The following is a 50,014-nucleotide window of genomic DNA, read 5'->3' on the forward strand; positions in this document are numbered from 1 at the left end:
GCTCACCTCTGCTCCGCCGCCCCCGCCGCCCCTGCCGCCCCCGCCGGGTCGTCGGAGCGGAGGGCGCGGGTCTCCGCCTTCAGGATGCGCAGGGACTTGCCCGCCGAGCGGGCCATGTCCGGCAGCCTCTTCGAGCCGAAGACCAGCAGGCAGACGACGATGACGATCACCAGGTGCCAGGGTTCGAGCGCGTTGCGGATCATGCGGGACATGGAACTACCCACCCGGCACCCCGCACAAATCTGAAGAAAACCTGAAGAACCGAAGGTAAGCCTGAAGAACCGGTGCGTTCCGCTACGCTGCGCCGTATGACCTGGTCACGGGCGCTGGTGCACACCGCCCGGTCCGGCATGACGATCGAGCGCGCCCGGCTGGAGCCGCTCGTCGCCCTGCGGGCCACCGCCGGGCTGGCCCTGGTCATCGGGGTCTCGCTGGCCCTCCTCGGCCCCGGCGCCGCCGCCAGTTCCGCCTTCGGCGCGTTCATGGCCGCGATCGCCACCTTCCAGCGGAGCTGGCGGCCGCGCCCGGTGCTGGCGCTCGCCTCCGGGCTGACGCTGGCCGTGTCGACGTTCGTCGGCTACCTCGTCGGGACCTCGCACACCGGGGCGTTCCTCGCGCTGCTCGCCGTGTGGACCTTCGCGGCCGGGCTGATGTGGGCGGCCGGGCCGACCGCCGGAGTCATCGCCTCCGGCAACGTGGCGGTCATGCTGGTGACGGTCACCCTGCCGACCTCGCTCGCCCAGGCCGCCGGCCACGCCGCGCTGATCGCCGCGGGCGGGGTGGTGCAGGCCGCGCTGATCGTGCTGTTCCCGGTCCGCCGCTGGGGCGCCCAGCGCGACGCCCTCGCCGACGCGCTGGCCGCCGAAGCCACGTACGCGCACCGGCTGTGCGAGGACCCGTGCGCGCCCTTCGACCCGGAACCGCTGATGACCGCCCGGGCCGCGGCCACCGTGACCCCGCGCCAGGCCCGCCGCCGGCCCGCCGAGCTGCACGGGGCCCGGGGCCTGGCCGAACGGATCCGCCCGGTCCTGGCCACGCTGGCCGAACCGGCCGTGGGAGCGCCCGCCGAGGGCCCGGCCCGGGAACGGGTGCGCGAACTGCTCGTCGCGGCCGGGGCCGTGCTCGACGCCGCGGCGGCGGCGATCCGGCACGGGGAGCCCGTACGGCTGCCCGGGGCGGCCCTGGGCGTGCTGAAGTCACCGGACACCGACGGCCTGCTGGACGGGGCGGCGCTGCGCGCCGCGCGCCGGCTGGCGGCGCTGCTCCAGGACGTCGTGGAGACCGCCGCGCCCGGCTCCGGCCGGCTCGCCGACCCCGGCGCGTCCATGCTGCGGCCGACGCTGCCCGCCCTGGTCCCGCTGGTGGCCAGGGCCGTCCGGGCCGAGCTGCACCACGACTCGCCGGTGTTCCGGCACGCCGTACGGGCCACGGCCGTGGTCCCGGCCGGCTACCTCCTCGGCGGTCTCCTGCCGTTCGGGCACGGCTACTGGGCGCCGATGGCCTCCGTGATGGTGATGCGGCCGGACTTCGGCCAGACCTACGCGCGGGCCGTGGCCCGGTTCGGCGGCACCCTGGTCGGGGTCGCGGTCGCCACCGGGATCGTGCAGCTCGTGCGGCCGGGGCCGTACCTGTCGGGCGGGCTGGCGGTGCTCAGCGCCGGGCTGATGTACGTGCTGATGCGCACCGGCTACGCGGTCAACCAGGTCTTCGTGTCCGCCTACGTGGTCTTCCTGCTCGGCATGGCCGGCGCGGGCTGGCAGCAGACCGTACCGGACCGGGTGGCGCTGACCCTGGTCGGCGGGCTGCTGGCGATGGTCGGGTACGCGCTCTACCCGGCCTGGGAGACCCCGCGCCTGCGCGACCGCCTCGCCGACCGGGTCCTCGCCGACGGGCGTTACGCCGCCGCGGTCCTGGACCAGTTCGCCGACCCGGCCGGGGCCCGGCGGGCCGACGTACGGCGGGCGCTGCTGGCCGCGCGGGACGCCCGGATCGCCTGGCGGGAGGCCGAGGACCGGGCGGCGGGCGAGCCCGTACGGCACCGGGGGCTGTCGCGGGCCGCGGCCGGGGCGGCGGGGGAGGCGCTGGCCGCGCTGGGACGCCACGCCATGCTCCTGGAGGCCCATCTGCCGGAGCCCGGCCACGACCCGGTCCCGGCGGCGGCGGAGCTGGCCGCGGCGCTGCGCGCCGCGACGGAGGCGGGGGCCGGGGCGATCCGCGAGGGCCGGCCCCCCGACTGGGCCGAGGTCCACGCGGTCACCGCGGCCCTGCCGCCCACGGCCCCGGCCACCCTGCGGGCGGCCGCGCCGCTGCTGTGCGGGTCCCTGGACGACCTGGGGGCGGCCCTGGCCTGAGCGTGCCCGTGCTGCCACGGGTGCGTGCGGCAGGGGTGGCCGTCGCCGCGGCGTGGCGGGAATCACGTACGGCGAGCACCGGGCAACCGGGCCGCTGGAAAAGTGCGTCTACCAGCTGGCAGGGGTTCAAAGGCCTGGAAGAGGGCCTTCCGGCTCCGCGTCACCGCCTGAGAGTGATCAAGGAACCACCCCGCGTGCACGTGCATCTGCCCATGCAGTTGCGCATGAACACAGCTATGATCCGGTGCAGTTGACATCTGCATTTCGGGGGCTTCCTGTGGACCATGCGTACAACGGGATGGCAGCTGCAGAACTCGCTTCCTTGTATGGGTTGACCTGGCAGAAGAGCAGGCACAGCAACTCGCAGGGTTCCTGCGTGGAGTTCGCCAAGCTGCCGGGCGGAGATGTGGCGGTACGCAACTCACGCCACCCGGACGGACCGGCACTCGTCTACACGCCGGCCGAGATCGAGGCACTGCTCCTCGGGGTGAAGGACGGGGAGTTCGACCATCTGATCGCCTGATCGGCGCACCGCGATCCACCGCACGGCGTCATGATCAAGCCGTGCACGTGCACCGGCCGGGATCGATCGCATCGATCGATCCCGGCCGGTTCGCGTCCGTGGCCCGTCCCGGTCCTTCTCGGCCGACTCAGTCCTGGAGCAGGAACAGCGCCCAGACCACTTTTCCGGTCAGGCGTCCCGCCAGGGGGTGCCAGCCCCAGCTGTCGCTGTAGGAGTCGACCAGGAACAGCCCCCGGCCCGACTCCGCGTCGCAGTTCTCCTCCGTCCGGTCCGGGGAGAAGGCCCCGCCGGGCCGGTCCTCGCTGGGGTCCCGCACGGCGCACACCAGCCGGGTGCTCCACCGCATCAGGTGCAGCCGTACCGGCGGTTCCTCGCCGGTGCGGGACTCGTCCGGAAGGGCGTGCCGCAGGGCGTTGGTGACCAGCTCGGAGACGACCAGGGCCACGTCGTCGAACCGGTCGTCCAGGCCCCACTGGGACAGGGTGGACCGGGTGAACGAGCGGGCCCCCCGGACGGCCTCGTAACGGGCGGGCAGGGCGCAGGAGGCGGAGCCGGAGACAGCCGTGGGATCGACCGGGGGCAAACCCTGCCGTAACGGCTCGAGCACGGTCGATCCATTCGTCCCCATGCGAGGCACTCCCGGGATTCGCGGACGGAGCGGCGGCACTGTCCAGAAAGAACTGCGGGGTGGGTCCGGCGCCGGCGCGAAAGTGCACGCAGGTGCGCGGCACCATCGTTCCGAATGGTGATGTCAGATGCAAGGGCAGATGCACGTGCACGCGCCGGACCTGTCCAATCCCGTGACGGTTCTTGCTCATTTCTTCCTACGCTTACTTACGGACTTCTTTTCCGGCAGGCTGGATTCCGTTACAGAACGAGTACGGGCCGATGCGTTTTGGTGGCAGACTGCGGCCCCTGGGGTACGGGGGCCCCGCGACGCACACCACCGATGGGGAGGGCAGGACTAGTGACCGCAGAAGCCAGCGGTTCTGTGGTGCGCCGCATCCTCCTGGGCTCTCAGCTCAGGCGCCTGAGGGAGTCCCGCGGCATCACCCGTGAGGCGGCCGGCTACTCGATCCGCGCATCCGAATCGAAGATCAGCCGCTTGGAGTTGGGAAGGGTGAGCTTCAAGGCCAGGGACGTCGAGGACCTGCTGACGCTGTACGGCGTCACGGACGGCGCCGAGCGGGAGTCCCTGCTCGGGCTGGTCCGGGAGGCCAACGCGGCGGGCTGGTGGCACAGTTACGGAGACGTGCTGCCCGGCTGGTTCCAGACGTACATCGGCCTGGAGGGCGCCGCCTCCCTGATCCGCATCTACGAGGTCCAGTTCGTCCACGGCCTCCTCCAGACCGAGGCCTACGCCCAGGCCGTGGTCCGCCGGGGCATGCCCACGGCCACCGCGGCCGAGGTCGACCGCCGCGTGGCGCTGCGCCTGGAGCGGCAGAAGGTCCTGGTGAGCGAGAACGCGCCGGTCTTCCACGCCGTCCTGGACGAGGCCGCCCTGCGTCGCCCGTACGGCGACCGGTCGGTCATGCGCGGGCAGTTGGAGCACCTCATCGACATCTCCCAGCGGCCGAACGTGCAGCTGCAGGTGATGCCCTTCTCCTTCGGCGGCCACGCGGGCGAGAGCGGCGCGTTCACGCTGCTGCGTTTCCCCGAGTCCGACCTCCAGGACATCGTCTATCTGGAACAGCTCACCAGCGCCCTCTACCTGGACAAGGCCGAGGAAGTGGCGCAGTACGAACGGGCCATGGAGCGGCTCCAGCGCGACTGCCCCGGTCCCGACCAGACCCGGGATCTTCTCCGGGGTTTGCTCCAACTGTCTTGAATCGCACGTACCATGACATCGGATCAGTCTCATCATCGACTGATCGGATGGTCACCGGTGCAGCGCAACGTGCGCGCTCGCAGTAAGGGATGGCATGTCCATATTCGACGATCTGGCTCACCAGTACATCGACGGCGAATGGGTGGCGGGCACCGGTTCGTGGGACATCATCGACGTCAATCCGTACAACGGTGAGAAGCTGGCGGCCATCACGGTGGCCACCACGGACCAGGTCGACCGTGCCTACCGGGCCGCCGAGCGGGCCCAGGCGGAGTGGGCGGCCACCGGCCCGTACGTCAGACGCGAGGTCCTCGAACGCGCCCTGCGGCTGACCGAGGAGCGCGAGAAGGAGATCGTCGAGGCGATGATCGACGAGCTCGGCGGGACGCGTCCCAAGGCCGAGTACGAGATCCACCTCGCCAAGGAGTTCCTCCGCGAGGCCATCCAGCTCGCCGTCCGCCCCGAGGGCCGCATCCTGCCGTCGCCGGTCGAGGGCAAGGAGAACCGGGTCCAGCGGCTGCCCGTCGGCGTCGTCGCCGTGATCAGCCCCTTCAACTTCCCCTTCCTGGTGACCATGAAATCGGTCGCCCCCGCGCTCGCCCTCGGCAACGCGGTCGTGATCAAGCCCAACCAGAACGCGCCCGTGGTCGGCGGCGGGGTCATCGCCAAGATCTTCGAGGACGCGGGTCTGCCCGCCGGCCTGCTGAACGTGCTGGTCACCGATATCGCCGAGATAGGCGACGCACTGCTGACCCACCCGGTCCCCAAGGTCATCTCCTTCGCCGGCTCCGACCGCGTCGGCCGCCACGTGGGCGCCGTCGCCGCCCGCCACTTCAAGCGGACCGTCCTGGAGCTGAGCGGCAACAGCGCCCTGGTCGTCCTCGACGACGCCGACGTCGACTACGCGGTCGACGCCGCCGTCTTCAGCCGGTTCGTCTACCAGGGCCAGGTCTGCATGGCGGCCAACCGGATCCTGGTGGACCGGGCCGTGGCGGACGAGTTCACCGAGAAGTTCACCGCCCGGGTCCGCGGCCTGCGCACGGGCGACCCGCGCGAGGCCGACACCCACATCGGCCCGCTGATCAACTCCTTCCAGGCCGACGCCCTCACCGCGCTGGTCGACCGCGCCGTGGAGTCCGGCGCCCGCGCCCTGGTCCGCGGCCGGACCCGCGGCAACCTCGTCGAGCCCACCGTGCTGGCCGACCTCCCCGAGGACTCCCCGCTGCTGGGCCAGGAGATCTTCGGCCCGGTCGCCCTGCTGGTCGTCTTCGACGGTGAGGAAGAGGCGGTACGGCTGGCCAACGCGACCCCGTACGGGCTCTCCGGCGCCGTGCACACCCAGGACGTCGAGCGCGGCGTGCGGTTCGCCGAGCGCGTCGAGACCGGGATGATCCACGTCAACGACTCCACCATCGCCGACGAGCCGCTGGCCGCGTTCGGCGGGGAGAAGGCCTCGGGCCTGGGCCGGCTGAACGGGCACTCCACCGTGGAGGCCTTCACCACCCAGAAGTGGATCTCGGTGCAGCACGGTCGGAGCCATTTCCCCTTCTGAGGCGATTGAGGACAGCAGCTGACCGCTATGCCTCGTAGCGTGGGTCCTGTTCGGAACGGCACCCATGCAGAAGGCGGTTGGACATGTCCATCTCCACCGAAGTCCCCGGCGACGAGCGCGGCACCCTCCTGGCGTTCGTGGAGTCGCAGCGGGCCGCGCTGCGCAAGGCGGCGCAAGGGCTGAGCGAGGAGCAGGCGGCGGGTCGGCACAGCGCCAGCGAGCTGTCCCTGTCCGGGCTGCTCAAGCACGCGGCCCAGGTCGAGCGGAACTGGCTGCGGATGGCCCAGCAGCAGCCGTACGAGAGCACCCCCGAGAGCCACCTGGACGGCTTCAAGCTGGCCGAGGGCGAGACGATGCCCTCCGTGCTGGCGTTCTGGGAGTCGGTGTCGGCCGAGCTCACCCGGTTCGTCGAGGAGCTCCCGAGCCTCGACGAGACCTTCCCGCTGCCCCCGGCGCCCTGGTTCCCCGAGAACCACAAGGTCTCGATGCGCTGGATGCTGCTCCACCTGGTCGAGGAGTTCGCCCGGCACGCCGGTCACGCGGACGTCATCCGGGAGTCCCTGGACGGCACCAAGGCGATGGGCTGACCCTCCCGCCCGCCGGCGCTCCCGCGGTCCGCACCCGCCCGTGCACCTCACGACTTGCACCTCACGCCACGTGAGGGACCACAGTGAAGGGCGTACCGACCGAAGGAGCGGAAAGAAGATGAGCTACTCCGTGGGACAGGTCGCCGGTTTCGCCAAGGTCACGGTGCGGACCCTGCACCACTACGACGAGATCGGCCTGCTCTCCCCGAGCGGCCGCAGCGGGGCGGGCCACCGGCGTTACGACGACGGCGACCTCGACCGGCTGCAGCAGATCCTGTTCTACCGGGAGCTCGGCTTTCCGCTCGACGAGGTGGCGGCCCTCCTGGACGACCCGGACACCGACCCGCAGGAGCACCTGCGCAAGCAGCACTCCCTGCTCACGGACCGGATCGACCGGCTGAAGGAGATGGCCGCCGCCGTGGAGCGCGCCATGGAGGCACGAAGAATGAGCATCGACCTGACCCCCGAGGAGAAGTTCGAGGTCTTCGGGGACCACGATCCCGACCAGTACGCCGACGAGGTCCACGAGCGCTGGGGCGGCACGGACGCCTACAAGGAGTCCGCCCGCCGCACCGCCTCGTACACCAAGGAGGACTGGAAGCGGCTCATGGAGCAGCACAACGACATCTGCCGGCGGCTCGCCGGGCTGATGGAGACGGGTGCCGCCGCCGACTCCGAGGCCGCGACGGACCTGGCCGAGGAGCACCGGCAGTGGATCGACGGCAGCTACTACGCGTGCTCGTACGAGATGCACACCTGCCTCGGCGAGATGTACGTGGCCGACGAGCGGTTCACGGCCACCTACGACGCCTTCCGCCCCGGCCTGGCGGTGTTCCTGCGGGACGCCGTACTGGCCAACGCGGTGCGCAGGGCCTAGCCTCCAGGCTCGGCCCTTCCCTGTGCCGGACCCCGGCCGGTCCCTGGAACCGGCCGGGGTCCGGGCACGTTCATAATTGAGAATCGCACCGCCTGCCGCCGCGACCCCGATCCAGGAGCCCGGAATCTTGTACACGCTTGCGCTCGGCCCCGAGTGGCTGTCCCCGGACTACCTGATCTCGCACTTCGGCCTGATCGGCATCCTCGTCATCGTCTTCGCCGAATCGGGCCTGTTCGCCTTCCTGCCGGGCGACTCGCTGCTGTTCACGGCGGGTCTGCTGGTGGCCAACGGCGAGTACATCAAGCAGCCGCTGTGGCTGGTCTGCACCCTGATCGTGGCCGCCGCGATCATCGGTGACCAGGTCGGTTACATGATCGGCAAGTTCTTCGGCCCGAAGCTGTTCAACCGCCCGAAGTCCAAGGTCTTCAAGCGGGAGAACCTGGACAAGGCGCACGAGTTCATGGACCGCCACGGGCCCAAGGCGATCGTGCTGGCCCGGTTCGTGCCGATCATCCGGACCTTCGCGCCGATGGTGGCCGGCGCCGGCTCGATGAAGTACCGCACCTTCCTGACCTTCAACGTCATCGGCGGCATCGGCTGGGGCGCGGGCGTGACCGTCGCGGGCTACTGGCTCGGCCAGATCACGTTCATCAACAAGAACATCGAGGCCATCCTCGTCCTGATCGTCCTGATCTCCGTGATCCCGGTGATCTTCGAGGTCCTCAAGGCGCGCCGGGAGGCCAAGGAGGCCGCCGAGGCCCCGGTGGCAGCGGACGGCGCCCCCGGTGCCCCCACCGCTCCGGCTCCGGCCCAGCGCGGGCGCCACGCCAAGCGCTGAGGCCCGTAGGGCGCCCGTACGGGGCCCGTCCGGTGGTTCGTCGTACTTTTCGTCGCGGGGCTTGTGCCGCCTCCCCAGGGGGGCGTCAGAAGCCCCGCGTCCGTTTCGCCGCCGCGCGCTGCTTGGCCGCCCGGGCGGCGCCGGGGACGCGGATGAAGAGCCGGGAGGTCTCCGAGCCCAGGTTCACCCCGATCGCGATCGCAAGCGCGATCGCCGCCGCGTTGGTCAGCGAGGCCAGCCCCGCGTCGAGCCGGTTCTCGGCGATGGACAGCAGGCCGTAGTACGTCGCCGAACCGGGCAGCAGCGGTCCGATCGCGGCCGTGGTGTACGGCAGCGCGGAGGCGAATCGGTACCGGGACAGCAGCTGCCCGAACAGGCCCACCAGCCCGGCCGCCACCGCGGTGGACGGCACCTGCGGCAGCCCGCCCGCGGTCAGGGCGCCGAACGTCACCCAGGCGACCCCGCCGTTCAGGGTCACGATCCACACGGTGGAACGTTCCTGCTGGAGCAGGATCGCGAACGTGAACACCAGCACCATCGAGGCCAGGATCTGCACCACCGGCCGCACCGGGATCTTCAGCACGTCGTCGGGGTTGGGCGCGGCGCCGAGCTGGAGCCCGATCCAGACCACCACGAGCACGCCGATGACGATGCCGATGAAGAGGTACATGACCTCCAGCAGCCGGGCCGAGGCGGTGATGTAGAAGCCGGTCAGACCGTCCTGGACGGCCGCGACCAGGGCCCGCCCCGGCAGCAGCGCGAACAGCCCGCCCGTGATCACCGCGGAGGCCCGCAGGTCCACCTCGGCGAGCTTCAGGGCCACCCCGAGCGCGGCCGGCGGCATCGCGGCCACCACGAACTGGTAGAACTCCGGCAGCCCGCGCCCGGCGCAGTACCAGGCCAGCCGGTCGCCGAGCATGGCGCCCAGGGCCGCCGCGAGGAAGACCAGCACTCCACCGCCGACCAGCGTGGACGCCGCGCCCGCCAGCACGCCGGCGGCGGCGGTGAGCACCCAGGTCGGGTACGGGTGCCGGTTGCGGCGGATCTCGGCCAGCCGGCGGTAGGACTCCTCCAGGGAGACTTCGACCTCGGGCGCGCTGATGTCCGCGACCAGCCGGAAGACGGCCGCGAGCCGGGTGTAGTCGGTGCCCCGGCGGCGTACGGTCCGGTTCGCCGACACCGGGTGGTCCACCAGCGAGGGCTGGTGGGTGATCGAGAGCATGGTGAACGTGACGGTGGGCTCGCACCGGTCCAGCCCGTAGCTGCGGGCCACCGCGAACATGGCGGCCTCCACGTCCTCGGCCCCCTCACCGCCTGCCAGCAGCAGCTCGCCGATGCGCAGGGTCAGGTCGAGCACGCGGCCGACCGCGGGGCCGGTCTCGCTCTGCTTCTGCACCGGCTCGGGCACCGGGCGGACGTCGACCGGCATCCGCAGCATGGTGCGCATGCGGTCCTGCCACGGCGACTCCGTGATCCGCGCCAGCGCGAACTCCCCGCCGGGGGTGTACGCGGGCGGGGAGGCGTCGGCGCGGTAGGTGCTCGGCGGGGCGAAGGCGGAGCCGGTGTCCGACACGGGCTCCACCGTTCCGGTGCCCGCCGGAAGAGCGAATTCCGAGGTGGGCTGCTCGTCGGCCGGGACCTCGGGCTCGGCGATCCCGGGCGGCGGCGCGAACGCGCTGCGCGCCTCGTCGGATCTCGGCTTCCGGTCCTCGGGTCCTTCGGCTTCCGCCGCCACGCATCCTCCCGTCCTGGCACCCGGGTATCAGTATGCGGAACCGTTTCGTCCAGGGCGAAAGCAGGGCGTACGGCGGCACACGAGGACGGGCGGCACCCCCCGAGGGGGTACCGCCCGTCGTCAGTGGCCCGGTGGCCGCGCGGCCCGCAGGCCGACGGCTCAGTGGCCGCCCTGCTCCTGCAGACGCTTGAAGGAGCGCTCGATCTCGGCCTCGGCCTCGGTGCGGCCGACCCAGTTGGCGCCCTCGACCGACTTGCCCGGCTCCAGGTCCTTGTAGACCTCGAAGAAGTGCTGGATCTCCAGGCGGTCGAACTCCGAGATGTGGTGGATGTCGCGCAGGTGCTCCACGCGCGGGTCGGAGGCCGGCACGCACAGCAGCTTGTCGTCGCCGCCCGCCTCGTCCGTCATGCGGAACATGCCGATGGCGCGGCACTTGATCAGGCAGCCCGGGAAGGTCGGCTCGTCCAGGATGACCAGCGCGTCCAGCGGGTCGCCGTCCTCACCCAGGGTGTTCTCGACGAAGCCGTAGTCCGTCGGGTAGCTGGTGGAGGTGAACAGGCGACGGTCCAGGCGGATCCGGCCGGTCTCGTGGTCCACCTCGTACTTGTTCCGCGAACCCTTGGGGATCTCGATGGTGACGTCGAACTCCACGTCCTGTTCCTCCATGTCCAGCTAGCTCATTGCTTACGAGTGACAGCGCGTCCGGCCCCAGCTGCCGCTGGGAGGTGCCCCCGGCCGGGCGGGGTGCCATGCTCGCGGCAAGACGCAGTGGTTAAGTGTCCCTCACGCATACATGTGATCGCGAAAGGGGCTGGTCCGAGGTGCCAGCGATGAGAACGTGGCAGCTCGTCGCGGGTTCGGCCGTCGCCGGCCTGGCCGTGGCGGTGTCCGCCGTGGTCGCGGCCGGTCCGTGGGACTCCGGCCAGCGTAAGGCCGAGCGGGCCCGGGCCGCCTCCCGGAGCGGAGCGGGTGGCGCAGATCACGACGGAGGCGGCCGTCCGCAGACCGCTCCCAGCGCCCCGGGCGTGCTGCCCCAGCTCGCCGTCGGCGGCGCCCGGCCGGCCGTCTCCCCGGCCGCCCTCGCCGCCGCGCTGAAACCGCTGCTGGCCGATCCCGCCCTCGGGGCGGCCCGCGGGGCCTCCGTCGTCGACACCGCGACCGGGACGGTGCTCTACGAGGACGGGGCGCGCGAGCCCCTCACCCCGGCCTCCACCGTCAAGATCGTCACGGCCGCGGCGGCGCTTGCCGCGCTCGGCCCCGAGCACCGCATCGAGACCACGGTCGTCCCGGGCGCCACGGCCGGTTCGGTCGTGCTCGTCGGCGGCGGGGACCCCTCGCTGAGCGCCAGGAAGAAGAACCCGGCCGGGCCGGGCGGCAGCCTCGTCGCCCTCGCCGGGGACACCGCACAGGCCCTCAAGGCCGCCGGCACCACCTCGGTCACCCTCGGCTTCGACGACGCGCTGTACACCGGCCCGGCCCGGCACCCGATCGGCCGGAACGTCAACCTCGCCCCGGTCAGCGCGCTGACCGCCGACGAGGGCAGGACCGACGACTCGTTCTCCGGGCCCGTCGACCGTACGGACACCCCGGCCGAGGACGCCGCCGCGACCTTCGCCACGCTGCTGCGCGAGCGGGGCGTCGAGGTCACGGGGGCGCCGGCCCGGACCAAGGCCCCGGCCGGCGCCAAGCCGCTGGCCGTCACCCGTTCGACGCCGCTGGCCGGGCTGGTCGAGCGGATGCTGACCAACAGCGACAACGACATCGCCGAGGCCCTGGCCCGGCAGACCGCCCTGGCCGCCGGCCAGCCCGCCAGCTTCGAGGGCGCCGAGAAGGCCGTCACCGCCAAGCTGGCCGGACTCGGCGTGGACCTGACCGGCACCCGCTTCGCCGACGGCAGCGGGCTCAACCGGGCGGACAAGGTCTCCGCGGGGCTGCTCACGGCCCTGCTGGCCAAGGCCGCGGACCCGGCCCGGCCGGAACTGCGGCCGGTGCTGACCGGGCTGCCCGTGGCCGGCTTCACCGGGACCCTGCGCACCCGCAACGCCGGCACCTCCCCGGCCGCCGGGCTGCTGCGCGCCAAGACCGGCACCCTGAGCGGCGTGAACTCCCTCGCCGGCACCGTGGTCGACCCCACCGGCCGCCTCCTGGCCTTCGCCTTCCTCGCCTCCGACACGCCGAGCGCCGAAGGCGCGGAGAAGGCCCTGGACAAGCTGGCGGCCGCCGTGGCCACCACCGGCCCCGGCGGGTCCTGAGCCCCGGCCCCGAAAGGCTCGGTGCACAGGGGCCCCGCCGGGAAGCCCTGGCACGTACCGTTGACGGCATGACGAGCATCGGTGGTGCGGAGATGGTCGACTGGAACCTGGCGGTCTCGACCGCGGTCCGGCTGGTCCGGCCCGGGCCGGAGGTCGGTCGGGACGAGGCGCGGGCGGTGGTGGCGGAGCTGCGGCGGCACGCCGTCACCTCGGAGCGGCACGTGCGCGAGTTCACCGGGATGATCGCCGAGGGGGCCGCCGTCACGGACACCCCCGTCCTGGTCGTGGACCGGGCCGGCTGGGTCCGGGCCAACGTGGCGGGCTTCCGCGCGCTGCTCGGCCCGCTGCTCGCCCGGATGCAGGAGCGCCGAGGCACCGCCCCGGGCGGCGCCGTGCTCGGCGCGGTCGGCGGCAAGGTGACCGGCGTCGAGCTCGGCATGCTGCTGAGCTTCCTGGCCTCCCGGGTGCTCGGCCAGTACGAGACCTTCGCCCCGGCCGCCCGCGACCTGCCCGGCTCCTCGGGGGGCCGGCTGCTGCTCGTCGCGCCGAACATCGTCCACGTCGAGCGGGAGCTGGAGGTCGACCCGCACGACTTCCGGCTGTGGGTGTGCCTGCACGAGGAGACCCACCGCACCCAGTTCACCGCCGTCCCGTGGCTGCGCGACCACCTGGAGGGCGAGATCCAGACCTTCCTCGGCGCCACCGAGATGGACCCGGCGACCATCCTGGAGCGGCTGCGCGAGGCCGCCCAGTCGCTGGCCGGCGCCCGGCCCGAGGGCGAGCGCGGCGACGAGGGCCGCTCGCTGGTCGAGCTCGTGCAGACCCCCGAGCAGCGGGAGATCCTCGGCCGGCTGACGGCCGTGATGTCGCTGCTGGAGGGCCACGCCGACTACGTCATGGACGGCGTCGGACCGCAGGTCGTGCCGTCGGTGGCGGAGATCCGCGAGAAGTTCCAGAAGCGCCGCGCCAGCGGCGCCGGCCGGCTCGACGCGGCCCTGCGCAAGCTGCTGGGCCTGGACGCCAAGCTGCGCCAGTACCGGGACGGCGAGCGGTTCGTCCGGGCCGTCGTCGACGAGGTCGGGATGGACGGCTTCAACCGGGTCTGGACCTCCCCGAACACCCTGCCGACCAAGGCGGAGATCGCCCGCCCCGCGGACTGGGTCGCCCGGGTGCACGGCGGATGACGGGCCTCGGCGGGTGAGGGGCCTTGGCGGATGACGGGCCTCGGCGGGTGACCGGCCTCGGCGGGTGACGGGCGGAGTGCGGCCGCGGAGGGAGTGACCCCCCGGGTGCGCGGTCGTACGCGCCGGTGGTGCGCCGGCGGCGGTCGGCCCGCCTCACCGTCACCGTCCGTGGCCGGGAGGCGTACCGTCGGCCCGCGGTCGTACGGGTCGCACGGGGCGGCGGATCGACCCCACGGGGGTGACACGGGGGGCGTAAACATGTCCCACTGGGGGAAGCAGCATCACCCGTCCGAGGGACCGTGGGCCGTCGAAGGGCGTGCGATGCTCGGGGAACGGCTCGGTTCTGTCACCATCGACGCACTCTGAGTGACATTCCCGGCTCCCGGGACTCCGAGCCGCACCTCCCCCGAGCGCCATCCATCCCAACTCCAGCGAAGGGCACCGGACATGGGTCCCCATCCTGCGGTCGCAGCGATACGCCTGGCGGTCCGCCGCGTACTTCACGACATCCTCACCAGCCACACCGACCACGTCAGCCCCGGCGGCCGCGCCAGCGGCGGGCAGCGGCACGCGCCGCTCGTCCTCGTCGCCTGCTCCGGTGGCGCCGACTCGATGGCGCTCGCCTCCGCCCTGGCCTTCGAGGCGCCCAAGCTCGGCGTCCGGGCCGGCGGCATCACCGTCGACCACGGGCTCCAGGTCGGCTCCGACCTGCGCGCCGCCGAGGTGGTCTCCCGCATGACCGCTCTCCGCCTGGACCCGGTGGAGTCCGTCGCCGTGCGCGTCGGCCGCGACGGCGGCCCCGAGGCCGCTGCCCGCGACGCCCGCTACGCCGCCCTGGACGAGGCCGCCGAGCGGCTCGGCGCGGCCGCGGTGCTGCTCGGCCACACCCGGGACGACCAGGCTGAAACCGTCCTGCTGGGCCTCGCCCGCGGCTCCGGCATCCGGTCCCTGTCCGGCATGGCCGAGATCTCCGGCGGCCCGGGCCGCACCGGCCGCTACCGCCGCCCCTTCCTCCACATCGACCGGCAGACCGCCCGCAAGGCCTGCATGGTCCAGTCCCTCCCCGTCTGGGACGACCCGCACAACGCCGACCCCGCGTACACCCGCTCCCGGCTGCGCCACGAGGGACTGCCCGCCCTGGAGAAGGCGCTCGGCAAGGGGGTCGTCGAGGCGCTCGCCCGCACCGCCCAGCTCTCCCGGGACGACGCCGACGCGCTCGACGCCTGGGCGGCCGAGGCCGACGTCTCCGTCCGCGACGAGCTGGGCCAGCTGGAGTGCGCCAAGCTCTACGCCCTGCCCCCCGCCGTGCGGCGCCGTGTGCTGCGCAGGGCCGTGGTCGCCGCCGGTTCCCCCGCCGGCTCGCTGTTCGCCCGGCACATCGAGGAAGTCGACCGGCTCATCACCGGATGGCGCGGTCAGGGCGCCATCAATCTGCCCGGCCGGGTCGAGGCCCAGCGCCAGGGTGGCAGACTTGTCATCCGGCAGGGCTGAAGGTGCTGAAACACGGCTGAGCCTGGCGGGGCACCGCCCCCGGCGGGCCCGGCCGACAACGAAAGTGATGCGGGTGGACGAGAAGGACATGGGCGCCGACCTCAAGTCGGTGCTCATCACCAAGGAAGAGATCGACGCGAAGCTGGCCGAGCTGGCCGCGAAGATCGACGCGGAGTACGCGGGCAAGGACCTGCTCATCGTCGGTGTCCTCAAGGGCGCCGTGATGGTGATGGCGGACCTGGCGCGCGCCTTGTCCACCCCGCTGACCATGGACTGGATGGCGGTGTCCTCCTACGGCGCCGGGACCCAGTCCTCGGGCGTCGTGCGGATCCTCAAGGACCTGGACACCGACATCAAGGACAAGCACGTCCTGATCGTCGAGGACATCATCGACTCCGGTCTGACGCTGTCCTGGCTGCTGTCGAACCTGGGCTCCCGCCAGCCGGCCTCCCTGCAGGTCGTCACGCTGCTGCGCAAGCCCGAGGCGGCCAAGGTCGCGATCGACGTCAAGTGGGTCGGCTTCGACATCCCCAACGAATTCGTCGTGGGCTACGGCCTCGACTACGCGGAGAAGTACCGCAACCTGCCGTTCGTCGGGACGCTCGCCCCGCACGTCTACGGCGGCTGAGCCGCGCGCACGAGGCCCCAGGGAGGTCCGGCCCGGTCCGGGGAACCCTGGGGCCTTTCCCGCCGTTGGAGGATCGAAGGCGGGTCTGTCAGCCGTCCCACCGGGCAGCGGGTGACAATACAGGGGTACATTCCGAAGAACAGTCTTTATTCACAGCAGCATTTACCTACGGGCAGGAGGGACGGGGCGTCACCGCCCCGTATGGATGGACGTGAAGCGATACTTCCGTGGGCCAGTCGTGTGGATCGTGCTGGCCGTCCTCGCCGTGGTCGTGTTGATGAATGTCGTCGGCTCCGGCGGCGGCTACAAGTCGGTGGACACCAGCGAGGTCATCAAGGCGATCAACACCGACAAGGTGGCGTCGGCCAGCCTGACCACCGGTGATTCCCAGCTGATCAAGATCGAGCTGAAGGACGGCCAGAAGCTCGACGGCCAGAGCGGCACCAAGTTCCAGGCCAACTACATCGGCGACCAGGGCGTCGCGCTCGCCGCGAAGCTCCAGGAGAAGTACGACGCGGGCCAGGTCACCAAGGGCTACAAGGTCTCGCCCGACAAGACCAGCCCGTTCCTGAGCGTGCTGCTCTCCCTGCTGCCCTTCGTCCTGATCGTCCTGGTCTTCCTGTTCCTGATGAACCAGATGCAGGGCGGCGGCTCCCGGGTGATGAACTTCGGGAAGTCCAAGGCCAAGCTGATCACCAAGGACACCCCGAAGACCACGTTCGCCGACGTGGCGGGCTCGGACGAGGCCGTCGAGGAGCTCCAGGAGATCAAGGAGTTCCTCCAGGAGCCGGCCAAGTTCCAGGCCGTCGGCGCGAAGATCCCCAAGGGCGTGCTGCTGTACGGCCCGCCCGGCACCGGCAAGACCCTGCTCGCGCGCGCCGTCGCGGGCGAGGCGGGCGTGCCGTTCTACTCGATCTCCGGTTCCGACTTCGTCGAGATGTTCGTCGGTGTCGGTGCCTCCCGGGTCCGTGACCTGTTTGAGCAGGCCAAGGCCAACGCGCCGGCGATCGTCTTCGTCGACGAGATCGACGCGGTCGGCCGCCACCGTGGCGCCGGCCTCGGCGGTGGTCACGACGAGCGCGAGCAGACCCTGAACCAGCTCCTCGTCGAGATGGACGGCTTCGACGTGAAGGGCGGCGTGATCCTCATCGCCGCCACGAACCGCCCCGACATCCTCGACCCGGCCCTCCTGCGCCCCGGCCGCTTCGACCGCCAGATCGCGGTCGACCGCCCGGACATGCAGGGCCGGCTGGAGATCCTCAAGGTCCACCAGAAGGGCAAGCCGGTCGCCCCGGACGTCGACCTGTCGGCCGTCGCCCGCCGCACCCCCGGCTTCACCGGCGCCGACCTGTCGAACGTGCTGAACGAGGCCGCGCTGCTCACGGCGCGCTCGGACCGCAAGCTCATCGACAACCAGATGCTCGACGAGGCGATCGACCGCGTGGTGGCGGGCCCGCAGAAGCGGACCCGGATCATGTCGGACAAGGAGAAGAAGATCACCGCGTACCACGAGGGCGGCCACGCCCTCGTCGCCGCGGCGTCCCCGAACTCCGACCCCGTCCACAAGATCACCATCCTGTCCCGCGGCCGGGCCCTCGGCTACACGATGGTCCTGCCGGACGAGGACAAGTACTCCACCACGCGCAACGAGATGCTCGACCAGCTCGCGTACATGCTGGGCGGCCGCGCGGCCGAGGAGCTGGTCTTCCACGACCCGACCACGGGCGCCGCGAACGACATCGAGAAGGCCACCGCCACGGCCCGTGCGATGGTCACCCAGTACGGCATGACCGAGCGCCTGGGCGCGATCAAGTTCGGCGGGGACAACACCGAGCCGTTCCTGGGCCGCGAGATGGCGCACCAGCGCGACTACTCGGAAGAGGTCGCGGCGCTGGTCGACGAAGAGGTCAAGAAGCTCATCGAGACCGCGCACAACGAGGCCTGGGAGATCCTCGTCGAGAACCGTGACGTCCTCGACAACCTGGTCCTCGCGCTGCTGGAGAAGGAGACGCTGGGCAAGGAGGAGATCGCCGAGATCTTCTCGACGATCACCAAGCGCCCGGCCCGCCCGGCGTGGACCGGCTCGGCCCGCCGCACCCCGTCCACGCGTCCGCCGGTGCTCTCGCCCAAGGAGCTCCAGCTGACGAACTCGGCCAACGGCGCGTCGGCGACGTCGGCGCCGGTCAGCACCGAGAAGGGCATCGAGGTCGGCCCGGAGGACGGCGCCGGCCTCTGACGAGGCCCCTGCTCCTGTCCGGAATGGATGCCGCGCCCCCCAGGTTCTAGCCTGGGGGGCGCGGCACTTTCAGCTGCGGCTGAGGAAGAAGGAACGAGGCACACATGACCGACCCGGTGACCCTGGACGGCGAGAACACCGTCGGCGAGTTCGACGAGAAGCGCGCCGAGGCGGCCGTCCGCGAACTGCTCATTGCGGTCGGCGAGGACCCGGACCGCGAGGGACTCCAGGAGACGCCGGCCCGGGTGGCGCGGGCGTACCGGGAGATATTCGCCGGGCTGTGGCAGAAGCCCGAAGAGGTGCTGACCACGACGTTCGACCTGGGCCACGACGAGATGGTCCTGGTCAAGGACATCGAGGTCATGAGCAGCTGTGAACATCATCTGGTCCCGTTCCACGGCGTGGCCCACGTGGGCTACATCCCCTCGACCTCCGGCAAGATCACCGGCCTGTCGAAGCTGGCCCGCCTGGTCGACGTCTACGCCCGCCGCCCGCAGGTGCAGGAACGACTCACCACCCAGATCGCCGACTCCCTGATGGAGATCCTGGAGCCGCGCGGCGTGATCGTGGTCGTGGAGTGCGAGCACATGTGCATGACCATGCGCGGCGTCCGCAAGCCGGGCGCGAAGACCATCACCTCGGCCGTCCGCGGCCAGCTCCGCGACAGTGCCACCCGCAACGAGGCCATGAGCCTGATCATGGCCCGCTAGTGCCCCGGCCTGCCGGTCCCGTCTGGGAGCCCCTGAGCGAGGAGGTCCGGCGGACCCTGGACCTTCTCCTCCCTCGCGACACCCCCGCCCACCGCGCCTACCGGGCGCAGCTGCCGCACACCGAGATGGCCGAGGGCTGTACCTGCCCGTGCGGGAGCCTCCACCTGCGCGTGGACCGTACGGCGGTCCCGCCGGCCCCGCCCCGCGGGGACAGCCCCGTGGTGGCCGCCGGCTCGGTGGCCACGGCGTCGGGGAAGGTCCTGGGAGAGGCGCTGGTCTTCGACTGGACGGACGGCTACCTGGACGAGCTGGAGTTCGCGCTGTGGGAGGCCGATGCCGTCCCCCGGCCGCTCTGGGAGTGGGTGCGGCCCTACGGTCACGCCGCGGCCCAGGACCCGCCCCGGGCCGCGCCGGCCCGGGGCTAGGCCCGCGCTAGGCGCGGGCCGGGGACTTCTCGTGGGGGTCGTTGTCTTCCGGGAGTTTGCAGATGTGTTCCAGGAAGAAGGCGGCTGCGACGACCGCGGCGCCGGCGGCCACCGAGGCGGCGGCATAGATGGCCTGGTCGCGGCGGGCCGGGACCTGGGTGAGGTCGGCCAGGAGGAGGAAGAGGCCCGTGCCGGCGTACATGCCGGCGACCAGGGCCGCCACCAGGGCGCTGGCCTGGGCGAAGACCACCGCGCGGGCCGCCATCAGCGGCTCCACGCCCTTGGCGCCCGGTCGCCGCTCCCGCTGGGCCTTCAGCCGGGAGCGCAGCGACAGGGCCGTGGCCAGGAGCACCGCCGCGATGGCCGCCAGCACGATGGGCGCGGCCAGAGGCACCCCGGGCAGGGTGCCGTACGCGTTCCACAGCTGGGCGCCCGCCCAGGACAGCACCCCGGCGATCACGAAGATGCCGACCAGGACGCCCAGCCGAAGTTGCTTCACGGAACCCGTACCCCGCTCTCGATCGATGCCGCGGCTCCAGGCTAACGACTACTCGGGCAGCTGGAGTTCCAGGTCCGGGCGGCGGGTCACGCCGGCCTGGCCGAGGGCGGTCAGCAGGGGGGCCACCGGGCCGTGGCCGGGGAGCTCGGCCGCGGGGTCCACGTCGAGCCAGGGCGCCAGGACGAAGGCGCGTTCGTGGGCGCGGGGGTGCGGGAGGGTGAGCACCGGGTCGGCGGAGACCGTGTCGGCGTAGGTGATGATGTCGACGTCGATCGTGCGGGGGCCCCAGCGCTCGTCGCGGACCCGGTCGAAGGCCTCCTCCACCGCGTGCGCCCGCTCCAGCAGCGAGGACGGCGGCAGGGTGGTCTTGATGATCACGACGGCGTTGAGGTACGAGGGCTGCGAGCCCGGCTCCACGCCCCACGGTTCGGTCTCGTAGACCGGGGAGACGGCTTTGACCCGCAGGCCCGGGGTGTCCCCGAGGGCGTCGACGGCGCCCTGGAGGGTCTCCAGCCGGTTGCCCAGGTTGGAGCCGAGGGCCACGACGGCCAGTCGCGGGTTGGACAGCGTCGAGTCGGCCGCGTCCACGGTCTCCACGACGGAGGCGGGCACGGGCTGCACGGTGGGGTCGCTCTGGCCGTGGTTCATGCGCGGCTCCGGGTGATCGTGATGGTCACGTCGTCGAACGGGACGGTGATCGGGGCGTCGGGCTTGTGGACGGTGACCTCCACCTGGGCGACGGCCTCGTGCTTGAGGCACTGCAGGGCGATCCGCTCGGCCAGGGTCTCGATCAGGTCGACCGGTTCGCCCTGGACCACGTCCACGACCTCCTCGGCCACCACGCCGTAGTGGACGGTCTTGGCCAGGTCGTCACCGGCGGCCGCGGGGCGGGTGTCGAGGTGCAGCACCAGGTCCACGATGAAGGTCTGGCCCTCCTCGCGCTCCCGGGGGAAGACGCCATGGTGGCCGCGTGCCTTCAGGCCGCGCAGCGCGATGCGATCCACGCGAATCACTCCTGCTCTCGTGCTCTCGTTGTGCGTCCGGCTCCGGAGGATCCCCCGGCGCCATGGCTGCGCCGAGTGCGGTCGGCGTCGTCCACCTTCGAATCTACCTGCGAGGAACGCCCGCTCCTGCCCGCAGGGGCCTCAGGAGTCGTCCTCGGCGTCCTCGTCGGACTCCGTGAGCACGGGAGATCCGTGGTGGGACCACAGGCGCCACCCCTCGGATGTGCGTCGGAACACATTCGTGGCGACGACCAGCTGCCCGACGAGCGGACCGAGGTCCTGGCCCTCCTCGGCGGGGCCCCCGCTGAGGATGTTCTCGGTGCAGGTGACGACGGCGGTGTCGCCGATCACCGTGACCTTGGTGTCGGTGAGGAAGAACTGGATGTACTCCGTGTGCGACATGATCAGCGCGTAGCTGCGGAGCACCTCGCCGCGACCGGTGAGCACCGGCCAGCCCGGGTGGACGCAGGAGATCTCGTCGTCGAGCCAGAGTGCCGACAGGGTGTCGACGTCCCCCCGCTCCATGGCCTCGTAGAAGGCCGTGTTGGTCTCTTCGACCGCCTCGGTGTCGGTACGGCTCACTGTTCCCCTTCCCTATGGATCACCGTGCTCCTTCCACGGCGCGCGCGACGCGAACCGCGTCGGCCGTGGCCCGTACCTCGTGGACCCGGACCGCCCAGGCGCCCTCGTGGGCGGCGATGGCGGACACGGCGGCGGTGGCCGCGTCGCGCTCGCGGGCGGGCGGCGGGGCGGCGGCCTCGCCGCCGGCCAGGACCCGGCCCAGGAAGCGCTTGCGGGAGGCCGCGACCAGCAGGGGGAAGCCCAGGTCGCGCAGGTCGCGCAGATGGGCGACGAGGGCCAGGTCGTGTTCGGCCATCTTGGCGAAGCCCAGGCCCGGGTCGACCAGGAGCCGCTCGGGGGCGATGCCGCCGGCGACGACGGCGTCGATCCGGGTCCGCAGCTCGGCGGTGACCTCGGCGACCACGTCGTCGTAGACGGCCAGGGCGTTCATGTTGTCGCTGAAGCCGCGCCAGTGCATGACGACGAAGGGCACCTCGGCGGCGGCGACCGCGGGGATCATGGCGGGGTCGGCGAGTCCGCCGCTGACGTCGTTGACCAGCACCGCGCCGGCGGCGACGGCCTGCTCGGCGACGGCGGCCCGCATGGTGTCGACGGAGACGGTGACGCCCTCGGAGGCCAGGCCGCGCACGACGGGGACGACCCGGCGCAGCTCCTCCTCGGCGTCGACCCGGGTGGCGCCGGGCCGGGTGGACTCGCCGCCGACGTCGACCAGGTCGGCGCCCTGCGCGACCAGGTCGAGGCCGCGCTTGACGGCGGCGGTGGTGTCGAACCAGCGGCCGCCGTCGGAGAAGGAGTCGGGGGTGACGTTGACGACGCCCATGACCGCGCAGCGGTCCCATTCCGGCAGGCCTGTGACTCGACCCCTGGCGGCGGGTCCGCGCATCGTGTTCATAGGTTCAAGGGTAGGGCTGTCGTACGAACGGCAGGGCCCCGGCCGTCCCCCGGCGGTGGCCGGGCGGGGCGGTCGGGGCCCTGTCATGCGTCTGCTGCGGCGTCGGCTCGTACGTACCGTGGCCCGGGCCGGCCGCTACGCGGCCTGCACCTCGCGCTCGGCCTGGCCGGGGACGGTGCCCACGGCGTCCTGGTGGGCGCAGTCGCGGTCCTGCTTGGGACGGCGGCGGCTCTCGAACAGCCGCGGCAGGGCGAGGGTCACGAAGCCCTCGGCCTGCATGGCGGCGAAGCCGATGCGGGGCAGGTCGCGGGTGGTGCGGAAGACGACGAAGCGGGGCTCCCAGCGGGGCTGGAACTTGGCGTTGAACTTGTAGAGCGACTCGATCTGGAACCAGCGGGAGAGGAACACCAGCAGGCTGCGCCAGGCGCGCAGGACCGGGCCGGCGCCGATCTTCTCGCCGCGGGCGAGCGCGGAGCGGAACATGGCGAAGTTCAGCGAGACCCGCTCGATGCCGAGGGCGGGGGCGGCCTGCAGGGAGGCGACGATCAGCAGCTCGTTCATGCCCGGGTCGGCGGCGCGGTCGCGGCGCATCAGCTCCAGCGACATGCCGTCCTTGCCCCAGGGGACGAAGTGCTGGATGGCCTTGAGGTCGCCGAAGGGGCTGGTGTCGCCCTCCTCGGTGCGGTGGGCGGTGGCGATCACGCAGTCGCCGTCGCCGGGGTCGCCGACGCGGCCCAGGGCCATGGAGAAGCCGCGCTCGGTGTCGGTGCCGCGCCAGGCCTCGGAGGCGCCGCGGACGGCGGTCAGCTCCTCGTCGGTCAGCTCGCTGACCCGGCGGACCTTGGTGGTGTAGCCGTTGCGCTCGATGCGCTTGACCATCTGGCGGACGTTGCGCATCGGGCGGCCCGACAGCGAGAAGTCTTTGACGTCGACGATGGCCTCGTCGCCGAGTTCCAGGGCGTCCAGGCCGGTCTCGCGGGTCCACACCTCGCCGCCGGTCTCGCTGCAGCCCATGACGGCCGGGGTCCAGGAGTGGGCCTTGGCCTCCTCCATGAAGCGCTCGATGGCGCCGGGCCAGGCCTCGACGTCGCCGATGGGGTCGCCGGAGGCGAGCATGACGCCGGAGACGACGCGGTAGGTGACGGCGGCCTTGCCGCTGGGGGAGAAGACGACGGCCTTGTCGCGGCGGAGCGCGAAGTGGCCGAGGGAGTCGCGGTGGCCGTGCTTGGCCAGCAGCTCGCGCAGCTTGGTCTCGTCCTCGGCGGTCAGCCGGGCGGCCGGGTGCTCGGGGCGGAAGGCGAGGTAGATGGTGGTGAGCGCGGTCAGCATGCCGAGGGCGCCGAGGGACCAGCCGACGATCCAGTCGGCGCGGCCGCCGTCGTAGGCGATGGGGCCCTCGATGCCGACGAGGCCGTACAGGACGTGGGCGAGCTGCTGGTAGAGACCGGGGTCGCCGACGATCTTGTGCGGGTGGGCGTTGACGATCACCAGGCCGAGGCCGATGGAGAAGGCACCCATGAGCACGAAGTTGGCCAGGGCCTTCCAGCGGCTGCGCGGGTCGGGCAGGGCCTTGAATTCACCCTGGTGGCGCAGCAGCAGCGCGAGGAGCGCGGCGGCGATGGCGACGCCGATGAAGGAGTGCCGGTACCAGAACTGCGCCACGGCGCCGATGGGCAGCAGCAGGACGGCGGCGCGCCAGGCGCGGCGCTTGCGGCGCTTGAGGCCGTGGGCCAGCAGGAGCAGCAGGACGCCCGCGCAGATGGTGACCGCGGCCGCCATGGGCCGGGTCGAGCCGGGGATGACCTCGGCGATCGCGCGGACCCTGCTGTGGTTGAACCGCGGGATGATGCCCGCGGCGATGTCCATCAGGCCGACGAGCGTGACGGCCGTACCCACCAGGCTGGGGACTCGCTCCGGTCGTGGTCCGCTGAGGATTCGGCGGACCCTGGTCGGAACCTGTCCGGACTTATCGCCATCTATCCTGCTAGACATCGCTTCCCGTTGCTCCGCGAGAGATCATGTGGCCGAAGGCCGCTACAGCCTCCGGTGTGTGCGTCCCTTAGGACGACGGCAAGGGGCGGCGGGTTCACTCTTGCTCAGGAAAAAACTCGCCCTGCCATCAGAAAGTCTGCGGAACACTCATGGGTCTCACGAGTAATACGGTCCTGATCCTGGCGATCGTGGTCGGCGTAGCGCTGTTCGCGGCCACGGTCTGGCTCTGGCCGAAGCTGTCGGGCCGCACCTGGCGCGCGGTCACGGGCCGGGTCGGGCTGCTGCTCGCGACGCAGCTGGCGCTGTTCTCGGCGATCGGGCTCGCCGCGAACAAGTCCTTCCTCTTCTACGGGTCCTGGGCCGACCTCTTCGGGCAGCAGACCGAGATGGGCAAGGTCGTCGACCACTCGATGAGCAGCAAGGACATCAAGGTCGTCGACAAGCAGCACCTGGACGTGCCGGGCGGGACCAAGCCGCAGGTCGGGGGTCAGATCCTCAAGGTGGCCATAACGGGGCAGAAGTCGAAGATAACCAGCCCCGGTTACGTCTGGCTGCCGCCGGAGTACTTCCAGCCGCAGTACAAGGACAAGAACTTTCCGGCGTCCATCGTCCTGACGGGTTACCCGGGCACCGCGGAAAACCTGATCAAAGGGCTGAATTACCCCATGACGGCCTTCAAGCAGGCCAAGTCGGGCAAAATGAAGCCGATGATCCTGGTCATGCTCCGCCCGACCGTCGCGCCCCCGCGGGACACCGAGTGCGTGGACATACCCAATGGCCCGCAGACCGAGACCTTCTTCGGCGTGGACCTGCCCCAGGCCATCACCGACACCTTCCGGGTCGGCAAGAAGCCGGAGAACATGGGCTTCATCGGCAACTCCACGGGCGGCTACTGCGCCCTGAAGATCGCCGTGCACTACCCCCGGACCTTCGGCGCGGCCGCGGGTCTCTCGGCGTACTACGAGGCCCCGGACGACCCGACCACGGGCAACCTGTTCATGGGTGACGACAAGCTGAAGAAGCGCGCCGACGTGCTGTACAGCCTGGAGCGCAAGGAGCCGGCCGGCACCTCGTTCCTGGTGACCAGCAGTGAGCAGGGCGAGCCGAACATCGGTGACACCAGGAAGTTCATCAAGGGCGTCAAGGGCCCCGACCGGGTGTCGTCGATCATCCTTCCCAGCGGCGGCCACAACTTCAACACGTGGCGCCGGGAGATCCCGCCGATGCTCGTCTGGATGAGCGGCCGGATCCACGCGTGAGCCGACGCCTGACGCCGAGAGCGTCAGGCGTCGCTCTCTTCCCGGGCCGGGTCCCGGGGCCCGGCCCGCGCCGGCCCCCGGGCCCGGCCCGGTTCAGTCCCGCCCGCCGTCCTGCTGGTGGGCCCGGCGCAGGGCCCGGTGGACGCCCTCCGGCGTCAGGGCGCCGGCCACGTCGCCCGTGGCCGGGTCGGTGACCGCGATCCGGCCGGTGTCCTCCTGGAGCAGCAGCGCGAGCGCCTGGCGCAGCGAGGCGCCCAGCTCCACCGAGGCCGCCGGCCCGGCCCCGTCCAGCGGCTGCAGGTCGGCCGCCCGCACCGGTGTCACCGCCAGCCGCTTCAGGCCCCGGTCGGCGCCCACGAACGAGGCCACGTACGGCGTGGCCGGCGCCCCGAGCACCTGCGCCGGGGTCGCGAACTGCTCGATGGTGCCCTGCCCGTAGACGGCGATCCGGTCGCCGAGCCGGACGGCCTCCTCCAGGTCGTGGGTGACCAGCAGGATCGTCTTGCGCACCGACTGCTGCAGGGCCAGGAACTCGTTCTGCAGCCGCTCGCGCACCACCGGGTCCACCGCGCCGAACGGCTCGTCCATCAGCAGCACCGGCGGATCGGCCGCGAGCGCACGGGCCACGCCGACGCGCTGGCGCTGCCCGCCCGAGAGCTGCTGCGGGTAGCGGTCGCCGTAGACGGCCGGGTCCAGGCCGACCAGCTCCAGCAGCTCGGCGGCCCGGGCGCGGGCCTTGGCCCGGGGCGTGCCGATCAGCTGCGGCACCGTCGCCGTGTTCTCCAGCACCGTCTTGTGCGGGAACAGACCCACCTGCTGGATGACGTACCCGATGTGGCGGCGCAGCTCCACGGGGTCGGCGTCGGCGATGTCCCGGCCGTCCAGCAGGATGCGGCCCTCGGTCGGCTCGATGAGCCGGTTGACCATCTTCATGGTGGTCGTCTTGCCGCAGCCCGAGGGGCCCACGAGGGTGACCAGTTCGCCCTCGGCCACCTCGAAGGACAGGTCCTCGACCGCAGTGGTCCCGTCGGCGTACCGCTTGGTCACGTGCTCGAATCGGATCATCCGCCCATCCTTGCGTACGCGCGCGGGTGAGGTGTGACAGAAGTGTTACCCCTGTGCGAAGGGAACCGGCCATCCCCGGCCCTCAGGGTTAGGGTCGAGGGGTACGTACGTTCGGGGTGAGGAGCGGCATGGCCGGGCACAGCAGTTGCCTGGTGGCGAACGACTGGTTCTGCTGGGAGTACGTCACCTCCCGCAGCCAGGAGCTGACCGACGCCACCGTCCAACATGTCTGGATCACCGCGGTCTCGGTCGTGATCGGCATCCTGGTGGCGGTGCCGCTGGCGCTGCTCGCCCGCCGCGGCCGCCGCTGGGCGGGGCCCGTGCTGGCGCTCACCACGCTGCTCTACACCGTCCCCTCGCTCGCCATGTTCTCGCTGCTGCTCCCGGTGTTCGGGCTGTCGGCGGCGGTCGTGGTGACCGGGCTGGTGCTGTACTCGCTGACCATCCTCGTGCGCAACGTGCTGGCCGGCCTGGACGCCGTACCGCAGGAGGTCAAGGAGGCGGCGCGCGGCATGGGCTACGGGCCCGCCCGGATGCTGTGGCAGGTCGAACTGCCGCTGGCGCTGCCCGCGCTGCTCGCCGGGATCCGGATCGCCACGGTCTCCACGGTGGCGCTGACCACCGTCGGCGCGATCGTCGGCAAGGGCGGTCTGGGCAACCTCATCGCCCCCGCCGTGACCAGCTCGTTCAAGGCGCAGGTGCTCACCGCGTCGGTGCTGTGCGTCCTGCTCGCCCTGGTGGCGGACATGGCCCTGCTCGGCGTGCAGCGGCTGCTCACGCCCTGGACGCGCGCGGCGAAGGGAGCCTGAGCCATGACCGGCGGAGTGCTGGGGGGAGCCTGGGACTGGCTCGCGGACGGGGCGAACTGGTCGGGCGAGAGCGGGGTGTGGCACCGGCTCGCCGAACACGCCTACGTCAGCGGGCTGGCGCTGCTCCTCGCCTGCGCGGTGGCGCTGCCGGCCGGGCTGTGGCTGGGCCACCTGGGCCGGGGCGGGGCCCTGGCGGTCAACGTCTCCAACGTGGGCCGGGCCGTCCCGGTCTTCGCGGTGCTGGCCCTGTTCATGGTCTCGCCGCTGCGCAACGCCGGCTACGCCCCGACCGTGATCGCGCTCGTGCTGTTCGCCGTCCCGCCGCTGCTCACCAACGCCTACGTCGGCCTGCGCGAGGTGGACCGCTCGGTGGTGGAGGCGGCCCGGGGCATGGGCATGTCCGGCGGCCAGCTCTTCCGGCGGGTGGAACTGCCGCTGGCCTGGCCGATGGTGATGACGGGCCTGCGGTCCGCCGCCATCCAGGTCGTCGCGACCGCGACGATCGCGGCGATGGTCGGCCAGGGCGGCCTCGGCCGGATCATCACGGCCGGCTTCACCACGTACAACACCCCGCAGGTCGTCGCGGGGGCCCTGCTGGTGGCGCTGCTCGCGCTCCTGGTCGAGGGCGCACTCGTGGCCGCGGACCGGCTGCTGTCGCCGCTGCGCCATTCCCCTTCCCGAACGGAGCATTCATGAGAACGAGTTCGACCCGTGTCCTGACCGCCGCGCTGGGTGCGCTGACGCTGGGCGTGGCGCTGACGGCCTGCGGCGGCGAGAGCCTGGAGAAGTCCAAGGAGGGCACGGGTTCCTCGGCGCCGGCCGCCGGCGGGGCCAAGGGCAAGCTGGTGATCGGCGCGGCCGGGTTCACCGAGTCCAACGTGCTGGCGGAGCTCTACGCGCAGCTGCTGCGGTCCGAGGGGTACACGACCTCGATCACCACGGTCGCCAACCGTGAGCTGTACGAGCCCGCGCTGGAGAAGGGCGAGATCGACGTCGTCCCGGAGTACGCGGCCACGCTCGCGGAGTTCCTCAACGCCAAGGTCAACGGCCCGAAGGCGCCGGCCGACGCGCCGGTCGCCTCCAGCGACGTCGCGGCGACGGTGGCGGGGCTGGAGAAGCTGGCGGGACCACTGGGGCTGAAGGTGCTGCCGACCGGGCAGGCGGTGGACCAGAACGCCTTCGCGGTGAGCCGGGAATTCGCCGAGAAGAACAAGCTGAAGACGCTTTCCGATCTTGGTGCTTCGGGGCTGAAGGTGAAGATCGCGGCCGGGGACGAATGCACCGTCCGCCCGTTCTGCGCACCGGGATTGAAGAAGGCCTACGGAATCGAAGTTTCCGGTATCGACCCCAAGGGTGTCGGTACGCCGCAGGCCAAGCAGGCGGTGAAGGACGGGGTCGACCAGCTCGTGCTGACCACCACCACCGACGCCACGCTGGAGCAGTACGGGCTGGTGCTGCTGGAGGACGACAAGAAGCTCCAGAACGCCGACAACGTGCTGCCCGTGGTCAACGCCAAGGACGCCGGAGCGCCCGAGGTCGCGGCGGCGCTGGACCGGCTGACCAAGGTCCTGACGACGGCCGACCTGGCCGACCTCAACCGCAAGGTGGACGCGGAGCGGGCGAAGCCGGCCGACGTCGCCAAGACGTATCTGGAGGCGAAGGGGTTGACCAAGAAGCAGTAAAGGGAGTTGACGGGGCGTCGATGTGCCGGTCGGCCGCCCGTCGATACCCGATCGATGGGGAAATGAGGCGTAACCGCCTGGCAACAGATTGCCGGGCGGCCGCCCCATCGGGAGCGTACGCCCTGTAAATTTCAGGCCATGCCCCGTGGACGCCACCGCAATCCTGAACCCCTGCACCGGCTGCTCACGCCGACGGCCGTCGCCGGTGTGTCCATAGCCGGCGCCGCCGTCGCCTGGCTGTTCGCGGAACCGATTCCGCTGAGGCTCCTCGTGGCGCTCACGGCCGCCGCCGGGGTCACCGGAGCCGTGGTCATGCGGTCCTGGGACCGCGCCGCCGGCCGCCGGGTGTCGGAGCTGGCCCGGGAACGCACCAAGGACGAGTGGCGCACCGAGGAACGGATCGCCGAGCTGGAGAGCGACCTGGAGGAGGCCCGGCAGCTGCGCGCCAAGCTGGACGCCAAGCTGCGGGCCAAGCGGGTCGAGCTCGCCGGGCTGCGCGGGGAGCACGCCGCGCTGCTGCGGCGCTACGCCACGGCCGAGACCGAGCGGGCCAGCGCCCTGGAGGGGCGCCGGCGGGCCATCGAGGCCTCGGCCCCGGGCGGGGCCAAGGAGCTCCCGGCGGTCTCCGAGGAGCGCACGTCCAGCGGCGCGCCCACCAGCCTGGGCTACGCCCGCGCCCACGCCGCCCTGAAGGCGCTGGCCCGCAAGGCGTCCCAGGCCGAGGCGAAGGCCGCGGCCGAGACCGCGATCGCCTCGCCGGTCCCGGTCCCCGCGACCCCGATGACCGGGAACCCGGCCCCGGCTTCGGCGGCGGCCATGGCCCCGGTCCCGGCGCGCCGCCCGGCCTCGGCGGTCGCCCCGTACGCGCCGCACCGGCAGCCGACCTCCCGCGCGGAGGGCGGCTTCGACTTCTTCGGCACCAAGGCGGCGGACCGCACCCGGGCCGCGATCGAGGCCGTCCAGGACGAGGACCTCGCCGACGTGGTCGGCGCGGAGGCCCTGGAGGCGCACAAGGCCCGGACCGCCCCGACGGGCGCGGCCCCGGCCCGGCCCGAGGCCGCGCCCGGTGCGCAGGACCGTTCCGGCGCGCGGGCCCCGGCCCGCCCCGCGGCGGAGGCGGAAGCCGAAGCGGAAGCCGAGGGGGAAGCGGAAGCGGACGGTGAGGCCGGGGAGCAGGGGGTGGCCAAGGTCATCGACCTGACGGCCCACGACGAGACCGAGCCCCTGGACGTGGCCCGCCTCCGCACGGCCATCTCCTAGCGACCGGCGCCGGCCCGACGCCGGCCCGCCCGTACGACGCCCGCCCGCGCCCCGCGCCGGCGGGCGTCCGTCATTGCGCCGGGCCGGTGGCCGTGCGCTCCCACAGCAGGGCGCGGTCCGCCGGGGTCAGACCGGCCAGGGAGCAGCCGAAGACCGTGGTGAGGGCGGCGAAGAAGGCCTCCGGGGTGGTCAGTTCGCGGGTGGTGTCCCCGGCCGCGGGCGCGGTCCGGCTCAGGGTGCGGCCCCGGAGGGCGTCGATCCCGTGGGCGTCGCGCCGGAAGACGGCCAGGGTCCGTACGAAGACGGAGTCCTCGGCGGTGGACAGCCGCCTGTGCTCCGCGGCGAAGTCGGCCATGGTGGCGGGGGCCGCGCGGAAGTTGACGGCCGGGTTGGGCCCGGCCTCGTTGAGGAAGGACCAGCCCCCCGGCCGGCCTCCCGGCCCGCCCCCGGCGCGGGGCAGCGGCTCCATGCGGTACGTGAAGGGGCCCTGCCGGTAGGTGCCGGCGCGCAGCGGCAAGGGCTCGTACGGGCCGTCACCGAGCCCGGCGTCCACGAAGTAGGCGGTGCCGCCGGCCCGGACGGTGAGGACGAGGTGGTTGCCGGTCACCTCGCGGTGGGCCAGGTCCTGGCAGACGCCGCCGATGTGCCGGGTGACCTCGTAGCCGAGGCTGCGCAGCAGGGCGGAGAAGGCCCCGTTGAGGTGGAAGCAGTAGCCGCCGCGGCCGGCGGCGATGCGGCGGGCCGACAGCTCCGGGTCGATGGCCGGCGGCCGGCCGAGCTGGATGTCGAGGTTCTCGTACGGGACCCGCTCCAGGTGCGCCCGGTGCAGCGCGAACAGCCCGGCGGCCGAGGGCCCCGCCGGCGGCCCGGTGAAGCCGAGCCGCCGCAGGTACCCGGCGACCACGGGGGCGGGCAGGCCTTCGGGCCTGCCCGCCGGGGTGTCGGCCGGTGCGGCCGGGGCCTGGGTCATGTCCGCACCCTAGGGGGTGCCGGCCCGGCGGTCGGCGCGATGCCCCCGTGCCGCGACTACTTGTCGATGTCGCCGACCACGAAGAACATCGAGCCCAGGATCGCCACCATGTCCGCGACCAGCTGGCCCGGCAGCAGTTCGGTCAGGGCCTGGATGTTGTTGAACGACGCCGAGCGCAGCTTCAGCCGGTACGGGGTCTTCTCGCCCTTGGACACCAGGTAGTAGCCGTTGATCCCGAGCGGGTTCTCGGTCCAGGCGTACGTGTGTCCCTCCGGCGCCTTCAGCACCTTCGGCAGCCGCTGGTTGACCGGCCCCGGCGGCAGCTCGGCCATCCGGTCCAGGCAGGCGTCGGCCAGGTCGAGGGCGTTGTGGGTCTGGTCGAGCAGGCACTCGAAGCGGGCCAGGCAGTCGCCCTCGGTCCGGGTGACGACCTTCAGCACGTCCTGCAGCTCGCCGTAGGCCAGGTACGGCTCGTCCCGGCGCAGGTCGAAGTCGACGCCCGAGGCCCGGGCGATCGGGCCGGAGACCCCGTACGCGTGGACGGCCTCGGCGGAGAGCACGCCGACGTCCCGGGTCCGGCCGCGGAAGATCTCGTTGCCGTGCACCAGCTTGTCGTAGACGTCCATCCGCGAACGGCACTCGGCGACGGCGGCGCGGGCCCGGACGAGCCAGCCCGCCGGGAGGTCCTCCTTGAGGCCGCCGACCCGGTTGAACATGTAGTGCATGCGGCCGCCGGAGATCTCCTCCATGACCGCCTGGAGGTCCTCCCGCTCGCGGAACGCGTGGAAGATCGGGGTGATACCGCCCAGTTCGAGCGGGTACGACCCGAGGAACATCAGGTGGTTCAGCACCCGGTTGAGCTCGGCGAGCAGGGTCCGCATCCACACGGCCCGCTCCGGCACCTCCATGCCGAGCATCCGCTCGACGGCCATGACCACGCCGAGCTCGTTGGAGAACGCCGACAGCCAGTCGTGCCGGTTGGCCAGCATGACGATCTGACGGTAGTCCCGGGCCTCGAAGAGTTTCTCCGCGCCACGGTGCATGTAGCCGACCACCGGCTCCGCGCTGGCGATGCGCTCCCCGTCCAGGACGAGGCGCAGGCGCAGCACGCCGTGCGTGGAAGGGTGCTGAGGTCCGATGTTGAGCACCATGTCGGTGCTCTCCGCCGCACCGCCGATGCCGACCGTGGTCTCCGTCATGGGCCCAGTGTCTCAGCCCTAGGCTGGGGGAATGGATACGGGGACGACGACTCCGTCGGTGGACGGGGGCGAGGAGCCGCACTGGGTGGGACTGCCCGGCGGACTGCTCACACTGCGCCGGCTGCTGCTGGTCATATGGATGACGGTGCTGGGCGGGGCGACGGCGGTCCTGACGGGCCTGCTGATCGGCCCGGCGTGGGCCCTGACGGGGCTGGTCTGGGCGGCCGTCCTGGCCTGGGGCTGGCGCCTGCTGGCCCGCAACTGGCGCTCGTGGCGCTACGCCGAACGTGCCGACGACCTGCTGATCAGCCGGGGTGTGCTGTGGCAGGAGCAGACCGTGGTGCCGTACGGGCGGATGCAGCTGGTCGAGGTGACCTCCGGGCCGCTGGAGCGGCGCTTCGCGCTGGCCTCCGTCCAGCTGCACACGGCCGCGGCCGCGTCGGACGCCCGGATCCCGGGCCTGGCCCCGGCCGAGGCCGAGCGGCTGCGGGACCGGCTGACGGCGCTGGGCGAGGCAAGGTCGGCGGGGCTGTGACGGCGAGCGGGACGGCGCCGCAACAGCCGGAGCCGGTGCGGCAGCCGGAGCCGATGCCGCAGCCCGGGCCGGAGCCGCGGCCGGTGCCGCAGCAGGAGCCCGGGCCGGAGCCCGGCCCGGCCGGGTCCGTGGACGAGCGGCGGCTGCACCCGTTCACCCCGCTGCGTCGCGCCTGGGTGCCGATCGGCGCCGGTATCGGTGTGCTCGGGCAGCAGGCCGACAAGGCGCAGGAGTGGGCCCGTGACGCGGGCGTCGGGCTGGACCTGCTGATCGTGGCCGCCGTGCTGGCCGTGGCCGCCCTGTACGGGTACCTGAGCTGGCGCTTCACCCACTACGCCGTCACCGCCACCGAGCTGCGCATCCGCACCGGCCTGCTCTTCCGGCGGACCGCGCACATCCGGCTCGACCGGCTCCAGGCCGTGGACGTCACCCGCCCGCTGCTGGCCCGGCTGGCCGGGGTGGCCAAGCTCAAGCTGGACGTGATCGGGACCGAGGACAAGGACGAGCTGGCCTTCCTCGGCGAGCGCGAGGCACGGGAGCTGCGCGCGGAACTGCTCGCGCGGGCCGCCGGCTTCGCCCCGGCGGAAGCGGTCCGCGTCGGCGAGGCGCCGGGACGGGCGCTGCTGCGGGTCCCCGGCCGCCGACTGGCGACCTCGCTGGCGCTGAGCCTGGGGGCGTGGGCGGCGCTGGTCGCCGGCGTGTCCATGGCGGCGCTGATGTGGTGGGTCAGCGACAACGTCTTCGCGGCCCTGGTCCTGCTGCTGCCCCTGCTGGGCGGGGCCTGGGCCGGCACCGGCGGCCGGTTCCTGGCCGAGTACGACTGGACGGTCGAGGAGTCGCCCGACGGGCTGCGGCTGGACCACGGGCTGCTGGACCGGGCGCACGAGACGGTGCCGCCCGGCCGGGTGCAGACCGTACGGATCGTGGAGCCGCTGCTGTGGCGGCGCCGGGACTGGGTGCGGGTGGAGCTGGCGGTGGCCGGTTCCAAGAACGACGTCCTGGTGCCGGTCGCGACCCGGCGGGAGGCGTACGCCGTGGTGGCCCGGGTGCTGCCGGGCGTGGACCTGACGGCCCTGGTGTTCGACCCGGCCCCGGCCCACGGCTCGCGCTGGGTGGTGCCGGTGTGGTGGAAGGGCTACGGCCTGGCCGTGTCCCCGGAGGTCTTCGCGGCCCGCAAGGGCCGGCTGTGCCGCCGGACGGAGATCGTCCCGCACGCGAAGGTGCAGAGCGTCCGGCTCACCCAGGGCCCGTGGGAACGCGCCCGCGGCGTGGCCGACGTCCATGTGGACACCGGCGCCAACGGCAGCGTGGCCGCCCGGCTGCGCGCCACGGACGAGGCCCGCCTCCTCCTGCACGCCCAGGCCGCCCGCTCCCGCACGGGCCGCACCCACGCCCGCCCGGACCGCTGGATGACCTGACCCGACCCCGCCCGCCGACGGGGCAGGGCCAGGGCCAGAGGCAGTAGCCGGGGGCCGTGTCAGAGGCCCGGGCCGCCGCCCGCGCGGACCATGCCCGTCTCGTAGGCCAGGACGACGACCTGGACCCGGTCACGCAGGTCCAGCTTCGTCAGGATGCGGCCCACGTGCGTCTTGACCGTGGCCTCCGACAGGACCAGCCGGGCGGCGATCTCGCCGTTCGACAGGCCCTGGGCCACCAGGAGCATGACCTCGCGCTCGCGGTCGGTGAGCCGGTCCAGCTCCTTGTGCTGCGGCTCCGCCGTGGTCGTCGGGAGCATGGGGGCGAACCGGTCCAGCAGGCGGCGGGTCGTGGACGGGGCCACCACCGCGTCGCCGCTGTGCACCGAGCGGATCGCGCCCAGCAGCTCCGCCGGCGGCACGTCCTTGAGCATGAACCCGCTGGCGCCCGCCTTCAGCCCGGAGAACGCGTACTCGTCCAGGTCGAAGGTGGTCAGGATGATCACCTTGGGGTGGCCCTCCTGGGCGCAGATGCGACGGGTGGCCTCGACCCCGTCCAGCTTCGGCATGCGCACGTCCATCAGGACCACGTCGACCTTCGTCGCGCGCAGCACCTCCAGGGCCTCCAGGCCGTCGCCGGCCTCGGCGACCACCTCCATGTCCGGCTGGGCGGCGAGCACCATCCGGAAGCCGGTGCGCAGCAGCACCTGGTCGTCTACGAGCATCACTCGGATGGACATCCGCTACCTCGACCTCATCTCTTCTTCAGCGGCAACAGCGCGCTGATCCGGAAGCCACCGCCCGGCCGTGGCCCCGCCTCCAGGGTCCCGCCGACCATACCGACCCGCTCCCGCATGCCGATCAGGCCGTGCCCGGCGCCGTCGGCGCCGCCGTCCTCGTACAACTCGTGCGCCGCGCCCCGCCCGTCGTCCTCGACCAGCAGGCCGAGCCCGTCGTCGAAGTACACCAGCCGCACGCTGGCCCGGGCCTCCGGGCCCCCGTGCTTGCGGGTGTTGGTCAGCGCCTCCTGCACGATCCGGTACGCCGTCAGCTCCACCCCGCTCGGCAGGGGCCGGGGGGCGCCCTCCACCGCGAAGTCCACGTCCAGGCCGGCCGCCCGGACCTGCTCCACGAGCACCTCGATCTGTTCGACGTCGGGCTGCGGGACGTAGTCCTCGGACTCCTCGGGCTCGCCGGTGCGCAGCACGCCCAGCAGGCGGCGCATCTCGGCGAGCGCCTGGCGCCCGGTGCCGGAGATGGTCTGGAGGGCCTCCTTGGCCTGCTCGGGGGCCACGTCCATGACGTAGGCGGCGCCGTCGGCCTGGACGACCATGACGGAGACGTTGTGCGCGACGACGTCGTGCAGTTCGCGGGCGATCCGCGCCCGCTCGGCGGCGACGGCCACCTTGGCCTGGGCCTCGCGCTCCTTCTCCAGCCGCTGGTTCCGCTCGACCAGCTGGGCGTAGTACGCCCGCCGGGTGCGCAGCGAGTCGCCCAGCACCCAGGCCAGGGCGAAGGGGACCATCATGATGACCGAGAAGAAGAAGTCGCTGGAGGGGTCGCCCTTGTCGACGCCGAAGCGCAGGGCGTACAGCGGCGCCGCCGCCAGTCCCGTGACCAGGGCGATCTGCGAGAGCCTGCGGGGGACGTCGGCCGCGGAGGCGACGGTGTAGAGGATGACCAGCATGGCGAAGTCGGCGAGGTGGATCTGCACCCCGGCGAGCAGCTGGTAGAGCCCGGAGCCCACGGCCACCCAGAACATCGGCACCGTCCACCTGCGGCGCAGCGCGACGACCAGACCGGGCGCGAGGACCGAGGGGAGGGCGAGCAGCCGCTCCGCGGCACCGGGAGCACTGTCGATCACCTGCAGCATCCCCACCCCGACGAGCATCACAGCCCAGAAGCTGTCGACGCCCGTGGGGTGTCTGCGGAGGAAGTCGTAGAGGCGCTGCACGTAACCCAGAGTAGGCAAGGGAGATAGGTGGGGGAGTCAACCACAGGGGCGATCCCTGCCAGGGGGGCGTACTCCGCAAGGTGGAGGATGAGCCTAGCCTTTGTCCGGTGGGCGTGGTGAGCGATCAGGGTGACGACGGCGAGCGGGGCGGCGTGCGGGAGCCGGGGGACCGGCCGGTGCCGTGGCGTACCGCGATGGAGACGGCCCTGTACGGGCCCGGCGGCTTCTACGTCCGCCCGGGCGGCCCGGGCCCGGCGGGGCATTTCCGCACGTCGGTGCATGCCTCCTCGCTGTTCGCGGGCGCGGTGGCGGGGCTCCTGCGCCAGGTGGACGAGGCCCTCGGCCGCCCGGCGGAGCTGGACCTGGTGGACGTCGGGGCCGGCCGCGCGGAACTGCTGACCGGGGTGCTGCGGGCGCTGCCCGCGGAGGTCGCGGAGCGGGTCCGGGCGTACGCGGTGGAGCGGGCCGCGGCTCCGGCGGACCTGGACCCGGCCGCGAGGATCCGGTGGGTGGACCGGCCGCCGGCCCGGGTACGGGGCCTGCTCTTCGCGAACGAGTGGCTCGACAACGTCCCGCTGGACCTCGCCGAGGACGGCCGCTACGTGCTCGTCGCCCGGGACGGCACGGAGGCGCCGGGCGAGCCGGTGTCCGGGCCGGACCGGGACTGGCTGGAGCGGTGGTGGCCCGGGCCGGGCCGGCGGGAGATCGGGCGGACCCGGGACGAGGCCTGGGCGGCGGCGGTCGCCTCGGTGGAGGCGGGGCTCGCGGTGGCGGTCGACTACGCCCACACCGCTGCGCGGCGGCCCCCGGGTGGGACCCTGACCGGGTTCCGGGAGGGGCGGGAGGTGGCGGCGGTGCCGGACGGGTCGTGCGACGTGACGGCGCACGTGGCGCTGGACGCGTGTGCGGCGGCCGCCGGGGGCGGGGTGCTCCTGCCGCAGCGGGAGGCGCTGCGCGCGCTGGGCGTCTCCGGGACGCGCCCGCCCCTGGCCCTGGCCTCCGCCGATCCGACGGCGTACGTCCGTGCCCTGGCGGCGGCCGGCGAAGCGGCCGAACTCACCGCCTCCCCCGGCCTGGGCGACTTCCTGTGGCTCCTCCACCCCCGCGGGGTGCCGCTCCCACCACCGCTGGCGGATGCGGCCCCCTCCCCGTCCCCGGCGAGGAGACCGCACCTCTGGGCATAGGCCTCGGTCTGGAGCAGACCGTTCACGACCATCGGGGTCCACGCCCTCATGCTGCGGGCGCCGGACTCGAAGACAAGGAACGTGGTCGGTCCCCCGCTCCCCACGGGACGTCGCGCGGGGAGCGGGGGACCGAGGGCCGGCTGAGGCCCGTTACTCGGAGACCTCGTGGCCCTCGTGGAGGCCACCGCCGCTGCCGGCGGAGCCGTCCGTCGGCTGGGAGGTGACGGGCGCGGTCAGCGGGGACAGGTCCCACGCGTAGTGGCCCACCGCGTTCGCGATGACGTCCACGTTGATGTCCAGCGCCTTCTGGTCGATGTTCGCCAGGGTGTCACCGGCGCCGTGGTAGTTCACGTCGTACGCGACGCCCGCCTGGCCGCCGAACTTCGCCGCCTGCTCGGGCGTCTTGATGCCCTCCGCACCCGTGAAGGTGCCGCCCGACGGGATGCCGACCTCGATGAACGGGCCGTAGTCCGAGCGGCCCGTGAAGTCGGTGCCCTCGTGCGGGATGTTCTTGGAGTCCAGGAAGTCGGTGATGCCCTTCTCCAGCTGGGCCGAGCCCTCCGGGCCGGGGCCGGCGCCCACGCCGTCGGAGTTGTCGCCGTCGTAGACGAAGTACGCCGCGTTCGGCGAGGCGATCATGTCGAAGTTCAGGTAGAGCTTGATCTGCTTCTTCTGCTCGTCCGTCAGCGAAGCGACGTACGCCTCCGAGCCGAGCAGGCCGAACTCCTCCGCCGACCACCAGGCGAACTTCACCTTGTTCTTGATCTTCTTCTGGTCGCCCGCCAGCCGCTGCGCGACCTGGAGGATGCCCGCCGAGCCGGAGCCGTTGTCGTTGATGCCGGGGCCGGCCGCGACCGAGTCCAGGTGGGCGCCCAGGAACACCGTGTTGTTCGGGTCGCCGCCCTTGGTCTCGGCCACGACGTTGTACGTCTTGCGGTTCTCGCGCAGCTCACGGATGTCCAGGGTCACCGAGACCGGGCCGGCCGTGGCCTCGGCCGCCAGCTTCTGGCCGTCCTCCTGGGTGATGCCGCCGGTCGGGATCTTCCCGGCCGCCGGGTCGCCGAGGGTGCCGTTCAGGGCGCCCGCCGTGTTGTTGTAGATGACCGCGCCCACCGCCCCGGCGGCCGCCGCGTTCTGCTGCTTGACCGCGAAGGTGCAGCCACCGCGCTTGATCAGCGCGATCTTGCCGGTGAAGGTGCCCGCCGCGAAGTCGCCCGGCTCGCAGCCGTTGGTGCCGTCCGCGTCCACCGGGGCGACGGCCACGTCCGCGGTGACGCCCTGCGCCGGGCCGCTCGCGGTGTAGGTCATCAGCTTGATCGGGACGTCCCGCTGGGTGGCGCCGTGCACCGACAGCTTCTCCGCGATCGTCTGGACGTAGACGAAGTCGAATTCGTGCTTGGAGACCTCGTAACCGGCCGCCTTCAGCACCTGCGTCACGTACTGGGCCGACTGCTCGTGCCCCTTGGAACCGGCCACTCGCGTACCGCCGTTGTAATCGGCGATCGACTGCAGCACCTTGAGGTGGTTGTACGCGCCCTTGCCGGTGGCGTCCTTGACCAGCTTCCGGGCGAGTGCGTCCGCGTGCGCGGCGTCGCTCTGCGGGCTGGTGGCACCGGCCGGCCCGGCCAGGAGCAGCGGCGATACGAGTGCCGTGGCGGCCAGGGCGGCGACTGCGGCTATACGGCGAGAGGGCATGGAGGTCCTTTCACGCGGGCAGACGAGCGGAACAGAGAAGGGTGTGCGGGCAGGACGGATCGGCCTGCGAAGTGCACGTGCGGGTGAGCGGTGGACGCACGTTATGCAGCTGACCGCCACTCTGGCCAGAGTTTTCGCTGATTTCGGTTTATGAATTCCGTATATCGGTACGCCGGTCGGTGTCCGGGCGGGCGCGAAGGGCCCTCGTGGCGCAGGTCAGCGGAGGATCCCCTCGATGAAGTCCGACCCGATCCGGGCGACCGCGGACAGATCCAACTGATGCTGCACATAGCGGCCTTGTCGCTGCATGTGCAGCAGCCCCGCCTTCCGCAGCACCGTCAGGTGCCGGGACACCTCCGGGGCCGTCACCCCGTACACGTTCGCCAGCTCGCTCGTCGTGTACGGCCCCCGCGCCAGGCTCCGGCACAGCTGCATCCGCATCGGGTGCGCGAGGGCCTCCATGCGCCGCTGGAGCAGCTCCACCGAGCCGGTGCCCGGGGGAAGTTCGGGCGTGGACAGCGGGTAGTGCACGACGGGGCGCCAGCCGGGGGCGTGCAGCACCAGCAGGTGCGGCCAGCCGAAATGGGTGGGTATGAAGACCAGCCCGACGCCGACGGTCGGATCGGTGGCGGTGGCGGTGCCGTTGACCAGCTTGTCGACCGTGATCCGGGTGCGCGCCTCGTCCACGTCGAGGGCGCCCGAGACCTCCGCCAGCACCGCCGGCAGGCCCTTGCGGCGCAGCACCTCCGTCTTGTGGCGGGCGTCGGCGGTCTGCTGCGGCTCGATCCGGCGCCAGGTGTCGGCGAAGAACGCCTCGTCGCACTCCTCCAGCAGGGTGCGCAGCCACACCCGCACCCGTGCGGTGTCGTCCAGCAGCCGCAACGAGAAATCCAGCTGCCGCGGTCCCCGCGCGGCGGCCGTCTCCAGCGCCTTGGCCCGCGCGGCCGGGTCCTTGAGCGGGGACGGGGTGCCCTGGTTGTACAGCGCCAGCCAGCAGTGCTCCAGCGCGGCCCGCACGAACCGTTCGTCGTCCATCCGGTCCAGCAGGTCGAGTTCCTCGGCCAGCGTGGCGCCGGGCACGCCGGGGCCGCCGGGGACGCCCGCGAACGGCATGAAGATGTCGGCGAACGACGTGCGCCACATGAAGTCCGCCTCCAGCAGCCGGTCGGCCAGGCACGGGTCGAGGGCGGCGGAGGTGGCGGTGGTCCAGGACTGCAACCCCGGATGGTGGGCGGGCTGCGACAGCGCGTGCAGGGCCATGCAGAGCTCGGCCAGCGGGGAGGTGGCGAAGGTGATCCGCTCCTGCGGCAGCCCGGCGATGTCGATGCTCACGCTCATGTGCCCATTCTCGGCAGCAGGGCGACCGGTGCGCGGGCCGGGGTCGGCCGACTGGCCCCGTCAGCACCGCATAAACGCAGGTCGCGGGGACGATTGACGGAGGCCGTCAATCGTCGCGCGGCCCGGCGCCGACGGGTCCAGGGTGGGTACATGACCGCGATCGAGCAGTACCTCATCGACACGTACCGGGCGGCCCAGCACGGCACCCCGGCCCCGCCGCCGCCCGGCCGCGACGACGTCGCCGTGGTGCGGTCCGCCCGCTCGTACGAGCAGTGCCACGCCGTCCTCGACGGACGCCCGGCGAACCACCCCTGGCGGGCGGCCCTGCACCGCCTCCTGATCCGCGGCGGGGCCTAGCCCCGCCGTGGCCTAGCCCCGCCGCGGCCTAGCCCCGCCGCGGCCTGGCCCCGCCGGGGCCGTGCCCGTCCGGGCCGGACCTCTCCGGTCCCGGGCCGGGCCGCTACGCCGTCTCCTCCCGCAGGAGCCCGACGTAGTCCGCGACGGCCCCGTGCACGTCCTGCGCCGTCCACGACAGCGCCTCCGCGGTGATCGTCAGCTCGGTCAGCGACGTCCCCGGCGGGCCGTCCGGCCACCAGCCCCGGAACAGGCAGGTCCCGGTCTCCTCCGCCATCCGCACCGACGCCCGGGTCAGCACCTCCGCCCCGTACGGCAGCCACACCTGGAACTGGTGGGTGTGCGGCACCTCCGGGTTGATCCGGAACCACGGCACGCCCGCCGCCTCGAAGCCCTTCGCGAGCGCCCCGGCGATCGTCCGGGCGTGCCGGACGTACTCCGGCAGCCTCGGCAGTTCCCGCTCCAGCCCGGCCAGCGCCGACAGGGCCTGCGGGAACTGGCGGAAGACCCGGCCGCCGTAGCGCAGCCGCCACTCCCGTGCCTCGGCGACCAGCGAAGCGGAACCGGCCAGGGCGGCCCCGCCCAGGCCGCCCAGCGACTTGTAGAAGGAGACGTACACACTGTCCGCCAGGCCGGCGATCTCCGCCAGCGGGCGGCCGAAGTGGGTGGTGGTCTCCCACAGCCGGGCCCCGTCGAAATGGACCACGGCGTCCCGCTCCCGGGCCGCCTCGACCAGCGCGCACAGCTCCTCCCACGAGGGCAGCAGGAAGCCCGGGTCGCGCAGCGGCAGCTCGACCATCAGCGTGCCGAACGGCTCGGCCAGCTCCCGTACCTCCTCGGCCGTGGGCTGGCGGCGTTCGTCGGTGGGGTGCACCGTGCGCAGCCCCGCCACCGTGGTCAGCGCCCCGCCCTCCCACCGCTCGGGGTGCCCCATCGGGTGCAGCGCCACCACCGGGTTCCCGGTCCGGCCCGCCCAGCAGCGCAGCGCGACCTGCTGGGCCATGGTCCCGGACGGGAAGAACGCGGCCGCCTCCGTGCCGAGGAGTTCCGCGACCCGCTCCTCCAGCCGGGCCACCACCCCGTCGCCGTATACGTCCGCCGGCTCGTCGGGGTCGTCGGTGGTCAGGGAGGCGAGCAGCTCCCCGACGGTCGGGTCCTTCGGGCCGCGCGTCAGCCGTCGCTGTGCCCCGCGCCAGGCCGCCCGTTCCCGCGCGGGCCGGTCCTCGTCGCCCGACTGCCTGTCGTCCTGGTGTCCGTCCTGATCACTCATGGGCCGATCATGGCCCGGGACACGCGGCCGGGGCCACAGGGCTAGCATGGCGACGTATCGTCCGGTACCCCCCGCGGACTGGAACGGAAGGCATTCCCCGCGTGAATCCCACCCCGCAGCCGCGCCCCGCCCGGCTCGCCGTCGGCGTCGTCGGCGCAGGCCGCGTCGGCCCCGCGCTCGCCCGCGCGCTCCAGCTCGCCGGGCACCGGCCCGTCGCCGTCTCCGGTGTCTCCGACACCTCGGTGCGTCGGGCCGCGGAGATGCTGCCGGACGTGCCGCTCGTGCCGCCGTCGCAGGTGCTGGCGATGTCCGACCTGGTGCTGCTGACCGTGCCCGACGACGCCCTGCCCGGCCTGGTGCAGGGGCTCGCCGACACCGGCGCGGTCCGGCCCGGGCAGCTGCTCGTGCACACCTCCGGCCGGTACGGGGCCGCCGTGCTGGACCCCGCCCGGCGGGCGGGGGCGCTGCCGCTGGCGCTGCACCCCGCGATGACCTTCACCGGGACCATGGTCGACGTGCAGCGGCTGGCCGGCTGCTCGTTCGGCGTGACCGCCCCCGAGGAGCTGCGCCTGGCCGCCGAGGCCCTGGTCATCGAGATGGGCGGCGAACCCGAGTGGATCGCCGAGGCGGCCCGGCCGCTCTACCACGCCGGCCTCGCCCTCGGCTCGAACTACCTGGTCACGCTGGTGGCCCAGGCCATGGAGCTGCTGCGCACCGCCGGGGTGGAGCACCCGGACCGGATGCTCGGCCCGCTGCTCGGTGCCGCCCTCGACAACGCCCTGCGCTCCGGGGACGCGGCCCTGACCGGCCCGGTCGCCCGCGGGGACGCCGGTACGGTCGCCGCGCACGTGGCCGAGCTGCGCCGGCACGCCCCGGCCATGGTGGCCGGCTACCTCGCGATGGCCCGGACCACCGCCGACCGGGCGCTGGCCCAGGGCCTGCTCAAGCCGGAACTGGCCGAGGACCTCCTCGGCGTCCTCGCCGAGGAGGAAGAGGGACGATGACCGACCTGCTGCTGTCCACCGCCGACGAGCTGCACCGGCTGCCGCGCACCGGCACCGGGCCCCGCTGCGTCGTGATGACCATGGGCGCGCTGCACGAGGGCCACGCCACCTTGATCCGTACCGCCCGCGAGCGGGCCGGCGCCGAGGGCCAGGTCGTCGTCACCGTCTTCGTCAACCCCTTGCAGTTCGGGCCGAACGAGGACCTCGACCGCTACCCCCGCACCCTCCAGGCCGATCTGCTGCTGGCCGAGGAGGCGGGCGCGGACGCCGTGTTCGCCCCGTCCGTGGACGAGGTCTACCCGGGCGGCGCCCCGCAGGTGCGGGTCAGCGCCGGACCGATGGGCGAGCGCCTCGAAGGCGCCACCCGCCCCGGGCACTTCGACGGCATGCTGACCGTGGTCGCCAAGCTCCTCCACCTCACCCGGCCGGACGTGGCGTTCTTCGGGCAGAAGGACGCGCAGCAGCTGGCCCTGATCCGGCGCATGGTGACCGACCTGAACTTCCCCGTCGAGGTGGCCGGCGTACCGACCGTCCGCGAGCCGGACGGGCTGGCCCTGTCCAGCCGCAACCGCTACCTCTCCCAGGACGAGCGCCGCACCGCCCTGGCCCTGTCCCGGGCGCTGTTCGCCGGCCGCGACCGGCTCGCCGCGCAGGCCGCGCTGCTGGCCCGGGCCGAGGCGGTCGCCGCCCCGGCCGGGGACGAGCGGGCCACCGGCCTGGCCAAGCTCGGCGAGGCCCGGGCCTCCGCCGACGCGCACGCGGTCTCGGCGGCCGCCGGCGGCCTGGCCGACGGCGTACGGGCCGCGGCCCGGCAGGTGCTGGAGCAGGCCGGGCGGGCCCAGCCGCCGCTGGAGCTGGACTACCTGGCGCTGGTCGACCCCGCCGACTTCACCGACGTCGGCCCCGACTTCGCCGGACCGGCCGTGCTGGCCGTCGCCGCGAAGGTCGGCGCGACCCGGCTGATCGACAACATCCCATTGGAGTTCGGAGCACACTCGTGAGCACCCCTGGCACAGGCCCGTCCGTCACGGGCACCGGCACCGGAGCCACCGGCGGCACCGGCATACGGCTGCACGCCCCGGCCCCCGGCTGGGCCCTGGAGGCCGACGTCGTGGTCGTCGGCTCCGGCGTCGCGGGCCTGACCGCCGCGCTGCGCTGCGCCGCCACCGGCCGTCGTACGGTCGTGGTCACCAAGGCCCGGCTCGACGACGGCTCCACCCGCTGGGCGCAGGGCGGGATCGCCGCCGCCCTCGGCGAGGGCGACACCCCCGAACAGCACCTGGACGACACCCTGGTGGCCGGCGCCGGCCTGTGCGACGAGCACGCCGTGCGCCTGCTGGTCACCGAGGGCCCGGACGCGGTCCGCCGGCTCATCGACACCGGCGCCGTCTTCGACACCTCCGCCGAGACCGGTGAGATCGAGCTGACCCGCGAGGGCGGCCACCACCGCCGCCGGATCGCGCACGCCGGCGGCGACGCGACCGGCGCCGAGATCAGCCGCGCCCTGGTCGAGGCCGTCCACGCGGCCGGGATCGAGACGGTCGAGAACGCGCTGGTGCTGGACCTGCTCCAGGACGCCGAGGGCCGCACGGCCGGCGTCACCCTGCACGTGATGGGCGAGGGCCAGCACGACGGCGTCGGCGCCGTCCACGCGCCCGCCGTGATCCTGGCGACCGGCGGCATGGGCCAGGTGTTCTCCGCCACCACCAACCCGTCGGTCTCCACCGGCGACGGGGTCGCGCTGGCGCTGCGCGCCGGGGCCGAGGTCTCCGACCTGGAATTCGTCCAGTTCCACCCGACCGTGCTGTTCCTCGGCACGGACGCCGAGGGCCAGCAGCCGCTGGTGTCCGAGGCCGTCCGCGGCGAGGGCGCCCACCTGGTCGACGCCGACGGCGTCCGCTTCATGCTCGGCCAGCACGAACTGGCCGAGCTGGCTCCGCGCGACATCGTCGCCAAGGCCATCATGCGCCGCATGCAGGAGCAGGACGCCCGGCACATGTACCTCGACGCCCGGCACTTCGGTGCCGAGATGTGGGAGCAGCGCTTCCCCACCATCCTGGCCGCCTGCCGCGCCCACGGCATCGACCCGGTGACCACGCCGATCCCGGTCGCGCCCGCCGCGCACTACGCCTCCGGCGGCGTCCGCACCGACCTGCACGGCCGGACCACCGTGCCCGGCCTGTACGCGTGCGGCGAGGTCGCCTGCACCGGGGTGCACGGCGCCAACCGGCTCGCCTCCAACTCCCTGCTGGAGGGCCTGGTGTTCGCCGAGCGGATCGCCGCCGACATCGCGGCCCGCCCGCCGCGCGGCAGCGGCCCCGGCATACCCGTGCCGTCGACCGGCCCGCTCCAGCCCGCCGAGGCCCGCCACGAGGTCCAGCGCATCATGACCGCGGGCGCGGGCGTGCTGCGTTCGGCCGCGTCGCTGCGCGCCGCCGCCGAGGCCCTGGAGGCGCTCTACGCCGACGCGCTCGGCGCGTTGGAGACCCAGGGCAAGACGGCCGAGCCGGGCGTGGAGACCTGGGAGGCCACCAACCTGCTGTGCGTGGCCCGGGTGCTGGTCGCCGCCGCGCTGCGCCGCGAGGAGACCCGCGGCTGCCACTGGCGCGAGGACCACCCCGGACGCGACGACTCCGCCTGGCGCCGCCATCTCGTGGTACGCCTGTCGGAGACCGAGCGCCGCGCCCTGGTCGTCACCCCCACCGACACCGCGGACTTCCCGCCCGTACACCCCCCGAGCCAGGAGCAGTGACCCGAACCGTGAGCACCGAACTTCCCCTGATCAACCCCGAGAACGAAGACGGCGGCTGCGGCGACGACTGCGCCTGCGGCAGCGGCGACGAGAGCGGCCTGGACCCGGCGCTGGCCCAGCTCCTGGCGGACGCCGGCCTGGACCCGATCGAGGTCGAGGACATCGCGCACATGGCCCTGTCGGAGGACCTCGACGGCGGCGTCGACGTCACCACCGTGGCCACCGTGCCCGAAGAGGCCGTGGCGACGGCCGACTTCACCGCCCGCGAGGCCGGTGTGGTGGCGGGCCTGCGGGTGGCCGAGGCCGTCCTGTCCGTCGTCTGCACCGACGCGTTCGAGGTCGAGCGGCACGCGGAGGACGGCGACCGGGTCGAGGCCGGTCAGGTGCTGCTGTCGGTGACGGCCCGCACCCGTGACCTGCTGACCGGTGAGCGCAGCGCCCTGAACCTCCTGTGCCGGCTGTCCGGCATCGCCACCGCCACCCGGCGCTGGGCGGACGTCCTGGAGGGCACCGGGGCCAAGGTGCGCGACACCCGCAAGACCACGCCGGGCCTGCGCTGCCTGGAGAAGTACGCGGTGCGCTGCGGCGGCGGCGTCAACCACCGCATGTCGCTGTCGGACGCGGCCCTGGTGAAGGACAACCACGTGGTCGCCGCGGGCGGGGTCGCGCAGGCCTTCAAGGCGGTCCGCGAGGCGTTCCCCGAGGTGCCGATCGAGGTCGAGGTCGACACCATGCACCAGGTGCGCGAGGTCATCGACGCCGGCGCCGACCTGATCCTGCTGGACAACTTCACCGTCCCGGAGACCGAGGAGGCCGTCACCCTGGTCGCCGGGCGGGCCGCCCTGGAGTCCAGCGGCCGGCTGACCCTGGAGACCGCCCGCGCCTACGCCGAGACGGGCGTGGACTTCCTGGCCGTCGGTGCGCTGACCCACTCCTCGCCGATCCTCGACATCGGTCTCGACCTGCGCGAAGCGGTGTGACCCCATGCTGCTGACCATCGACGTGGGCAACAGCCAGACGGTGCTGGGGCTGTTCGACGGTGACGAGATCGTCGAGCACTGGCGGGTCTCGACCGATCCGCGCCGGACGGCGGACGAGATGGCCGTGCTGATGCAGGGCCTGATGGGCATGCACCCGATGCTCGGCAGCGAGCTGGGCGACGGCATCCACGGCATCGCCATCTGCTCGACCGTACCGGCCGTGATGCACGAGCTGCGCGAGGTCACCCGCCGGTACTACGGCGACGTGCCCGCCGTGCTGGTCGAGCCCGGCGTCAAGACGGGGGTGCCGATCCTCACGGACAACCCCAAGGAGGTCGGCGCCGACCGCATCATCAACGCGTGCGCGGCCGTCGAGCTCTACGGGGGCCCGGCGATCGTGGTCGACTTCGGCACGGCGACCACGTTCGACGCGGTGTCCCCGCGCGGGGAGTACGTGGGCGGGGTGATCGCGCCCGGGATAGAGATCTCCATGGAGGCGCTCGGGATGCGCGGCGCGATGCTGCGCAAGATCGAGCTGGCCCGGCCCCGGAACGTCATCGGCAAGTCCACCGTCGAGGCGATGCAGGCCGGGGTCGTCTACGGGTTCGCCGGGCAGGTCGACGGGGTGGTGCGGCGGATGTCGCGCGAACTGGTCGGTCCCGCGGGCGACCCGGACGACGTCCGGGTCATCGCCACCGGCGGACTGGCGCCGATGGTGCTGGGCGAGGCCGCGGAGATCGACGATCACGAGCCGTGGCTGACGCTGATCGGCCTGCGCCTGGTGTACGAGCGGAACACGCCCAACTTCGCCTAGGGCGTGTCCGCCCCCGGCCCGCTACGGCCCCCGGTGGCGTAGCGGGCGGCCAAGGCCCGTGCGGCCGTGGCCAGTTCCGCGCGCAGGGCCTCCGGGCCGAGGACCTCGGCCTCGGCGCCCAGGGCGAGGAACTGGGACGTGGCCCGGGCGGTGGATTCCACCGGCAGGGTGGCCCGGGTCCAGCCGGGCAGGTCCGGGTCCGGTTCACCGGTGGTCCGCAGGGCGCGGGCCTGCACGCCGCTGAGCCGGGCCGCCGCGCGGGGGGAGAGGCGGACCAGGGCCCGGTCGGGGTGGAGCTGGGCGTGGAACTCGGCCTGGGTGTGCCGCCAGTGGGTGGCCAGGTCGAAGTCCTGCGGTGGTTCCACGGGGGTGTCGGTCGGGGTCAGGGCCTGGATCTGGTCCACCCGGTACGTCCTCGGGGCCTGCGGGCCCGCCACCAGGTACCAGCGGCCGGCCTTGAGGACCAGGCCGTAGGGGGCCAGGCGGCGCTCCACCTCGTGCGGTTCCTTCCAGCGCCGGTAGCGCACCTCGATCTCCCGGCCCCGCCACACCGCGTCGGCCACCTGCCCGAGGAACGGGGCCTCGACGTGCTCGGCGTACCAGCCGGGGGCGTCCAGGTGGAAGCGCAGCCGCATGCGGTCCGACTGCTCCCGCAGGTGCGCGGGCAGGGCCGCACGCAGCTTCAGGCCGGCCGCCGCCACCTCCTGGCCCAGGCCGAGTTGGGCGGCCGGGCCCGGCAGGCCGGTCAGGAACAGGGCCTCGGCCTCGGCCGTGTTCAGTCCGGTCAGCCGGGTGCGGTAGCCGTCCAGGAGGCGGTAGCCGCCGCGGTGGCCGGCGTCGCCGTAGACCGGGACCCCGGCGGCGGCCAGCGCCTCCATGTCCCGGTAGACCGTGCGTACGGAGACCTCCAGCTCGCGCGCGAGGTCCTCGGCGGTGGTCCGCTCACGGGTCTGGAGCAGGAGCAGGATGGAGAGCAGGCGGCTCGACTTCACCGCGCCAGGATGGCAGGGGAGAAGCCCTTGGTCAGCAGGCGGACGGCCAGGGCGACCTCCCAGGCGAACACCGGGAGCGCGGCGAGCGACCCGGGCGCGGAGACCTGGGGGTAGAGGCCGAACAGGACGCACAGGCCCGAGACGCCGATCAGCGGCCCGCCGACCAGTCCCAGCCCGGTGATCGCCCGGGGCACCAGCCGGGCCCGGTGCAGCAGCCAGGCCAGCAGCAGGGTGTTGGCGCCGAGGGCGAGGTTCGGGCCGAGGAGGAAGGTCCAGTCGTGGACCGCCGTCAGGGCCCGGGCGACCGCCAGCGTGGCGTCCGGATCTCCCGCGGCCGTGCCGTGCAGGGTCACCACCGCGAGGACGGCGAGGATGCCGATCGTGATGACCGCCGCCTCCAGCAGCCGGGCGCAGAGGTGGGCGAGGGCGAGGCCCTCGTGCCGGCGGCGGAGCACCGGGTAGAGGGTGACGGCGGTGCCGGTGACGGCCGCGACCAGCAGGAGTTCGCAGGCCGCCCCCAGCAGCGCCCGGGTGTCGGGGCCGGGGGCGAGGACGTAGCCGGGGTCGTGCAGCAGCGGGCGGTAGAGCAGGAGTCCCGCGATCGCGGTGATCTCCGTGAGCAGGAACAGGATCCCGGCCGTGGTGGCCGTTCTTCGGGACGAGGACATGGGCGCGGCCTCCCTGGAGCTGGAGGTGTACGGCGTACACCTGGCCGTCACCGTAGGCGTACGGCGTACACTCGTCAAGCCGTGGAAGGGAGCTGGGACGACGTGGTGCGACGGGAGCCGCTCAGCCGGGAGCGGGTGCTGCGGGCCGCCGTGCGGCTCGCCGACGAGGTCGGGATCGACACGCTGAGCATGCGCCGGCTCGCCCAGGAACTGGGCGTGGTGCCGATGGCGCTCTACAAGCACGTGGCCCACAAGGACGAGCTGCTCGACGGCATGGTCGATCTCGTGGTCGGCGGCATCGAGCCGCCGGTGGCCGGCGGCGACTGGCAGCCGGCGGTGCGCCGGCGGATCCTCGCCGCGCGACGGGCCCTGCTGGGGCATCCGTGGGCGGCGCAGGTGGTCCAGTCGCGGGGCCGGCCCACCCCGGCCGTGCTCGCGTACGTGGACTCGCTGGCCGGGATGTTCCGGGCGGGCGGCTTCTCCGTGGACCTGACCCATCACGCGCTGCACGCGCTGGGGAGCCGGATGCTGGGCTTCACCCAGGAGCTGTTCGACGACTCGGCGCCGGCGCCGAGTCGTCGAACAGCTCCTGGGTGAAGCCCAGCATCCGGCTCCCCAGCGCGTGCAGC

48 protein-coding genes and 1 pseudogene are annotated in these 50,014 nt (G+C 72.9%); 29 read left to right on the forward strand and 20 right to left on the reverse strand.

Annotated elements, in window-relative coordinates:
* Window positions 1-2: 2 nt before the first annotated feature.
* Complete coding sequence (gene tatA, locus EF918_RS03300) at window positions 3-203, reverse strand: Sec-independent protein translocase subunit TatA (protein ID WP_125640297.1); 201 nt, start codon at window positions 201-203, stop codon at window positions 3-5.
* A gap of 105 nt (window positions 204-308) precedes the next feature.
* On the opposite strand from tatA, the gene EF918_RS03305 reads away from it, so the two are divergent.
* Both EF918_RS03305 and EF918_RS03310 read left to right on the forward strand, forming a co-directional pair.
* Window positions 309-2,351 carry an FUSC family protein gene (locus EF918_RS03305; RefSeq protein WP_125640300.1) on the forward strand — a complete coding sequence of 681 codons (2,043 nt, stop codon included), beginning with the start codon at window positions 309-311 and terminating at the stop codon, window positions 2,349-2,351.
* 277 nt (window positions 2,352-2,628) lie between these two features.
* Complete coding sequence (locus EF918_RS03310; RefSeq protein WP_125640303.1) at window positions 2,629-2,874, forward strand: DUF397 domain-containing protein; 246 nt, start codon at window positions 2,629-2,631, stop codon at window positions 2,872-2,874.
* 127 nt (window positions 2,875-3,001) lie between these two features.
* Here EF918_RS03310 and EF918_RS03315 read toward each other — a convergent pair whose 3' ends face one another.
* Complete coding sequence (locus tag EF918_RS03315; RefSeq protein WP_125640306.1) at window positions 3,002-3,502, reverse strand: ATP-binding protein; 501 nt, start codon at window positions 3,500-3,502, stop codon at window positions 3,002-3,004.
* Window positions 3,503-3,823: 321 nt separating this feature from the next.
* Between EF918_RS03315 and EF918_RS03320 the strand changes: the two genes are divergently transcribed.
* From EF918_RS03320 to EF918_RS03340, 5 genes and pseudogenes are all read left to right on the forward strand, one after another.
* Window positions 3,824-4,702, forward strand: coding sequence for a helix-turn-helix transcriptional regulator (locus EF918_RS03320; protein WP_125640310.1), 879 nt, complete (start codon window positions 3,824-3,826; stop codon window positions 4,700-4,702).
* Between the two features lie 94 nt (window positions 4,703-4,796).
* The gene (locus tag EF918_RS03325) at window positions 4,797-6,254 is read left to right on the forward strand and encodes an aldehyde dehydrogenase family protein (RefSeq protein WP_125640313.1); all 1,458 of its coding nucleotides are present in this window, start codon (window positions 4,797-4,799) and stop codon (window positions 6,252-6,254) included.
* Between the two features lie 83 nt (window positions 6,255-6,337).
* Window positions 6,338-6,841, forward strand: a complete 504-nt coding sequence (locus EF918_RS03330; protein WP_185921579.1) for a DinB family protein — start codon at window positions 6,338-6,340, stop codon at window positions 6,839-6,841.
* 118 nt (window positions 6,842-6,959) lie between these two features.
* The gene (locus EF918_RS03335) at window positions 6,960-7,718 is read left to right on the forward strand and encodes a MerR family transcriptional regulator (RefSeq protein WP_125640319.1); all 759 of its coding nucleotides are present in this window, start codon (window positions 6,960-6,962) and stop codon (window positions 7,716-7,718) included.
* 127 nt (window positions 7,719-7,845) lie between these two features.
* Window positions 7,846-8,478 (forward strand): annotated as a pseudogene (locus tag EF918_RS03340) (VTT domain-containing protein); the annotation flags it as partial.
* Window positions 8,479-8,641: 163 nt separating this feature from the next.
* On the opposite strand, the gene EF918_RS03345 reads toward EF918_RS03340, so the two are convergent.
* Window positions 8,642-10,291 (reverse strand): threonine/serine exporter ThrE family protein, encoded by a 1,650-nt coding sequence (locus EF918_RS03345; protein WP_125640324.1) that lies wholly within the window; start codon window positions 10,289-10,291, stop codon window positions 8,642-8,644.
* A 159-nt stretch (window positions 10,292-10,450) separates the two neighbouring features.
* A complete protein-coding gene (locus EF918_RS03350) occupies window positions 10,451-10,942 on the reverse strand; it encodes an inorganic diphosphatase (RefSeq protein WP_125541818.1) in 492 nt (163 codons plus the stop codon).
* 179 nt (window positions 10,943-11,121) lie between these two features.
* Between EF918_RS03350 and dacB the strand changes: the two genes are divergently transcribed.
* The 7 genes from dacB to EF918_RS03385 all read left to right on the forward strand — a co-directional run bounded on the left by dacB (window position 11,122) and on the right by EF918_RS03385 (window position 19,217).
* On the forward strand, window positions 11,122-12,543 hold the full coding sequence (dacB, locus tag EF918_RS03355) for a D-alanyl-D-alanine carboxypeptidase/D-alanyl-D-alanine-endopeptidase (protein WP_125640327.1): 1,422 nt from the start codon (window positions 11,122-11,124) through the stop codon (window positions 12,541-12,543).
* 68 nt (window positions 12,544-12,611) lie between these two features.
* On the forward strand, window positions 12,612-13,727 hold the full coding sequence (locus tag EF918_RS03360; protein WP_125640330.1) for a zinc-dependent metalloprotease: 1,116 nt from the start codon (window positions 12,612-12,614) through the stop codon (window positions 13,725-13,727).
* A gap of 447 nt (window positions 13,728-14,174) precedes the next feature.
* The gene (gene tilS / locus EF918_RS03365; RefSeq protein ID WP_125640333.1) at window positions 14,175-15,218 is read left to right on the forward strand and encodes a tRNA lysidine(34) synthetase TilS; all 1,044 of its coding nucleotides are present in this window, start codon (window positions 14,175-14,177) and stop codon (window positions 15,216-15,218) included.
* Between the two features lie 67 nt (window positions 15,219-15,285).
* Window positions 15,286-15,846 (forward strand): hypoxanthine phosphoribosyltransferase, encoded by a 561-nt coding sequence (gene hpt / locus EF918_RS03370; protein WP_125640336.1) that lies wholly within the window; start codon window positions 15,286-15,288, stop codon window positions 15,844-15,846.
* A 205-nt stretch (window positions 15,847-16,051) separates the two neighbouring features.
* The gene (ftsH, locus tag EF918_RS03375) at window positions 16,052-18,082 is read left to right on the forward strand and encodes an ATP-dependent zinc metalloprotease FtsH (protein WP_125640339.1); all 2,031 of its coding nucleotides are present in this window, start codon (window positions 16,052-16,054) and stop codon (window positions 18,080-18,082) included.
* A 104-nt stretch (window positions 18,083-18,186) separates the two neighbouring features.
* Window positions 18,187-18,792: a GTP cyclohydrolase I FolE gene (gene folE, locus EF918_RS03380; RefSeq protein WP_125640342.1), complete on the forward strand. Its 606-nt coding sequence runs from the start codon at window positions 18,187-18,189 to the stop codon at window positions 18,790-18,792.
* Window positions 18,792-19,217, forward strand: coding sequence for a hypothetical protein (locus EF918_RS03385; RefSeq protein ID WP_125640345.1), 426 nt, complete (start codon window positions 18,792-18,794; stop codon window positions 19,215-19,217). The genes folE and EF918_RS03385 overlap by 1 nt, the downstream gene beginning before the upstream one ends.
* Window positions 19,218-19,224: 7 nt before the next feature.
* On the opposite strand, the gene EF918_RS03390 is transcribed toward EF918_RS03385, so the two are convergent.
* The 6 genes from EF918_RS03390 to EF918_RS03415 all read right to left on the reverse strand — a co-directional run bounded on the left by EF918_RS03390 (window position 19,225) and on the right by EF918_RS03415 (window position 24,186).
* On the reverse strand, window positions 19,225-19,716 hold the full coding sequence (locus EF918_RS03390; RefSeq protein ID WP_125640348.1) for a DUF3180 domain-containing protein: 492 nt from the start codon (window positions 19,714-19,716) through the stop codon (window positions 19,225-19,227).
* A gap of 48 nt (window positions 19,717-19,764) precedes the next feature.
* Complete coding sequence (gene folK, locus EF918_RS03395; RefSeq protein ID WP_125640351.1) at window positions 19,765-20,364, reverse strand: 2-amino-4-hydroxy-6-hydroxymethyldihydropteridine diphosphokinase; 600 nt, start codon at window positions 20,362-20,364, stop codon at window positions 19,765-19,767.
* On the reverse strand, window positions 20,361-20,720 hold the full coding sequence (gene folB, locus EF918_RS03400; RefSeq protein ID WP_125640354.1) for a dihydroneopterin aldolase: 360 nt from the start codon (window positions 20,718-20,720) through the stop codon (window positions 20,361-20,363). The genes folK and folB overlap by 4 nt, the downstream gene beginning before the upstream one ends.
* A gap of 141 nt (window positions 20,721-20,861) precedes the next feature.
* A complete protein-coding gene (locus EF918_RS03405) occupies window positions 20,862-21,302 on the reverse strand; it encodes a nuclear transport factor 2 family protein (protein WP_125640357.1) in 441 nt (146 codons plus the stop codon).
* Between the two features lie 19 nt (window positions 21,303-21,321).
* A complete protein-coding gene (gene folP / locus EF918_RS03410) occupies window positions 21,322-22,194 on the reverse strand; it encodes a dihydropteroate synthase (protein ID WP_185921580.1) in 873 nt (290 codons plus the stop codon).
* Between the two features lie 135 nt (window positions 22,195-22,329).
* The gene (locus tag EF918_RS03415) at window positions 22,330-24,186 is read right to left on the reverse strand and encodes a phosphatidylglycerol lysyltransferase domain-containing protein (RefSeq protein ID WP_125640360.1); all 1,857 of its coding nucleotides are present in this window, start codon (window positions 24,184-24,186) and stop codon (window positions 22,330-22,332) included.
* Window positions 24,187-24,335: 149 nt separating this feature from the next.
* Between EF918_RS03415 and EF918_RS03420 the strand changes: the two genes are divergently transcribed.
* Window positions 24,336-25,445 (forward strand): esterase family protein, encoded by a 1,110-nt coding sequence (locus EF918_RS03420; RefSeq protein WP_125640363.1) that lies wholly within the window; start codon window positions 24,336-24,338, stop codon window positions 25,443-25,445.
* A 93-nt stretch (window positions 25,446-25,538) separates the two neighbouring features.
* Here EF918_RS03420 and EF918_RS03425 read toward each other — a convergent pair whose 3' ends face one another.
* The gene (locus tag EF918_RS03425; RefSeq protein ID WP_125640366.1) at window positions 25,539-26,510 is read right to left on the reverse strand and encodes an ABC transporter ATP-binding protein; all 972 of its coding nucleotides are present in this window, start codon (window positions 26,508-26,510) and stop codon (window positions 25,539-25,541) included.
* 128 nt (window positions 26,511-26,638) lie between these two features.
* Between EF918_RS03425 and EF918_RS03430 the strand changes: the two genes are divergently transcribed.
* The 4 genes from EF918_RS03430 (at window position 26,639) to EF918_RS03445 (ending at window position 30,261) form a co-directional block, all read left to right on the forward strand.
* Complete coding sequence (locus EF918_RS03430; RefSeq protein WP_125640369.1) at window positions 26,639-27,319, forward strand: ABC transporter permease; 681 nt, start codon at window positions 26,639-26,641, stop codon at window positions 27,317-27,319.
* Window positions 27,320-27,322: 3 nt separating this feature from the next.
* Complete coding sequence (locus EF918_RS03435) at window positions 27,323-28,015, forward strand: ABC transporter permease (RefSeq protein WP_125640372.1); 693 nt, start codon at window positions 27,323-27,325, stop codon at window positions 28,013-28,015.
* Window positions 28,012-29,001 carry an ABC transporter substrate-binding protein gene (locus EF918_RS03440; protein ID WP_125640375.1) on the forward strand — a complete coding sequence of 330 codons (990 nt, stop codon included), beginning with the start codon at window positions 28,012-28,014 and terminating at the stop codon, window positions 28,999-29,001. Before EF918_RS03435 ends, EF918_RS03440 begins: the two co-directional genes overlap by 4 nt.
* A 138-nt stretch (window positions 29,002-29,139) precedes the next feature.
* Window positions 29,140-30,261, forward strand: a complete 1,122-nt coding sequence (locus EF918_RS03445; RefSeq protein ID WP_125640378.1) for a hypothetical protein — start codon at window positions 29,140-29,142, stop codon at window positions 30,259-30,261.
* A gap of 70 nt (window positions 30,262-30,331) precedes the next feature.
* Here the strand turns inward: EF918_RS03445 and EF918_RS03450 are convergent, their stop codons facing one another.
* Together EF918_RS03450 and EF918_RS03455 are read right to left on the reverse strand one after the other, a co-directional pair.
* On the reverse strand, window positions 30,332-31,231 hold the full coding sequence (locus EF918_RS03450) for an arylamine N-acetyltransferase (protein WP_125640381.1): 900 nt from the start codon (window positions 31,229-31,231) through the stop codon (window positions 30,332-30,334).
* Between the two features lie 56 nt (window positions 31,232-31,287).
* Entirely contained in the window at window positions 31,288-32,430 is a 1,143-nt protein-coding gene (locus EF918_RS03455; RefSeq protein WP_125640384.1) for an NADH-quinone oxidoreductase subunit D, read from the reverse strand.
* A 31-nt stretch (window positions 32,431-32,461) separates the two neighbouring features.
* On the opposite strand from EF918_RS03455, the gene EF918_RS03460 reads away from it, so the two are divergent.
* Window positions 32,462-32,965, forward strand: a complete 504-nt coding sequence (locus EF918_RS03460; RefSeq protein WP_125640387.1) for a PH domain-containing protein — start codon at window positions 32,462-32,464, stop codon at window positions 32,963-32,965.
* Between the two features lie 83 nt (window positions 32,966-33,048).
* Entirely contained in the window at window positions 33,049-34,383 is a 1,335-nt protein-coding gene (locus EF918_RS03465) for a PH domain-containing protein (RefSeq protein ID WP_260609734.1), read from the forward strand.
* A 59-nt stretch (window positions 34,384-34,442) separates the two neighbouring features.
* On the opposite strand, the gene EF918_RS03470 is transcribed toward EF918_RS03465, so the two are convergent.
* Together EF918_RS03470 and EF918_RS03475 are read right to left on the reverse strand one after the other, a co-directional pair.
* A complete protein-coding gene (locus EF918_RS03470; RefSeq protein ID WP_125640390.1) occupies window positions 34,443-35,120 on the reverse strand; it encodes a response regulator transcription factor in 678 nt (225 codons plus the stop codon).
* A 14-nt stretch (window positions 35,121-35,134) separates the two neighbouring features.
* Complete coding sequence (locus tag EF918_RS03475) at window positions 35,135-36,334, reverse strand: sensor histidine kinase (protein ID WP_125640393.1); 1,200 nt, start codon at window positions 36,332-36,334, stop codon at window positions 35,135-35,137.
* A gap of 194 nt (window positions 36,335-36,528) precedes the next feature.
* Between EF918_RS03475 and EF918_RS03480 the strand changes: the two genes are divergently transcribed.
* Window positions 36,529-37,518 (forward strand): SAM-dependent methyltransferase, encoded by a 990-nt coding sequence (locus tag EF918_RS03480; protein ID WP_125640440.1) that lies wholly within the window; start codon window positions 36,529-36,531, stop codon window positions 37,516-37,518.
* A gap of 150 nt (window positions 37,519-37,668) precedes the next feature.
* Here the strand turns inward: EF918_RS03480 and EF918_RS03485 are convergent, their stop codons facing one another.
* Both EF918_RS03485 and EF918_RS03490 read right to left on the reverse strand, forming a co-directional pair.
* Window positions 37,669-39,213: a M28 family metallopeptidase gene (locus EF918_RS03485; protein ID WP_125640396.1), complete on the reverse strand. Its 1,545-nt coding sequence runs from the start codon at window positions 39,211-39,213 to the stop codon at window positions 37,669-37,671.
* A 216-nt stretch (window positions 39,214-39,429) separates the two neighbouring features.
* The gene (locus tag EF918_RS03490; protein WP_125640399.1) at window positions 39,430-40,551 is read right to left on the reverse strand and encodes a DUF5937 family protein; all 1,122 of its coding nucleotides are present in this window, start codon (window positions 40,549-40,551) and stop codon (window positions 39,430-39,432) included.
* A gap of 150 nt (window positions 40,552-40,701) precedes the next feature.
* On the opposite strand from EF918_RS03490, the gene EF918_RS03495 reads away from it, so the two are divergent.
* A complete protein-coding gene (locus EF918_RS03495; protein WP_125640401.1) occupies window positions 40,702-40,908 on the forward strand; it encodes a hypothetical protein in 207 nt (68 codons plus the stop codon).
* Window positions 40,909-41,011: 103 nt separating this feature from the next.
* Here the strand turns inward: EF918_RS03495 and EF918_RS03500 are convergent, their stop codons facing one another.
* The gene (locus tag EF918_RS03500; RefSeq protein WP_125640406.1) at window positions 41,012-42,175 is read right to left on the reverse strand and encodes a low specificity L-threonine aldolase; all 1,164 of its coding nucleotides are present in this window, start codon (window positions 42,173-42,175) and stop codon (window positions 41,012-41,014) included.
* Between the two features lie 101 nt (window positions 42,176-42,276).
* Here EF918_RS03500 and EF918_RS03505 point away from each other — a divergent pair, with 101 nt between their 5' ends.
* Genes EF918_RS03505 through EF918_RS03525 form a run of 5 tightly spaced genes read left to right on the forward strand, consistent with a single transcriptional unit; the run spans window position 42,277 to window position 47,725 of the window.
* Window positions 42,277-43,179 (forward strand): Rossmann-like and DUF2520 domain-containing protein, encoded by a 903-nt coding sequence (locus EF918_RS03505; RefSeq protein ID WP_125640409.1) that lies wholly within the window; start codon window positions 42,277-42,279, stop codon window positions 43,177-43,179.
* On the forward strand, window positions 43,176-44,180 hold the full coding sequence (gene panC / locus EF918_RS03510; protein ID WP_125640412.1) for a pantoate--beta-alanine ligase: 1,005 nt from the start codon (window positions 43,176-43,178) through the stop codon (window positions 44,178-44,180). The genes EF918_RS03505 and panC overlap by 4 nt, the downstream gene beginning before the upstream one ends.
* Window positions 44,177-45,931, forward strand: a complete 1,755-nt coding sequence (locus EF918_RS03515; RefSeq protein WP_125640417.1) for an L-aspartate oxidase — start codon at window positions 44,177-44,179, stop codon at window positions 45,929-45,931. The genes panC and EF918_RS03515 overlap by 4 nt, the downstream gene beginning before the upstream one ends.
* A gap of 8 nt (window positions 45,932-45,939) precedes the next feature.
* Window positions 45,940-46,911, forward strand: coding sequence for a carboxylating nicotinate-nucleotide diphosphorylase (gene nadC, locus EF918_RS03520; RefSeq protein WP_125640420.1), 972 nt, complete (start codon window positions 45,940-45,942; stop codon window positions 46,909-46,911).
* 4 nt (window positions 46,912-46,915) lie between these two features.
* Window positions 46,916-47,725 carry a type III pantothenate kinase gene (locus EF918_RS03525; protein WP_125640423.1) on the forward strand — a complete coding sequence of 270 codons (810 nt, stop codon included), beginning with the start codon at window positions 46,916-46,918 and terminating at the stop codon, window positions 47,723-47,725.
* Here the strand turns inward: EF918_RS03525 and EF918_RS03530 are convergent.
* A complete protein-coding gene (locus EF918_RS03530) occupies window positions 47,722-48,717 on the reverse strand; it encodes a YafY family protein (protein ID WP_125640426.1) in 996 nt (331 codons plus the stop codon). The genes EF918_RS03525 and EF918_RS03530 overlap by 4 nt on opposite strands.
* Window positions 48,714-49,385, reverse strand: coding sequence for a DUF4386 domain-containing protein (locus EF918_RS03535; protein ID WP_125640429.1), 672 nt, complete (start codon window positions 49,383-49,385; stop codon window positions 48,714-48,716). The genes EF918_RS03530 and EF918_RS03535 overlap by 4 nt, the downstream gene beginning before the upstream one ends.
* Before the next feature lie 81 nt (window positions 49,386-49,466).
* Here EF918_RS03535 and EF918_RS03540 point away from each other — a divergent pair, with 81 nt between their 5' ends.
* On the forward strand, window positions 49,467-49,982 hold the full coding sequence (locus EF918_RS03540; protein WP_312847805.1) for a TetR/AcrR family transcriptional regulator C-terminal domain-containing protein: 516 nt from the start codon (window positions 49,467-49,469) through the stop codon (window positions 49,980-49,982).
* Window positions 49,983-50,014 lie beyond the last annotated feature (32 nt).

The organism is Streptomyces sp. WAC06614, assembly GCF_003949795.1.
In the GTDB taxonomy this organism is placed as follows: Bacteria; Actinomycetota; Actinomycetes; order Streptomycetales; family Streptomycetaceae; genus Streptomyces.

Coding starts and splice junctions, on each gene's coding strand:
- tatA (WP_125640297.1), bottom strand. CDS start 203: ATGATCCGCAACGCGCTCGAACCCTGGCACCTGGTGATCGTCATCGTC.
- EF918_RS03305 (WP_125640300.1), top strand. CDS start 309: ATGACCTGGTCACGGGCGCTGGTGCACACCGCCCGGTCCGGCATGACG.
- EF918_RS03315 (WP_125640306.1), bottom strand. CDS start 3,502: ATGGGGACGAATGGATCGACCGTGCTCGAGCCGTTACGGCAGGGTTTG.
- EF918_RS03320 (WP_125640310.1), top strand. CDS start 3,824: ATGGGGAGGGCAGGACTAGTGACCGCAGAAGCCAGCGGTTCTGTGGTG.
- EF918_RS03325 (WP_125640313.1), top strand. CDS start 4,797: ATGTCCATATTCGACGATCTGGCTCACCAGTACATCGACGGCGAATGG.
- EF918_RS03330 (WP_185921579.1), top strand. CDS start 6,338: ATGTCCATCTCCACCGAAGTCCCCGGCGACGAGCGCGGCACCCTCCTG.
- EF918_RS03335 (WP_125640319.1), top strand. CDS start 6,960: ATGAGCTACTCCGTGGGACAGGTCGCCGGTTTCGCCAAGGTCACGGTG.
- dacB (WP_125640327.1), top strand. CDS start 11,122: ATGAGAACGTGGCAGCTCGTCGCGGGTTCGGCCGTCGCCGGCCTGGCC.
- EF918_RS03360 (WP_125640330.1), top strand. CDS start 12,612: ATGACGAGCATCGGTGGTGCGGAGATGGTCGACTGGAACCTGGCGGTC.
- tilS (WP_125640333.1), top strand. CDS start 14,175: ATGGGTCCCCATCCTGCGGTCGCAGCGATACGCCTGGCGGTCCGCCGC.
- hpt (WP_125640336.1), top strand. CDS start 15,286: ATGCGGGTGGACGAGAAGGACATGGGCGCCGACCTCAAGTCGGTGCTC.
- ftsH (WP_125640339.1), top strand. CDS start 16,052: ATGGACGTGAAGCGATACTTCCGTGGGCCAGTCGTGTGGATCGTGCTG.
- folE (WP_125640342.1), top strand. CDS start 18,187: ATGACCGACCCGGTGACCCTGGACGGCGAGAACACCGTCGGCGAGTTC.
- folK (WP_125640351.1), bottom strand. CDS start 20,364: ATGAACCACGGCCAGAGCGACCCCACCGTGCAGCCCGTGCCCGCCTCC.
- folP (WP_185921580.1), bottom strand. CDS start 22,194: ATGAACACGATGCGCGGACCCGCCGCCAGGGGTCGAGTCACAGGCCTG.
- EF918_RS03415 (WP_125640360.1), bottom strand. CDS start 24,186: ATGTCTAGCAGGATAGATGGCGATAAGTCCGGACAGGTTCCGACCAGG.
- EF918_RS03420 (WP_125640363.1), top strand. CDS start 24,336: ATGGGTCTCACGAGTAATACGGTCCTGATCCTGGCGATCGTGGTCGGC.
- EF918_RS03425 (WP_125640366.1), bottom strand. CDS start 26,510: ATGATCCGATTCGAGCACGTGACCAAGCGGTACGCCGACGGGACCACT.
- EF918_RS03430 (WP_125640369.1), top strand. CDS start 26,639: ATGGCCGGGCACAGCAGTTGCCTGGTGGCGAACGACTGGTTCTGCTGG.
- EF918_RS03435 (WP_125640372.1), top strand. CDS start 27,323: ATGACCGGCGGAGTGCTGGGGGGAGCCTGGGACTGGCTCGCGGACGGG.
- EF918_RS03440 (WP_125640375.1), top strand. CDS start 28,012: ATGAGAACGAGTTCGACCCGTGTCCTGACCGCCGCGCTGGGTGCGCTG.
- EF918_RS03445 (WP_125640378.1), top strand. CDS start 29,140: ATGCCCCGTGGACGCCACCGCAATCCTGAACCCCTGCACCGGCTGCTC.
- EF918_RS03450 (WP_125640381.1), bottom strand. CDS start 31,231: ATGACCCAGGCCCCGGCCGCACCGGCCGACACCCCGGCGGGCAGGCCC.
- EF918_RS03455 (WP_125640384.1), bottom strand. CDS start 32,430: ATGACGGAGACCACGGTCGGCATCGGCGGTGCGGCGGAGAGCACCGAC.
- EF918_RS03460 (WP_125640387.1), top strand. CDS start 32,462: ATGGATACGGGGACGACGACTCCGTCGGTGGACGGGGGCGAGGAGCCG.
- EF918_RS03470 (WP_125640390.1), bottom strand. CDS start 35,120: ATGTCCATCCGAGTGATGCTCGTAGACGACCAGGTGCTGCTGCGCACC.
- EF918_RS03480 (WP_125640440.1), top strand. CDS start 36,529: ATGGAGACGGCCCTGTACGGGCCCGGCGGCTTCTACGTCCGCCCGGGC.
- EF918_RS03485 (WP_125640396.1), bottom strand. CDS start 39,213: ATGCCCTCTCGCCGTATAGCCGCAGTCGCCGCCCTGGCCGCCACGGCA.
- EF918_RS03490 (WP_125640399.1), bottom strand. CDS start 40,551: ATGAGCGTGAGCATCGACATCGCCGGGCTGCCGCAGGAGCGGATCACC.
- EF918_RS03495 (WP_125640401.1), top strand. CDS start 40,702: ATGACCGCGATCGAGCAGTACCTCATCGACACGTACCGGGCGGCCCAG.
- EF918_RS03500 (WP_125640406.1), bottom strand. CDS start 42,175: ATGAGTGATCAGGACGGACACCAGGACGACAGGCAGTCGGGCGACGAG.
- panC (WP_125640412.1), top strand. CDS start 43,176: ATGACCGACCTGCTGCTGTCCACCGCCGACGAGCTGCACCGGCTGCCG.
- EF918_RS03525 (WP_125640423.1), top strand. CDS start 46,916: ATGCTGCTGACCATCGACGTGGGCAACAGCCAGACGGTGCTGGGGCTG.
- EF918_RS03535 (WP_125640429.1), bottom strand. CDS start 49,385: ATGTCCTCGTCCCGAAGAACGGCCACCACGGCCGGGATCCTGTTCCTG.